At 62.1% G+C, this 40806-nt stretch carries 41 protein-coding genes; 27 read left to right on the forward strand and 14 right to left on the reverse strand.

Features of this window, described 5'->3' with window-relative positions; all coding sequences use genetic code 11:
* The 4 genes from D2V17_RS12120 to D2V17_RS12135 form a co-directional block, all read right to left on the reverse strand.
* On the reverse strand, positions 1 to 590 hold a 590-nt coding region (locus tag D2V17_RS12120; RefSeq protein ID WP_147367387.1), incomplete at its 3' end, for a DUF1993 domain-containing protein.
* A 49-nt stretch (positions 591 to 639) separates the two neighbouring features.
* Entirely contained in the window at positions 640 to 1065 is a 426-nt protein-coding gene (locus D2V17_RS12125) for a GFA family protein (RefSeq protein ID WP_052208597.1), read from the reverse strand.
* Positions 1059 to 1742, reverse strand: coding sequence for a DJ-1/PfpI family protein (locus D2V17_RS12130; RefSeq protein ID WP_081997449.1), 684 nt, complete (start codon positions 1740 to 1742; stop codon positions 1059 to 1061). Before D2V17_RS12130 ends, D2V17_RS12125 begins: the two co-directional genes overlap by 7 nt.
* On the reverse strand, positions 1742 to 2584 hold the full coding sequence (locus tag D2V17_RS12135; RefSeq protein WP_039577811.1) for a PhzF family phenazine biosynthesis protein: 843 nt from the start codon (positions 2582 to 2584) through the stop codon (positions 1742 to 1744). The genes D2V17_RS12130 and D2V17_RS12135 overlap by 1 nt, the downstream gene beginning before the upstream one ends.
* 107 nt (positions 2585 to 2691) lie before the next feature.
* On the opposite strand from D2V17_RS12135, the gene D2V17_RS12140 reads away from it, so the two are divergent.
* A complete protein-coding gene (locus tag D2V17_RS12140; RefSeq protein ID WP_039577808.1) occupies positions 2692 to 4077 on the forward strand; it encodes an aminotransferase-like domain-containing protein in 1386 nt (461 codons plus the stop codon).
* A 133-nt stretch (positions 4078 to 4210) separates the two neighbouring features.
* Here the strand turns inward: D2V17_RS12140 and D2V17_RS12145 are convergent, their stop codons facing one another.
* Together D2V17_RS12145 and D2V17_RS12150 are read right to left on the reverse strand one after the other, a co-directional pair.
* A complete protein-coding gene (locus D2V17_RS12145) occupies positions 4211 to 4504 on the reverse strand; it encodes a hypothetical protein (RefSeq protein ID WP_039577805.1) in 294 nt (97 codons plus the stop codon).
* A gap of 91 nt (positions 4505 to 4595) precedes the next feature.
* A complete protein-coding gene (locus tag D2V17_RS12150) occupies positions 4596 to 5963 on the reverse strand; it encodes a tyrosine-type recombinase/integrase (RefSeq protein ID WP_039577801.1) in 1368 nt (455 codons plus the stop codon).
* Between the two features lie 780 nt (positions 5964 to 6743).
* On the opposite strand from D2V17_RS12150, the gene D2V17_RS12155 reads away from it, so the two are divergent.
* Positions 6744 to 8762, forward strand: a complete 2019-nt coding sequence (locus D2V17_RS12155; protein ID WP_119593147.1) for a ParB/RepB/Spo0J family partition protein — start codon at positions 6744 to 6746, stop codon at positions 8760 to 8762.
* A gap of 248 nt (positions 8763 to 9010) precedes the next feature.
* On the opposite strand, the gene D2V17_RS12160 is transcribed toward D2V17_RS12155, so the two are convergent.
* The 6 genes from D2V17_RS12160 to D2V17_RS12185 all read right to left on the reverse strand — a co-directional run bounded on the left by D2V17_RS12160 (position 9011) and on the right by D2V17_RS12185 (position 14442).
* Entirely contained in the window at positions 9011 to 10249 is a 1239-nt protein-coding gene (locus tag D2V17_RS12160; protein WP_119593148.1) for an APC family permease, read from the reverse strand.
* A gap of 89 nt (positions 10250 to 10338) precedes the next feature.
* The gene (locus D2V17_RS12165) at positions 10339 to 12558 is read right to left on the reverse strand and encodes a copper-transporting P-type ATPase (RefSeq protein ID WP_119593149.1); all 2220 of its coding nucleotides are present in this window, start codon (positions 12556 to 12558) and stop codon (positions 10339 to 10341) included.
* 29 nt (positions 12559 to 12587) lie between these two features.
* The gene (locus D2V17_RS12170) at positions 12588 to 12851 is read right to left on the reverse strand and encodes a hypothetical protein (RefSeq protein WP_119593150.1); all 264 of its coding nucleotides are present in this window, start codon (positions 12849 to 12851) and stop codon (positions 12588 to 12590) included.
* Between the two features lie 124 nt (positions 12852 to 12975).
* The gene (locus tag D2V17_RS12175; protein ID WP_147367389.1) at positions 12976 to 13329 is read right to left on the reverse strand and encodes a hypothetical protein; all 354 of its coding nucleotides are present in this window, start codon (positions 13327 to 13329) and stop codon (positions 12976 to 12978) included.
* An 18-nt stretch (positions 13330 to 13347) separates the two neighbouring features.
* The gene (locus D2V17_RS12180) at positions 13348 to 13776 is read right to left on the reverse strand and encodes a DUF411 domain-containing protein (protein WP_245978696.1); all 429 of its coding nucleotides are present in this window, start codon (positions 13774 to 13776) and stop codon (positions 13348 to 13350) included.
* A 57-nt stretch (positions 13777 to 13833) separates the two neighbouring features.
* Positions 13834 to 14442: a DUF2231 domain-containing protein gene (locus tag D2V17_RS12185; protein ID WP_119593152.1), complete on the reverse strand. Its 609-nt coding sequence runs from the start codon at positions 14440 to 14442 to the stop codon at positions 13834 to 13836.
* Between the two features lie 143 nt (positions 14443 to 14585).
* Here D2V17_RS12185 and D2V17_RS21795 point away from each other — a divergent pair, with 143 nt between their 5' ends.
* The 22 genes from D2V17_RS21795 to D2V17_RS12300 all read left to right on the forward strand — a co-directional run bounded on the left by D2V17_RS21795 (position 14586) and on the right by D2V17_RS12300 (position 35791).
* Positions 14586 to 14954, forward strand: coding sequence for a hypothetical protein (locus tag D2V17_RS21795; RefSeq protein WP_245978697.1), 369 nt, complete (start codon positions 14586 to 14588; stop codon positions 14952 to 14954).
* A gap of 20 nt (positions 14955 to 14974) precedes the next feature.
* Entirely contained in the window at positions 14975 to 15391 is a 417-nt protein-coding gene (locus tag D2V17_RS12195) for a Spy/CpxP family protein refolding chaperone (RefSeq protein WP_245978698.1), read from the forward strand.
* Between the two features lie 6 nt (positions 15392 to 15397).
* The gene (locus tag D2V17_RS12200) at positions 15398 to 15958 is read left to right on the forward strand and encodes an RNA polymerase sigma factor (protein WP_119593154.1); all 561 of its coding nucleotides are present in this window, start codon (positions 15398 to 15400) and stop codon (positions 15956 to 15958) included.
* A gap of 32 nt (positions 15959 to 15990) precedes the next feature.
* Positions 15991 to 17751 (forward strand): copper resistance system multicopper oxidase, encoded by a 1761-nt coding sequence (locus D2V17_RS12205; RefSeq protein WP_119593155.1) that lies wholly within the window; start codon positions 15991 to 15993, stop codon positions 17749 to 17751.
* Positions 17751 to 18779, forward strand: coding sequence for a copper resistance protein B (locus D2V17_RS12210; RefSeq protein ID WP_245978699.1), 1029 nt, complete (start codon positions 17751 to 17753; stop codon positions 18777 to 18779). Before D2V17_RS12205 ends, D2V17_RS12210 begins: the two co-directional genes overlap by 1 nt.
* Positions 18780 to 19210: 431 nt before the next feature.
* Positions 19211 to 19510 (forward strand): DUF736 domain-containing protein, encoded by a 300-nt coding sequence (locus tag D2V17_RS12220; protein WP_119593157.1) that lies wholly within the window; start codon positions 19211 to 19213, stop codon positions 19508 to 19510.
* 151 nt (positions 19511 to 19661) lie between these two features.
* The gene (locus D2V17_RS12225; RefSeq protein WP_119593158.1) at positions 19662 to 20105 is read left to right on the forward strand and encodes a hypothetical protein; all 444 of its coding nucleotides are present in this window, start codon (positions 19662 to 19664) and stop codon (positions 20103 to 20105) included.
* A gap of 17 nt (positions 20106 to 20122) precedes the next feature.
* Positions 20123 to 20389 (forward strand): DUF7662 domain-containing protein, encoded by a 267-nt coding sequence (locus tag D2V17_RS12230; RefSeq protein ID WP_119593159.1) that lies wholly within the window; start codon positions 20123 to 20125, stop codon positions 20387 to 20389.
* A gap of 260 nt (positions 20390 to 20649) precedes the next feature.
* Positions 20650 to 21495 (forward strand): DUF932 domain-containing protein, encoded by an 846-nt coding sequence (locus tag D2V17_RS12235; protein ID WP_119593160.1) that lies wholly within the window; start codon positions 20650 to 20652, stop codon positions 21493 to 21495.
* 252 nt (positions 21496 to 21747) lie between these two features.
* The gene (locus tag D2V17_RS12240; RefSeq protein ID WP_119593161.1) at positions 21748 to 21999 is read left to right on the forward strand and encodes a helix-turn-helix domain-containing protein; all 252 of its coding nucleotides are present in this window, start codon (positions 21748 to 21750) and stop codon (positions 21997 to 21999) included.
* A 138-nt stretch (positions 22000 to 22137) separates the two neighbouring features.
* Positions 22138 to 22401 carry a DNA -binding domain-containing protein gene (locus tag D2V17_RS12245; RefSeq protein WP_046905036.1) on the forward strand — a complete coding sequence of 88 codons (264 nt, stop codon included), beginning with the start codon at positions 22138 to 22140 and terminating at the stop codon, positions 22399 to 22401.
* Between the two features lie 162 nt (positions 22402 to 22563).
* Positions 22564 to 23340 carry a DUF2285 domain-containing protein gene (locus tag D2V17_RS12250; protein ID WP_119593162.1) on the forward strand — a complete coding sequence of 259 codons (777 nt, stop codon included), beginning with the start codon at positions 22564 to 22566 and terminating at the stop codon, positions 23338 to 23340.
* A gap of 121 nt (positions 23341 to 23461) precedes the next feature.
* Positions 23462 to 23728, forward strand: coding sequence for a helix-turn-helix transcriptional regulator (locus D2V17_RS12255; RefSeq protein WP_119593163.1), 267 nt, complete (start codon positions 23462 to 23464; stop codon positions 23726 to 23728).
* Between the two features lie 5 nt (positions 23729 to 23733).
* The gene (locus D2V17_RS12260) at positions 23734 to 24627 is read left to right on the forward strand and encodes a replication initiator protein A (protein WP_119593164.1); all 894 of its coding nucleotides are present in this window, start codon (positions 23734 to 23736) and stop codon (positions 24625 to 24627) included.
* 237 nt (positions 24628 to 24864) lie between these two features.
* The gene (locus tag D2V17_RS12265) at positions 24865 to 25383 is read left to right on the forward strand and encodes a DUF2840 domain-containing protein (protein ID WP_119593165.1); all 519 of its coding nucleotides are present in this window, start codon (positions 24865 to 24867) and stop codon (positions 25381 to 25383) included.
* Positions 25380 to 25937 carry a S26 family signal peptidase gene (locus tag D2V17_RS12270; RefSeq protein WP_119593166.1) on the forward strand — a complete coding sequence of 186 codons (558 nt, stop codon included), beginning with the start codon at positions 25380 to 25382 and terminating at the stop codon, positions 25935 to 25937. Before D2V17_RS12265 ends, D2V17_RS12270 begins: the two co-directional genes overlap by 4 nt.
* A gap of 167 nt (positions 25938 to 26104) precedes the next feature.
* Entirely contained in the window at positions 26105 to 26626 is a 522-nt protein-coding gene (locus tag D2V17_RS12275) for a lytic transglycosylase domain-containing protein (protein ID WP_425453643.1), read from the forward strand.
* A gap of 268 nt (positions 26627 to 26894) precedes the next feature.
* The gene (locus D2V17_RS12280; protein WP_119593168.1) at positions 26895 to 28625 is read left to right on the forward strand and encodes a relaxase/mobilization nuclease domain-containing protein; all 1731 of its coding nucleotides are present in this window, start codon (positions 26895 to 26897) and stop codon (positions 28623 to 28625) included.
* A gap of 314 nt (positions 28626 to 28939) precedes the next feature.
* Positions 28940 to 29737 carry a hypothetical protein gene (locus D2V17_RS12285; protein ID WP_119593169.1) on the forward strand — a complete coding sequence of 266 codons (798 nt, stop codon included), beginning with the start codon at positions 28940 to 28942 and terminating at the stop codon, positions 29735 to 29737.
* Complete coding sequence (locus tag D2V17_RS12290) at positions 29730 to 33041, forward strand: DEAD/DEAH box helicase (RefSeq protein ID WP_119593170.1); 3312 nt, start codon at positions 29730 to 29732, stop codon at positions 33039 to 33041. Before D2V17_RS12285 ends, D2V17_RS12290 begins: the two co-directional genes overlap by 8 nt.
* A 324-nt stretch (positions 33042 to 33365) precedes the next feature.
* Positions 33366 to 35372 carry a conjugal transfer protein TraG gene (locus D2V17_RS12295; RefSeq protein WP_119593171.1) on the forward strand — a complete coding sequence of 669 codons (2007 nt, stop codon included), beginning with the start codon at positions 33366 to 33368 and terminating at the stop codon, positions 35370 to 35372.
* Complete coding sequence (locus D2V17_RS12300) at positions 35369 to 35791, forward strand: ribbon-helix-helix protein, CopG family (RefSeq protein WP_119593172.1); 423 nt, start codon at positions 35369 to 35371, stop codon at positions 35789 to 35791. The genes D2V17_RS12295 and D2V17_RS12300 overlap by 4 nt, the downstream gene beginning before the upstream one ends.
* A gap of 221 nt (positions 35792 to 36012) precedes the next feature.
* Here the strand turns inward: D2V17_RS12300 and D2V17_RS21570 are convergent, their stop codons facing one another.
* Positions 36013 to 37833, reverse strand: coding sequence for a hypothetical protein (locus tag D2V17_RS21570; RefSeq protein ID WP_220474114.1), 1821 nt, complete (start codon positions 37831 to 37833; stop codon positions 36013 to 36015).
* Positions 37830 to 38216 (reverse strand): hypothetical protein, encoded by a 387-nt coding sequence (locus tag D2V17_RS12310; RefSeq protein WP_191229177.1) that lies wholly within the window; start codon positions 38214 to 38216, stop codon positions 37830 to 37832. Before D2V17_RS12310 ends, D2V17_RS21570 begins: the two co-directional genes overlap by 4 nt.
* Positions 38217 to 38337: 121 nt before the next feature.
* Between D2V17_RS12310 and tnpA the strand changes: the two genes are divergently transcribed.
* From tnpA to tnpC, 3 genes are read left to right on the forward strand one after another with little or no spacing between them, the layout of a single operon-like run.
* Positions 38338 to 38715 carry an IS66-like element accessory protein TnpA gene (gene tnpA / locus D2V17_RS12315; RefSeq protein WP_066843951.1) on the forward strand — a complete coding sequence of 126 codons (378 nt, stop codon included), beginning with the start codon at positions 38338 to 38340 and terminating at the stop codon, positions 38713 to 38715.
* On the forward strand, positions 38712 to 39053 hold the full coding sequence (gene tnpB, locus D2V17_RS12320; RefSeq protein ID WP_119592682.1) for an IS66 family insertion sequence element accessory protein TnpB: 342 nt from the start codon (positions 38712 to 38714) through the stop codon (positions 39051 to 39053). Before tnpA ends, tnpB begins: the two co-directional genes overlap by 4 nt.
* Before the next feature lie 60 nt (positions 39054 to 39113).
* Positions 39114 to 40754 carry an IS66 family transposase gene (gene tnpC, locus D2V17_RS12325; RefSeq protein WP_119592683.1) on the forward strand — a complete coding sequence of 547 codons (1641 nt, stop codon included), beginning with the start codon at positions 39114 to 39116 and terminating at the stop codon, positions 40752 to 40754.
* The last annotated feature ends 52 nt before the right edge of the window (positions 40755 to 40806 follow it).

The raw sequence follows: 40806 nt of genomic DNA on the forward strand, positions 1-40806 counted from the left end.
ACACTCCGCTGATCTACGCCGCGAGTTGTGCCAAATGTTCTGACGACGGACAGATGGTTGAACATATGCGGCACATAGTCGGCCTTGCCAATCTCGATCCCCCGGCTTCTGAGGATCGCGTAAGCGGTTACGACGTGGAAGTAGAATTGGGGCAGCGCCCAGTCCCTGACATAGTCCTGGCCGGTCATATCGAACGTTGGACCGCCCGGCAGTTCAAGGATCACTCGCCTATCCTCGGTTCCGTCAAAAGCGCCTGGCTCAAGGCTGCCGAGAAACGATAGGGCGTCACCGATGCGGGTTTGCGCTTCGATCATCGATCCCGACCGTTCACCGGCATTATGCCCTTCCTGTCCGAGTTGCTCCAAGTCTTCCGGTAACATCTGACCACTCAGACGGAATACGGCTTCCTGCGCCTGCAGACAGGCGAACCGCAGCTGCGCTGACAGGGGGAGCATGTCGGGCGCGAGACGTTGGGCAAGGAGCGCTTCGGCTTCTGAATCCGAGCATTGCTGGCGCGCCTTTTCCAGCAATCCCGCGAGCGTTTGCAGCATATGCGTATATGTCGGCACGAGAAGATCGGTCGGGGACATGGAAACTCCTGCAGATGAAGTTGGGAAGATGAGGTCTTATACTGACGGGTTATACCGACGACTTTTCTGATCGCGTGGCCGGAACTCGCGGGCCAGGCCATTCAGGTCGCGGATCGTCACAGACAAGGTTCATCCCCGCGCCCTCGGTGGCCCGGACGGGAAGTGCGGTCGCGTCGAATCCGTCGAGGCAGAAGATGTTGACCCCGAAGTGATCGGGCGCCGCGCGCTTGCGGTGGAAGACGTAGATGCCGCAACGCCGGCAGAAATAATGTTTCGCGCGGCCGCTGTTCCATACGTAGAGCGAGAGCAGTTGCTCTCCCTGTTCGATATGCAGCGCTGCTTCGGGCATTTTCACCATCAATGCGTTGCGCTTCACGCATAATGAGCAATCGCATGTCGTCAATTCGATCGGATCGCTGTCCAGGGTGAAGCGAACCCCGCCGCAGTGGCAGGAACCGGGATGACGGCTTACCATCGGCTCGCTTCTTCCGCGCCGAATGGGTCGAGCATCCTAGCGCCTGAACCGACGCCGGCCGTCTCGTGCTGCGCTGCCGCCAGTATGGCCGGTTCGATCACCCGCAGCGCATGATCGACATAGAAGCTCTTCTCGCCCACCGGAGCGACATAATGCAACGCTTCGTGCGTGATGTCGATCGACGCGGCGCGCGCGATAATCCACGCGGCGAGATAAGGCGCGGCAAGGCAGCCGCCCGCTGTCGCGACATTGCCATGAGCGGCGAACGGCGCGTCGATAACGTTGACGCCCGCCTCCACGACCCACGGCTTCGTCGTCAGGTCGGTGCAGGCCGGCAGGTCGCCGATCAGACCGAGCCTGGCCAACAGCAACGTGCCGGAACATTGCGCGGCGATCAGCTGACGGGTGGGATCGAGCTGCAGGCGAGCCAGCAAGGCGGTGTCCTCGGCAATCTCGCGCGTCCGAATACCGCTGCCGATCAGCACTGCATCCGCCTCACAGGCAAATTCCAGCGGGCGCTGGCGCTGCACGGTCACGCCATTCATGGACGTGACCTGTTTTGACGGGGCAGTGATATGGGCCTGCCAGCCTCGCGGCCGGAGACGGTTGAGGATGGCAGCGCCAATGAAGGAATCGAGTTCATTGAAGCCGTCGAAGGTCAGGACCGCGATTTGCATCAACTGGCACTCCGGCCGCTAAAGAGCGTACGGGTGGCACCGGCAACCCATATCTGTCCGGCATCATCCTGTTCGACGTGGATGCGACCGCTCCTTCCCAGCCGCGTGCCTTGTGCTGCAATGTAGGCATCGTTCACGCGGCCGCTCGCGAACAGCCATTGGCCGAGCGCGGCGTTGAGGCTGCCCGTCACCGGGTCCTCGATCAGCGCGCCATGGGCGTCGCTGAAAAAGGCGCGGACCTCGAATGCTGCGTCACCGCCTGCCGCATAGGGGCCGAGAATGCCGATATCGATCCGCTGGCTCTGATGCCTTTCCGGTTCCACCGCCAGCACGGCATCGGCCGATTCCAGCATCACCGCGATCCAACCGGGACCATTATCCGCCCACGTCGCATCCATGATTGCGCCACGCTCGATACGCAAAACCTCCGCCACCCGGGCAATGTCTGCTTCCGTGGGAGTGCCGCCGCGCAGCAGGGGCGGCGCAGCGAAGGCTAGGCGCTCGCCGTCGTTCCGGATCTTCACCAGACCTGCGCCGCAGTCCTGCACGATCATGTTCCGATCCCTCGGTTGTCCGCCCGCCTCCATCCAAGCATGAGCGCTGCCCAGCGTCGGATGTCCGGCGAAGGTCAGTTCATGCGCAAGCGTGAAGATGCGCACCCGGTAGTCCGCTCCAGGGTCGGTCGGCGGCAGAAGGAAGGTAGTCTCCGACAGGTTCAGCCAGCGGGTGATGGCCTGCATCTCCTCGGTCGAGAGAGCATCCGCATCGGACACCACTGCGACTGGATTACCGGTAAAAGGGTCGGCGCCGAACACGTCGACGAGGTGGAAGGGATTGTTCACGCTGTAACTCCTGTTGCGCAGACGGCTTTTCTAACTGGCGGCACCGGCATCGACAGGCACGGATCGATACGATATCGCCAAACTGTACTGATCATGAAAGCAGGACGGTGGCGGCAAACCCCAATGAAACGCGGACAGGACGTATCGTCCGCCATATTCGCGACCGGATCGAAGCGCGCACGCTCACGCCCGGCGCGCGGTTGCCATCCATCCGCGCGATGGCGGACACGATGAGCGTCGCGCGCTCGACCGTGGTCGAAGCCTATGAGCGTCTTGCAAGCGAGGGTATGATCCGCTCGCGGCCCGGATCGGGCTTTTATGTCGCGGCTCCGCTGGCTCCGCTGGCGCTTGAACGGTTGACGCAGACCGCCGAGCGGGAGGTCGATCCGTTATGGATGCTCCGCCAGTCGTTGGGCGAACGGCGCGCGGGATTGATGCCGGGATGCGGCTGGTTGCCGGATGACTGGCTCGCAGGCGAGGCGCTGCGCAAGGCCATGCGCGCAATGGCGCGTACAGAGGATGCGGGCGCTCTCGCGAGCTATGCCTCGCCGTTCGGTTCACCCGCGCTGCGCTCGCTGCTCGCCCGCCGCCTCGCCGAACAGGGGGTCGCGGCTGCGACCGATCAGATCCTTCTCACCGACAGCGGCACTCAGGCGCTTGATCTGGTCTGCCGCTTCCTTCTCCAGCCCGGCGACGCGGTGCTGGTCGATGATCCATGCTACTTCAATTTCCTTGCCTTGCTGCGAGCGCATCGGGCCAAGGTAATCGGTGTGCCGATGACGCCCAGCGGCCCCGATCTCGCCGCGTTCGCGGAGGCGGCCGTCACGCACAGGCCGCGCCTGTATCTGACCAATTCGGCCGTCCATAATCCGACGGGTGCGATGCTTTCCGCACCTGCCGCGCATCGGCTGCTCCGCATCGCCGAGGCCCATGACATGGTCATCGTCGAGGACGATATTTTCGCCGATTTCGAGCATGTCCCGGCTCCGCGCCTCGCCGCCTTCGACGGGCTGGAGAGAGTGATCCGGATCGGCAGCTTTTCCAAGTCCCTGTCCGCAGCCGTGAGATGCGGCAACATTGCCGCGCGCGGCGACTGGATCGAGGCACTGGCCGATCTGCGCATCGCGACCTCCATGGCTGGTAGCCCCTTGTCGGCGGGCTTGCTCCACACGGTCCTGACGGATGGAAGTTATCGCAGGCACGTTGAATCCGTCCGCGCCCGCCTTGCCCGCGCCATGCCGCGCGTAGCGAAGCGGCTGCGCGACCTCGGTATTGAGCCTTGGGCTGAACCGGGTGCGGGCATTTTCCTGTGGGCACGATTACCGGATGGCGTCGATGCGGTCGCTCTCGCCCGCTCTGCGTTGGCCAAGCAGATCGTCCTTGCACCGGGTGCGGTGTTCAGCGCCAGTGGCGGCTGGCGCGATCATATGCGCTTCAACGTGGCGATGAGCGATGATGATCGCCTGTTCGGTTATTTACGTAAGGTGCTATAGTGGGGATTTGCGAGATTTCGGCCGCACACTACAGTCACTTCCATATGACAGGCTACGGTAAGACGCTGCTGAGCGACCGCGTCGTACGTTCAGTGCAGGTGTGTTCACTCGCGCTTGCGCAGATTCAGCATAACTATGGCGATGCCATTGGACCATGCCCACTGCGAGGCATTCCGTTGATCTTCGCGAGGAGTGGATCGACTTTCATGGTGTCCGGCGCGTAGCATTGGAAAACCGTTCCATCGCTGGCGCGATACCCGTCACATTTCAAATCGCCGCGCGGACCGTAGGGGCGCACGGGCTGGAAATCGCCGGGGTGGGCATGGGCCATGATACGGGCGAACAGCTCCCGCAAGAAGGCATTTTCAAACTTCAGCCCGTATCCAAAGCGTTGCGTGTTATCCAAAACTTCCCCCATCACCGCCATAGCTGTCCATGGCGTGGTCGATCAATTCGAATTGCATAGGAACCGACAGGCCAAGTCTCGCTACTTTCCTCGAACGTACAAAGATTAAGGGTCAGGCTGCCATCTGAGCCGCTACCGTATCATTCGCACCAATCGCGTTTTCCCCATCGTCTAGGCCGAGGAAGCGCGACAGGGCGGCTTGGCGAGACTGGCGATCGAGCGCGTAAGACGTGTGCTGGAACGAAATGCCGTGCATAAGGCCCTGAATGTAGCCTGAGATCGTATCGGCCGCCATGATGAGCGCGGTGTCCAGCGTGTGGATGTATTTGCTCGTCACGCTGTTGCGCGAGTGTCCGACGATCGCGGAGATAGTCGCCTCGGTGAAACCGAGATCATTGCCAAGGCTGGCGAAGCTGTGGCGCAGGACATGGGGTGTCATCCATTCCAGTTCGGTGCCCTTGAAGATCGCCTTCCACTGGCGCGGGAAACCGCCGAACGCCTGATCGTGCTTTCGAATCCCTGGGAACACGAAGGTCTGCTCTTCAACCGGGCGCAGGTTCTCAAGCCTTTCCACGACGCGCAGGCCGATCGGGCGAACTGACGCGCCCTCCTTGCTGTCGTTGAGCCGCAGGCAGCTACTATCAGCATCGAACTCGCTCCATTCCAGACCGATGATCTCGCTGCGCCGCGCGCCCGTCAGGGCTATGTTGCGAGCGATCTCCACCGCCATGGCGTAGTTCGGATTTCGGCCAGCTTCGTCGAGTATCTCGCCGAAGACGCGGTATTCGGCTTCGGTCAGGCGGCGGGTGCGAACCTTGTCCTTCGGCTTCTTCACACCAGCGGCAGGGTTGAGGTCGATGATCCCCGCGTCCATCGCATAGGTCAGGATGCCGCCAAGCAGCCCCACCGTGCGGGACGCCGTGCCGGCGCCGCCTTTGACGATCGAGCGGCCCCGCAGGCTTTTTGTCTTTACGTTCCGCCGGGTCTTGCCGGCCATCACGTCTTTCAGAAGCTTGGTGATGTCCGCCTTGGTCAGATCCTTGACCCGGCGCGTCCCGAGCAGCGGCACGATATGGCGATTGATGCGCCCCTTGTCGGACACAATCGTTCCCGGCCGCTTCGGCCTGCCACCTTTGCCGAGGATGAGACCGTCATCCAAATCCTTGAGATAGAGGTCACAGAGTTCCTTGACCGTGATCGCCTTGTTGTCGATCTGCTTTTCCTCGGCGGGATTGTCGCCTTGCGCGACTCGGCCCAGGAGCACCTTGGCTTCCTTCCGGGCCATCTCTGGCGTCCACACGCCATGCAGGCCGATCGTGAACCGCCGAGTCCGCCCGAGCGCGCGATATTGGATCAGGTAGCTGCGCCTGCCTGACGCGAAGACACGCAGCCCGAAACCCGGCAGCTCGTCGTCCCACAGAAAATAGTCCTTCTCGCGCGAAACGGCGGCATCTACGTTCCGCTTGTTGATCTTGGCCATACGATACACCTCCGACGACAGGCCTGTTTCCACGGAAGCACCACGGAAGCAGGTGGGAGCAGGTGGGAGCAGGTGGGAGCGAACTCCCGGCTAGAACAGCGTGCCATCGGCGTATTCTATTTAAGGAAAAAGCTAATGAATATAGAGCATTAGCGCAGATTATCGTAGAATAGAAAACCGTGGCGTGGCCTCCGTTCTAATTCTCCGAAGGCAGAGGCCAGAGGTTCGAATCCTCTTGGGTGCGCCAAAATCTCCAATAAATTCAGCATTATATGGGCCTTGCAATCTTCCGTTTTGCACCTTGGTCGTCGCCAAAACTCACCAGCTTTGGTGTTTTCACCTCCATAAGCCCTTCGATTTCCGCCAGAAACGATCCGTTCGTTTCTCACCACGCGAAACTGAGTGTGAGGGGAAAGCCTTCCCCTGACCGGGAGCCCATAGGTCTCCCGCTACCCCTTCTGCGGGGACACCCCGCAACGCCCCGCTCGGCCCTCCGCGCCGATGGGTAAATCCGCATTCGCGGATTTGTGTCTTTCCGTAAGTATGGAGATCGGGCCAGGGCATTCGCTGTCCCGATCGCGCGTGTTTGCGGCTCTCCCCGTCGGTGGGGTGGGCGACGCTTCCCTCTAGGCCCGCCGCGCCGGGGCGCAACGCGCTTGCGCGCTTACCTCCTCTATCGTTCCGGCCCTGCGGGTGCGCTCCGGCTCTGCCGGCGGGCCTTCGGTTCGCTCTTTCACCGCCCACCCCATTCCGGGGTGAGTGTGTTGAAGGAGAAGTGTGATGAACGCTGTTACCGAAACCACCGCTGCCGAGCCTGTGTCGGGCGTCGAGATTTTCGTGCCCCTGAACAAGCTAAAGAAGTCTCCGCGCAATGCGCGCAAGGTGCCGCATGGGACAAGCGCCATAGAGGCGCTGGCTGCATCCATCGCGCACAAGGGACTGATTCAGAACCTTGTCGTGGAACCCGAAGTGAAGGACGATGGAACGCCAACCGACTTCTATTTCGTGACCGCTGGCGAAGGCCGCAGGGAGGCGATGCTGCTGTGTGCCAAGCGCAGGACAATGAAGAAATCCGATCCGGTCCGCTGCTGGCTCGATACCGAAAACGATCCGTCCGAGATCAGTCTGGACGAGAATGTGACCCGGACACCGATGCATCCCGCCGACCAGTTCGAGCGGTTCCGCGAGCTTTCCGAAACCAAGGGATGGGGCGCGCAGGAAATCGGCGCGCGGTTCGGTGTGTCCGCCCATGTGGTGAAGCAGCGGCTTCGCCTTGGTGCCGTGTCTCCCAAGCTGTTGCAGGTCTACCGCGAGGATGGGCTTACGCTGGACCAGTTGATGGCCTTTGCCATTACCGAGGACCACGAACGGCAGGAACAGGTATTCGAGAGCCTGCATCATAACCGCGAGCCGTGGATCATCCGGCGCGACCTGACCGCCGCCAATGTTCCCGGCCATGATCGCCGGGCGATCTTCGTGGGCGAAGCAGCCTATGAAGAAGCGGGCGGCACCATCATCCGCGACCTGTTTGCCGATGAAGGTGGCGGCTATTTCGAGGATGCGGGTTTGCTCGACATGCTTGCTATCGAGAAGCTGCGCGAGGTTGCCGCCGAAGTGCAGGCCGAAGGCTGGAAATGGGCCGAGGCGCATATCGACTATCCCCACGCGCATGGGATGCAGCGTGTCTATCCCGAACCCGTTGCCCTGTCCGATGAGGACGAGAAGCGGTTGGAAGCGGCATGGGTCGAATATGACCAGCTTGTCGAGGGTTTCGACTCCTATGACGAGATGCCCGAGGACGTGGCGGCAAAGGTCGAGGCGCTAGATGCGGAGATCGACGCGATTTCCGACAAGCGTCATGCCTATGATGCCAATGTGATCGCGCGTGGCGGCGTGTTCGTTGTGCTCAACCATGACGGCACGGTCAGGATCGAGCGCGGTTTCATTCGTGCTGAGGATGAAGCGCTGGCCGATCCGCAGCCAGAAGGTGAAGTCATTGACCTTAAGGCGGTCGAGGATGAGCAGGCCGAAGGTGATGAAGAAGTGCAGGACATCGAGGACGAGGAAGTCGGCAAGCCGATTTCCGAGGCCTTGACCCGCGACCTGTCCGCGCACCGGACGCTTGCCCTTCGCGTGGCGCTTGGCGAGCGGCCCGACATGGCGCTGATCGCGCTCACCCACACGCTGACCTCGCAACTGTTCTACAGCTATGCCGAGGCCGGTTGCCTTGAGGTTAGTCCGACCGTGACCCCGCTGGGCAGTCATGCGGACGGGATCGAGGATACACCGCTGGCGGCCAAGGCAAACGCGGCGCATGAGGCATGGGTCGAACGGATGCCGCGTGATGTGGCGGACCTGTGGACCTTCATCGTCGCACTAGACAATGAGGACCGGATGGGGCTGCTGGCGCATTGCGTATCCGGCACCTTCAACGCGTTGCGTCTGCCGTGGGATCGCAAGCCCCGGTCGTTGCAAGCCGCCGACAGGCTGGCAAGTGCGCTGACGCTGGACATGGCGAAGGACTGGACGCCCACCGTTGACAGCTATCTTGGCCGTGTCACCAAGGCGCATATCCTAGAAGCCGTGACCGAAGGCGTGTCGGAAGAAGCCGCCCGCCGGATCGCCGACATGAAGAAGCAGGACATGGCGCAGGCCGCCGAGCAGCTTCTGGCCGGAACTGGATGGTTGCCTACTGTCCTGCGGACGCCGGAGGCGGAAGCGGCTCAGCCATCCGACGCGGAGGCTCTCGAAGCGCCAACCGAGGATGGTGAAGACTTCTACGCCGTTGCCGCCGAATAGCGGCATGAAGCCGGGGCTGCGCGAGCGGTCCCGGCTCTCTCTACCACTTTGGCGATAGCCGAAAAATTGCGGCCGCGCCCGATGGGGCGCGGCCAGTTCCAGCAAACGGCTCATATTGGGCCGACAGGAGACTGTCTGCTTTTGACTGCCAAGCGCAGTATGCTGCCGATTCGGATGCGAACTACCGCGAATTGTCGGCTCGTCGTTTCTCGTAGCTGCTTGGCGCATTCCTATTTGCTGCACCTGGCTTACACCTGTTTTCGCAGGAAAAGGTGTTCTCCGAAAAAGACAACTGCGATTCCCAGCGCCGCAAAGAGGACGATCATCGCGTCGCTCTGCAACTTGGTCCAGGTGAAGGCTCCCAGAACGACCAGATCAGCCGCCAGCGCCGCCAGCAAAATCTCGGCACGCGCCCCGATCTCCTTGCGCAGGTTCCGCAGGACGCCCCAATGCACAAGCATGTCCATGACGAGGTAGAAGAACACGCCAAGGGCAGCGATGCGGGAAAGGTCGAACAGGACAGCAAGGACTCCGGCGACCACCACCGTGTAGACCAACAGGTGGCTGCGCAGACTACCTTTCATCCCGAAGTGGCTGTGCGGGATCATCTTCATCTCGGTGAGCATTGTCAGCATGCGGGATACGGCGAACACGCTCGCCACGACGCCGGAAGCGGTGGCGGTAACGGCGATCACAATCGTGAACCAGAACCCGATGCGGCCAAGCGCGGGCTCGGCGGCTGCCGCCAGCGAGTAATCGCGCGCCGCCACGATTTCGTCGATGCCAAGGCTTGCCCCCACCGCGGCTGCAACAAGGAGATACGTCACGACGCAGATGCCGATGGCGATCATGATCGTGCGCCCGACATTGCGGTGCGGATCAACGATCTCGCCGCCGCTATTCGTGATTGTCGTGAAACCCTTGAAGGCAAGGATCGAGAAGGCGACGGACGCAACCATGCCCTCCCACCCGAATCCGCTTGTGGGCTTTGCAAAGGCTCCACCCGAAAACCCGCTCACCCAGAGCGCGGCGATTGCGAAGATCGCGATACCGCCAATCTTGATTGCTGACATGACAATCGAGACCATGCTCACCGAGCGATTGCCCGAAGCATTCACGAGATAGGCGAACACGATCAACGCCAGGGCGAGTGCCGACTGCAGCAGACCATTGTCCTGCATCTCGAAGGGACGCAGCGCGTAGGTGGCAAATGTGCGCGCGACGAGGCTTTCGTTGATCACCATTGAAAGCGCCATAAGCAGCGAAGCCGCAGCGGCTACGGTGCTTGGACCGTATGCCTTCTGCAGGATCATCGCGATGCCGCCTGACGAAGGCCAGGCGTTGGACATCTTTATGTAGCTGTATGCCGCCAGGGCAGTGACGATGGCACCGGCGATGAATGACAGCGGGAACAAGGGGCCGGCGAGTTCGGCGATCTGTCCGGTGAGGGCGAAGATACCCGCGCCGATCATCACTCCGGTGCCCATGGCGACAGCGCCGCCAAGCGTTATGCTTTCCTTCTCTTCCGATCCGCCGTGTGAATGCTGACCATCGGTGTGGTTTTGGTGCGCTTCCGTCACAGCCTTGCCGTCCGCAACCGCAGGGAGTTGAGGACCACAGAGATCGAAGACGCACTCATCGCAAAGGCAGCGAACATCGGACTGATGAGCATGCCCATGACCGGATAAAGCACCCCTGCGGCGACCGGCACGCCTGCAGCATTGTAGATCAGAGCAAAGAACAGGTTTTGCCGGATGTTGCCCATGGTCGCCTGGGCAAGTCGGCGGGCGCGAACAATCCCGTCGAGATTGCCCTTCACCAGAGTGATGCCCGCGCTTTCGATGGCGACATCCGCGCCGGTCCCCATGGCGATGCCGACATCGGCCTGTGCCAGAGCGGGGGCATCGTTAACGCCGTCGCCTGCCATGGCCACCCTTGCTCCACCATCCTGCAATTCGCGAATGATGCGGGCTTTGTCTTCGGGCAGCACGTCGGCACGGATTTCGTCAATGCCGAGCCGCGCGGCGACAGCCTTGGCCGTGCGTTCGTTGTCGCCCGTCGCCATAATGATGCGCAGGCCAAGCGTGTGCAGTGCCTTGAGCGCATCGGGCGTGGTTTCCTTGATCGGGTCAGCCACGCTGACGAGTCCGGCAATCGCTCCATCGATCGCTACGAACATCACAGTCTCGCCTTCGTCACGGCGCTGGTTGGCCTTTTCGACCAGATCACCGGCAGCCAAGCCAAGGTCTTCGATCATCGCCTTGTTTCCGAGCGATACCGCGTGCCCATCGACCTCGCCCTTCACACCCTTCCCGGTGACCGCCTCGAACTCCCTCGCCTCGACAAGGGAGATGGCTCGCTCCTCGGCACCATTCACGATGGCTTCTGCCAGGGGATGTTCGGAGCCGCGTTCGAGCGATGCGGCTACTCGCAATACTTCCTCCTCATCCTTTCCCGGCTGAGGGAGGACGGCGACAAGCTTAGGCTTGCCCTTGGTGAGCGTGCCGGTCTTGTCTACGATCAGAGTGTCGATCTTCTCGAACCGTTCCAGCGCTTCGGCGTTCTTGATCAGCACGCCTGCCTGCGCGCCCCTGCCGGTCGCCGTCATGATCGACATGGGAGTGGCCAGGCCAAGCGCACAGGGGCAGGCAATGATGAGAACGGCTACGGCGGCGACCAGGGCATAGGCCAGGGTGGGTTCTGGTCCCCAGATGGCCCATGCGATGAATGCGAGCACGGCAATACCGATGACCGCCGGGACGAACCAGCCTGCGACCTTGTCTGCATATTTCTGGATCGGCGCGCGCGAACGCTGTGCGGCTGCCACCATCTCCACGATCTGCGAGAGCATGGTGTCCGATCCAACCCGCTTGGCTTCGATCACGAGGCTGCCAGTGCCGTTGATCGTTGCTCCGGTGACGGGATCGCCTACGACCTTCTCGACCGGGACCGGTTCGCCCGTAATCATGCTTTCATCGACGGACGACCGACCATCGACCACTTCGCCGTCAACCGGCACCTTGTCGCCCGGTCGCACGCGCAGGCGGTCGCCCACATGGACGTGTTCGAGCGGGATCTCCTCCTCGCTGCCATCATCACGGATGACCCGCGCGGTCTTCGCCGCAAGGTCGAGGAGCGCGCGGATTGCCTTGCCTGTCCCTTCGCGGGCGCGCAGTTCCATGACCTGCCCCAACAGGACCAGCGTCACGATAACCGCCGCCGCTTCAAAATAGACCCCGACATGGTCTTCCGCATCGCGGAAGCCGTCAGGGAAAATATCGGGTGCGATTACCGCGACCACGCTGAACGCATAGGCTGACACCACACCCATGCCGATCAGCGAGAACATATTGAGGTTGCGCGTGCGGAACGAGTTCCAGCCCCGGACCAGGAAGGGCCATCCGCACCACAGCACCACAGGCGTGCCGAGGACCAGCTCGATCCAGACGGTGGTGCGCTCCCCAAAGACCTCGCGGATGCCCGATAGCCCGACCAGCGGCCCCATGGTCAGGACCAGCAAGGGGACGGTCAAAATCGCGCCAACCCAGAAGCGGTGCGTGAAATCAACAAGTTCGGGATTGGGGCCTTCCTCGACCATTGTGGCCGAATCCAGTTCCAGCCCCATGCCGCATATCGGGCAGGAACCCTGGTGCGTCTGCCGCACCTGCGGATGCATCGGGCAAGTGTATACCGTTCCCTCGTATCCTTGGGGGACGGTGTCGTAACGCCCGTCACTTGGAGCATCTTTGTCAGCGTGATGACTGCAATGCCCGGCGTGTTCGTGATCGTGAGCCATATCGGAGAGCTCCTCGACTCCGCGCGGTCTCAACCGGCGCGGCGACTGAAATGGTTATACAACGGCACCAGCAGGATTGCAGCATAGAGGAAACTTCCCACGGCTCCGGCGATGAAGCCGGAAAGGGTCAACCACTCGAATCCCGGCAAGAGTGTTGCCCAAGCGCGGTGCATGTGCATCTGCTCAGGCGCCCCCAGGCCGAAGGCGATGCAGGCGAAGTAGGTGATCAGGAGGAACAGGCTGAGCGTCCTGCCCCAGGCCCTGATGCTTTGGCCAATCGCGGATTTCGCCATTGTTCTTTTCCTTCTCGATCTGCTTTGGCGGCGTCAGGGACTTGCCTGAACAGCCACTCTACGGAGAGAGCGAGCGCCGTGATCTCATTTTCAGGCGCTCGCCCCATGTCCGTCCCCTGACGACTTAGCCGGGGGTGTGGCCTTCGTGGGCCGAATGATCCTGCGGGGCAGGATCGCTCTGGGGAGCGTCGGTCTGACCTTCGGTCGCGCTGGGTTGGGCGGCCTGGCCGTGGTCCATTGTGCCATGCTGCATCTGGCTGTGATTCATGTTCGCATGGTCCATGTGGCCGTGCTCCATCATCTGGCAGGTCATCGTGCCGTCTTCGCCGCGCATCATCATGCCGTGCATCCGCTCGCCGTTGTGCGTCATTTCACACATCTGCGGCTGTTCGGCTTGGGCTGGTATATCCTGGTCTTGCGCTGCAAGCGGTCCAGCAAACATGCTTCCCGCAGCCAGTGCCATAATCAATCGCTTCATTGTCATTCTCTTTCGGTTCTATTCGTAACTGGCAAACACGCTGCGACCGGCGCTGCCGAAAGCGATCACCTGGTAGGGTTGCGTGCGATCACCCATCTCCATCCCCGGCGAGCCGATCGGCATTCCGGGAACCGCGAGACCTTCAACGCCCTCTGGTCGCTCGCGCAGGAGGCGGGCAATATCCGCCGCCGGGACGTGACCTTCGATGACATATCCATCGACCACCATGGTGTGACATGATCGCAAATCGACCGGCACACCTTCGCGGTCCTTGATCGCGCCAATGTCCGAACGCTCTTTCACAGCGATCTCTGCCTGCATGCCCGCATGGACATGATTGGCCCACTCTTCGCAGCACCCGCAATTCGGATCGCGGAACATCGTGTAGCTCGCCGCCTGGGCAGCATTGGAGCAGGCCGCGAGCGCCATCAGCAGTGCAGGAGCCATTGATCGACGCAGTGAGATGATGGGTGAAAGTGTCATAGGAACTTACTCCAATTCTAATCAGCGCAGGCCGAGATGGTTGGGGCCGAACACCATTTCTCCGCCGAGGTAACCCTGGGCGACGATAGCGACCGCAAGAACGAGCAGGACCACCCGAAGCGCCTTTCTGCGTTCGCTTCTGAACGCGAGCCAGGTAGCGAGTAACGCCAGTGCGGCGATTGCGGTCCCGTTCCAGCGGTGAAGGCCGAGTGTCTCTGATCGGTCGGAAAGCCGCCAGCCTCCCGCGGTCCATCCCAAGAGCGCAGCGACGACCGCCCCAGCCGCGCCACCGGCAACGAGGAAGCGGGAGGTCACCTCCAGGCCAATGGAGGGGCGCACCAGCAACATGAGTTCGGCGATTGCTGCGGCCAGCAACAATGCGATCGGGAAATGCGCAGCGACCGGGTGCAGCCGCCCAAGCACATCGATTACAGATGTGGCGCGGTTCTCTGCAATTGCCGCTGCCATCGCCTGCTCGGGCGTCAGACTCGCTTCGGCTGGCGCAACTGCGGGAGCGACTTCGCCATCGTGATGGTCAAGCATGCCGGTATCGTGGTGATCGTCTCCGGCATGGTGTTCGGCGTCAGCGTCGTGCCCCATCTCCACCTGCACCATTTCGGCATCAGTCATGTCCTGCTGGTGTTCTTCGTGGGCAGTGACAGGAGGTGCCAATGCAATCGAGAGGCCAATTGCCAATACAGGCAGGACCAGTCGTCGAAATCTTGCAATCATGTTTGCCATCCCTTGGTCAGGCGAGATAACCAGTCCTACGAATGACGGGCCGCCAGCCCTCAAGAAAAATTGAGGGGCGCTGCGCCAGCATGCGTATGTCAGGGCAAGAACGGGAAGAATTGCATATGCACCATGACGATCATCTGGACAGGGCGCTCAAGTCCCTCGGCAATGTCGCGGCGCCCTCAATGTCTGGCGACTTCATGGATGGCGTGTGGCTGCGAGCCGGGCAGATGGAGCAAGCTGCGGGCCAGCGCCGCCGCCTGGCCTTGATGGCTGGCATGGCATTTATCGGGCTTGGAACGGGAATTGGCGTGGTCCAGGCTCCTGCCTCGGCCGAGCCTGCCCAGTATCAATTGATTGACGGGGCCGATCTCTCCCCGTCTGCACTTCTTCATGTCGAACCATGAAGTTCGGCATTCTCCAGATCATGGCCGGTGTTCTGCTGGCGATAGCTGCCGGTTGCATCGGCGCGTTCGCAGCGGGTGAGTGGCGTGACGGCGAACAAGGCCAGGGATTGCATGCCTTTGTCCACGACAAGCTCGATCTCGATGCGGAGCAATCCGCGGCGCTTGAACAGCTGGAAGCCGACTTCGCCATCGAACGCCGACAGCTGGAGCTTTCCCTGCGTGCGGAGAATGCGCAGCTCGCAGCCGCGATGGATGAGGAGCACGAATACGGACCGCAAGTCTCCGTGGCGATCGACAACGTCCACGCCGCAATGGGTGACTTGCAGAAAGCGACAGTGCGCCATGTCTTTGCCATGCGCGACTTGCTGACTGAAGAGCAGCGGGCTCAATTCGACAGGCAGGTCTCGGCATCCCTCACCGGCGAAACCGGCGAATGAACGGCGGTGGTCAAAGAGACGCAGCCCGCTGAACACGATCTGGTAGAGCAGGTCCAGACTGGCAGCCGGTCGGCCTTTGATCGGCTGGTCACGCCACTCGTCCCGCAATTGCTTACGCTTGCGCGCCGCATGCTGGGTTCGGCGAGCGAAGCCGAAGATGCCGTGCAGTCCGCTTTGGCATCTGTCTGGGTGGCACGCACGAAACTCGATCCTGAACGTCCCCCGGTAGCCTTCCTGACCACGGTAACCCTGAACAAATGTCGCGATGCCCTGCGGCGGCGCAAGGCAGCTCGCTTCTTTGGGTTCGCCGGCAACGATTTCGATCTCGACCTTGCCGCCGATGAGCCCGATGCCGGAGTTGTCGCAGCAGATCGCCAGGCTTTGGAAACGGTTCAGCAAGCGATGGAACGCCTCCCAGTCAGGTTGCGCGAGGCACTGGTGCTCGTGAGCATGGAGGGCATGTCCCAGCGCGAAGCGGCGGAGGTCCTTGGCGTTACAGAAAAGGCCGTCGAGACCCGCGTCTACCGGGCGCGAGCGCGCTTGCGGGAGAATTTCGACGGATTTTGAGGGGTGTGTGCGAAGGCTGCGTAACACTTGGCATGAGCACGAACCCGATAAGCATCGATCGCCGCAAGTTCCTCTCTGCCAGTGCAGGTGCAGCAAGCCTGATTGGTCTTGGCCATTCAATACCGGCCTGGGCGACCGGCAGTCACGAAGGGGCGCTGGCTCGCAAAGGCAGCGATGTGCTGTCCGGCGAACACCTGACCATGACCGTTGCCGATGCCCGGTTCGCCACCGGCAATCGCCGCGGCCCTGCCGTGACGGTCAACGGCTCGGTGCCGGGTCCGCTGGTGCGATTGCGCGAGGGTCAGAACCTCGTCGTCGATCTGCTCAATAACAGTTCAATGGGCACGTCTATCCATTGGCATGGCTTGCTCGTTCCGTTCCTGATGGACGGTGTTCCAGGGGTGACCATGGCGGCAGTCGAACCTGGCGAAAGCTTCCGCTACGAATTTCCCGTCCGCCAGGCAGGCACCTATTGGTGGCATGCCCACACCTTGCAGGAACCGATGGGACACTACGGCCCGATCATCATCGATCCGGCTGGTGGCGATCCTCACCAGGTGGACCGTGATTACGTAGTCATGCTGTCGGACTGGTCGCCGATGGACCCGCACGAAGTCATGCGGAAGCTCAAGGTCGGCGAAGCACCCTTCAATTATCAGAAGACGACGGCGACCGACGACTACCCGCTGTCAGGCGAGGATCGCCGCATGTGGGCGCGGATGCGGATGATGCCGACGGACATCTCTGATGTTTCGGCTCCGCTCTACAGTTACCTGATCAACGGGCATGGCCCTGAAGACGGGCTTGAGTTCGCTTTCCAGCCGGGCGAGCGGGTTCGCCTGCGCTTCATAAACGGATCGGCCATGACCTTCTTCAATGTCCGGATCCCCGGTCTGCCGATGTCGGTGATCTCTGCCGACGGGCAGGATGTGCGGCCGGTCGAAGTCGACGAGTTCCAGATCGGCAACGCCGAAACCTACGACGTGATAGTGGAGCCTGCCGACGATGCCTCTTTCGCCATCGTTGCCGAGGCAATGGATCGGTCCGGCATGGGAATTGCCATGCTGGCAAGCCGGCCCGGCGCGCAGGCGGAGGTGCCGCCGCTGCGCGACCCGCCGCTGTTGACCATGGCCGACATGGGCATGAGCCATGGATCTTCCGGCGCAGCCATGGATCACGGCGCGATGGATCATGGTGATACGTCCGAGGGCGGAGCGGTGGGTGCCATGAACATGCGCGATACCTCGCTGCTACCGCCCAGTGTTGCGGTGGGGCCAGGCGTGGACATGGTTTCGATGAACCCTGTGGATCGGATGGGTGACCCCGGCATCGGCCTCGACAATGTCGGTCACCGCGTTCTCAACTATCGCCAGTTGGTAGCAGCCAACATGAACCGCGACATGCGGCAGCCGACCCGGCTCAAGGAGATCCACCTCACCGGCAACATGGAGCGCTACATGTGGTCCTTCGACGGCCAGAAATTCTCTGCCGTCGCCGATGATCCGATCCGCTTCGCCTTCAACGAGCGGGTGCGCGTGAAGCTCGTGAACGACACGATGATGGCGCACCCGATCCATCTGCACGGTCACTTCTTCGAGCTAGTGAACGATGCCCCGCACGGTCACCAGCCGCTGAAGCATACCTTGGTCGTCCAGCCGGGGGGCAGCGCACAGTTCGACCTGACAGCGAACGAGCCGGGCGACTGGGCGTTCCACTGCCACCTGATCTACCACATGCACAACGGCATGTTCCAGGTGGTCACAGTTCGACCTCTGCAAGGGGGAGCAGGCTGATGTGCAAGACCATGCTGTTGTCCCTGCCGCTTATTGTCCTGCCGCAGGTGGCCTTGGCGCAGGACCACGACCATTCCAGTCCCAATCCCGCCGAGGTAACCGCCCCAGTTGAGGAGGAGAGTGCCGACGATCCGCACGCCGGGCATCAGGCGATGGACCATTCGGACGATCACGGCATGTCACTAAATGCCACTACGGAGAGTTCGAGCGGGCAGACGATGGATCACGCCGCAATGGGTCACGGCTCGATGGATCACGGTGCAGCGGGGGACAGCGCAGACATACCGCAAGGTCCGCCGCCAACCGAAGCCTTTTCGGGACCGCTCTATGCTGCGGACGCCTTTGTCGGCGAAAAAGAAATGGCCGCGTCGCGCGCGGCGGTCGCTCGTGAGGTCAGTGGCTTGCCGGTCTACTGGTTCCAGGCGGATCGTGCCGAATATAGGGTGCGGGGCGGCCAGGACGGTTACCTATGGGATGTGCAGGGCTATTACGGCGGTGACCTCGACAAGTTCTGGTTCAAGAGTGAAGGTGAGGGTAATTTCGGCGGCGAACTTGAGAGCGCGGAGCTACAAGGGCTGTGGAGCCATGCGATCGGTCCATGGTGGGATTTGCAGGCGGGCGTTCGTCAGGACTTCACCGGACCGGAGCGCACCCATGCCGTGGTCGGCATCCAGGGACTGGCACCCTACCTATTCGAGGTCGATGCCGCCGCATTCCTCTCGACTAGTGGCGATGTCACGGCGCGTTTCGAAGCCGAGCTGGACCAGCGCATTACCCAGCGCCTCATCCTGCAACCGCGCGCCGAGTTGAACCTGGCAGCGCAGGACATACCCGAACTGGGTGTCGGTGCCGGGCTCGACAGCGCCGAACTCGGCCTGCGCTTGCGTTACGAATTTACGCGGCAGTTTGCGCCATACGTCGGGATCGAGCAGGAATGGAAGGTTGGCAGCAGTGCAGACTTTGCGCGAGCGGCTGATGAAGATCCGAGCGTGACCAACTTTGTATTCGGTGTTCGCTTCTGGTTTTGAAATCAGCTGAAATCGGACGCGGATCACCTGCATCGGCACGCCATTCTGGATTCTCCTCCATTTCAGCCCTTAAAAGCCTCAGCTGTGATGTCCGCTTTCAGCTAACCCGCAATGATGCTTTGATGACCACTATTGGGGCGCAAAGCTGACGCGCTACCATCCCTTCTCTCGTGTGCCGCCTGCCCACACGGCCTCTGTCATGACTGGTCTGACCGGAGAAGGCTTCGCCCGATCGCTTATGCCGCAATGACGGGCGCCCCGCTTTTTTCCGCCGCCTGACGGCTTTGCATCGCGAAACAAAAAAAGGCGGCTTCCCGCCATCCTCCGCTTCGCTGCGGTCCCTTTGGGATGCGCCGTCGATCGCTCCGGTCCCTTGAACCGCCATCGAGGCCGCGATGGGCGCGGTTCGAGCAACACGAAAGGACATAGACATGGCTATCATCGGCACCTTCACCGCCAACGACAACGGCGAACTGGGCGGCACCATCAGGACGCTTGCTCTCAACACCCAGGCAATCCTCCGCCCGGTCGACAAGGACGGCGAGAAGTCTCCCGACTTCCGCGTCAGCACCGGCGATCTCGACATCGGCGCCGCCTGGAAGAAGACCAGTCGCGAAGGCCGCGATTACATCTCGGTCAAGCTGGACGATCCGAGCTTCCCGGCTCCGGTCTATGCCACGCTGTCCGAGAGCGACACCGCCGGCGAATACGCCCTCATCTGGTCGCGCTGACGGCCAAGAGCGCCCCGCCTGTTCGGGCGGGGCGCATCGGTCATCGGATGGATCGACCGGCTTTCGTCTTGCGGTTGCCGTCATCGCCAGCTAACACTTGCGAGTGAATCGCAATAAGCGGCATGAGGGGAAGCGCAGAAAGGACAGATCGATGACCCGCCACTTCCCGCCGTCAAGCCTCGACGATGCCGCGCATCGTTCATTGCTGGTCGAGGCGGCACGGTGCTGGCGCAAGGCACGCGATACGGGTCAGTCTGTTCAGCCCTGTCTCTACAAGATCCTGGCGTCCCATAATTGCGAGATGCTTGCTCCCGTGTTCGATAGTCTGATGCACCTGTGCGAAGACGCGCTCGGGCGTCCGGTCGCTATCGGTGAATCCGCGGCACTGTCGGGCGATGAGCATCTGCTGCTTGGCCTGATCGACGGATCGAAACCGCGCCGCGCCTGCATCGACTGCGCCGAAGGCGCGGCCTCGGCCCTCGATTGTGCCATCTGCTCGACACGCATCATGATGGGCCTCGCCCTCGTCCATGATGCTGGCAACGTTCCTGGCCGCACCGTTGCCGTCCAAACTGTCCCGCCCGCTATGAATTGAGAGGCGGATACGACGGGATGGGTAAATATGATCCACTGTGCACTTTCCTGAAACGCTGGCGGCGGCGCAACGATGCCGAAGGCGTCGAACTGCGCTTCGCGCATATCGAAGACATTATCGGCGGTTTGCTGCCGCGCGGCGCTGCCGAGCCCGAATGGTGGTGCGCGAACGGGCGCGCCGACGCCCATGCGCCGCATCGCCGCGCCTGGCTCGATGCCGGGTTCGAGGCGATTGCCGAGCCGAAGGCCGAGACGGTCTATTTCAAGAGACGGCCCACGCTCTGACCAGCGTGGGATGATCTCTGTCGGCGCGGCTGATGCCGCACCGTGAGGGCTAAGGGCCTTGCCCTCGCGCCGGTCAAGGGAAGCTGCGCCGCCCTGGCCGGTCTCCCCGGCCTTCCTTCATTGCATTGCGTGCAGGCCGGGCGAGCCCCCTCCGGCCCGGTCGCCCTTGCCCGTTGCTACCCCAGTCTCGCCGACGGGCAGGGTTTCAGCGCGGCGCTTCCCGCTGCGCGGAATCCCAGACCCGAGGAAGGGAAAGACCCATGAACATTCATCATCTCGCCACCCGGTTCGGTCGTAACGCCCACCAGATCAGCGGACGTGAGCCGCTCGACAATGAGGCGCTTTACAGCCACGTCCCCTCGATCTTCGCCCGCGAACCGCATGACAGCCGTTCGGACCGCTATGTCTATGTGCCCACCATCGACATCGTGGAGGGGCTACGCCGCGAGGGATGGTTCCCGTTCTTCGCCGTGCAGTCGGTGCCGCGCGACGGCAGCCGCCACGGCCACGCCAAGCACATGCTGCGCCTGCGCCGGGATGAAGGTATCGGCAAGCCCGAGGCCGCCGAGGTCATTATCGTGAACTCGCACGATGGCACGTCTGCCTATCAGATGTTCGCCGGGATGCTGCGTTTCGTCTGCACCAATTCCATGATTGCGGGCGAGCGGTTCGAGGAAGTGCGCGTGCCGCACAAGGGCAATATCCAGCATGACATCATCGAGGGCGTTTACACCGTAGCCGAGGACTTCCCCCGCTTGATCGATGCCAGCGAAAGCATGAAGGAAATCCAGCTTGGCGAAGAGGAGCAGCGCGTGCTCGCAGAAGCCAGCCTTGTCGCCCGCTATGGCGAAGACGAAAGCCCACTCACCCCCGAACAGATCATCGAGCCGCGCCGCCGCGAGGACCGGGGCAATAGCCTGTGGGGCACGTTCAACGTCATTCAGGAAAACGTGATCCGGGGCGGATTGTCTGGCCGCAAGCGCAACGCCGAAGGCCGCATTCGCCGCAGCACCACCCGCGCGATCAACGGCATCGACCAGAATGTAACACTCAACCGGGCGCTCTGGACGCTGGCCGAAGGCATGCAGCGCCTCAAGACGGGTTGACCGCAATGCCGTGGAGCCGGACAACCGGCTCCACGTTTTTCCGCAATTGCACGGATACGGAACTACGTTTTCACGCATCGCAGGGACTACCCCAACCCGGCCGCGCGTCCCGGCAGGTCCGCGCGGCCGGTCGAATAAGCGTGCTCGCCGGGCCATAGCCCGGCTCGCGATTTGACTATTTCCATTCACCCAAAGCGACTATAATAGTCGTTTGCGTAGCGAACAACGCGCAGGTTGTGGAGGTGATCGTGCATGATCACTTCCCGCCAAGTGCGGGCCGCTCGTGCGCTTCTGGGTTGGACACAGGAGATGCTAGCAGACAAGGCCCTTGTTGCGCTCACTGCGCTCAAGCGCCTGGAATCGGAAAACAACCTGTCCGTGCGTGACGATACACGCCATCAGGTGGTCAAGGCGTTGGAAAGCGCAGGGATCGTTTTCCTCGATTCGGACAGGGGACAAGGAGTGCTTCTCGTGAGCGAAGCCCAGAGCGAACCGAACGAATAGCGCCATGCAAGGCGCCAGCATTTATCCGCATTTTCTCCGACCGCTATAGCAGGCGCGGGACAATTGCTCCGCGTCGTAATGGTGTAAGTGCCCCGAGACGCCACGCGCCAGAACAATGGCTGAATGCGGAGCGAAGCTATGACGATACCCGCTTTCGAAGACCGCGCGCCCGATGCGGCGCATGTCACCGACTATGACGAACGCCATCACCACACCTATTGGCGGTTGCTCGATGCCGCAGCGGAAAATGCCGATTGGCGCGAGGCCGCCGCGATCATATTTGGGATCGACCCTGAGGCCGAACCCGAGCGCGCGCGCCTGGTGCATGACTCCCATCTCGCGCGTGCGCGCTGGATGACCGAAACCGGCTATCGCCATTATCTGCGCCCTCCCGAATCCTAGGGCCGGGATGGGACTGCGGAGCCAAACTGGCAGCCAACGTAGCCAGACCGCTGACTTGAAACGGCTATGCGCCCGCGCGATCGACAGGGCTTCTGCTCAGCTGCTCGGCTGAGAACATCTTCCGCTGCGCTCCAAAAGAGAGCCACGCTTGGGAGAGGTTCGATGCCGCCTGAGAGGGACTGGCGCACGCCCCCGGACGAAGCCAGGGACGAGACGCTGCAATATTCGGACATTGCGATGGGCTATCTCAGTCGCAACGCCCGTTATCGTACCGAATATCGCCGCGCTATCGGCAGGGTGAAGCGTGGAGCGGTCAAATCCGACGACGCCACCGCCGCCTTGGTGCTGCGATGGGGGATCAGCTTCCAGACGGACCCGTCCGCCGCGTTCGATCCGAAGCTAGCGGTTGCGCGGCCCGATCTTTCGCCGACCGATATAGTTCTCGCTCCGGCGCTCTCCCGCATCGGCGCCGAGCGGCTCGACCCGAAGTCGCTGGGGGACATTCGCGCCTGCATCACCATCGGCGAGTTCCGAAATTTCATTCTCGCCGACAAGGATGGCGATGAGCACCTCTGGGTCGCTGGTTCGTTTGGCCGTCCGCTGGCCATGATGCTGCCGTTCGGGACCGACCCACTCGTTCGCCTCGCATCCGCCGAGCGCTTCTGCCGCCGCCTGCTCGGCATGGCGGTCGGGCCACCGCCGCTACGGCCAACACAGTTCCGGCGGCATCATTTGCTCACCTTGCTGCAGGTGCTCGACGGGCATGATGCAGGTGCCACCCGCCGGGAACTCGCGGCGGCGCTGATCGATCGCGATGTGCGCGATTACAGCGCCGCCGACTGGTACGACAGCCGCGAGCGCAAGCGCATTTCTCGCTGGATCAGGGAAGCCGTCGAACTGCGTGACGGCGGCTATATTCGTCTGCTGCGCGGCGGTTGAAAGGGGGACATTTCCGGCCCCCATACTTCTGTCTCTTCTCCGCTACGCATCCCCTTCGCCATCATCGCCTCCTGTCCGCCGGGCCCGCTTTTCAGGGCCGGCCATCACAAGGAGGATCATCATGAGCGAACCGGCAGCCGTCACCACGCCACGCTATCTCAAGACACCCGACGCGGCGGTCCATCTCGGCCTGTCGGCACGTACGTTGGAGAAGCACCGCTGCTATGGCACCGGGCCGGTCTTCCGCAAACTTGGCGGCCGTATCGTCTATGCCATCGAAGACCTCGAGGCCTGGGCAGCGCTCGGCACACGCCGTTCGACCTCCGATCCTGGGAAGGGCACCGTCCACCCCGCGAAGCGCCTGCCCACCGACTGTGTACGTCGCTGAGTCCCATGCGCGCTGCACACTCTTCTTCCGGCGGCCCGGACACCGAACGGACGCAGCTTGAACTGTTTCGTTCGGTCCCCGGCGATCTCGCGCCGCGCGATGCACAGGATCTGATGGCCTGGCCGTTCTTCAGCCTCGCCAAGAGCAGGCGCATAGCGCCGATCGATTTCAATATGGGCAAGACCCGGATATCGGTCGAGGCGGTACCCGAACATGGCATGGCGACCATTTGGGATGCCGACGTGCTAATCTGGGCGGCGAGCCAGCTCATTGAGGCACGCGATGCCGGAAGGCCGACCTCGCGCCTCATGGTGACGACGCCCCACGAGATATTGGCGTTCACCCGGCGGGGCACTGGCAAGGCGAGCTACGAACGGCTGAAAGCCGCGCTCGACCGGCTGCAATCCACAACTGTCGCCACCTCGATCCGGCAGGAGCATCAGCGACGCCGCCGTCGCTTCTCGTGGATCAATGAATGGCGTGAACTTGCGGACGGCCGAGGCCGTCCGCTCGGGATTGAGCTGATCCTGCCGGACTGGTTCTATGCTGGTGTGCTCGACCGCGCGCTCGTGCTGACGATCGACCGGGCCTATTTCGATCTGACCGGCGGATTGGAGCGCTGGCTCTACCGTATCGTGCGCAAGCATGGCGGGAGGCAAGAGGGCGGGTGGAGCTTTGACATTCCCCACCTTCACAAGAAGTCCGGCGTGCTTTCGCCGCTGCGCCGCTTCGCTTTCGAATTGCGAGCTATCGTCGCTCGTCAGCCGCTGCCCGGTTACGCCCTCAGGCTTGAACACGCACTTGGTCGCGAGCGGCTGAACTTCGCTCCGATCCCGGAGCATCCCTTCGACACCGCGATGCGCCGAATGGGCATCGACCCTGTGGATAAGCGGTCATGAGGTTCGGACTATCGGGAACACCGGCACTCGGACGATCAGGAACGCGATCCTCGGACTATCGGGAACGCGAGTGGCCCGTAATCCCGCAGAAATCCTCGCGAAATCGCACCCCCTCTAACAGTGCTAATAGAATCGAATCCTTCGGATTCTTGCTAACGCAATTCGCTGCTGTGGACAGATCGCGTGCCGCTTCGTCGGCAAGGCATCTGCTCGACGGTGGCTCACAGGAGATCGGCAATGAATAATGACTCACCCAGCGGTGCGCGCGAAGGCTGCGCATTGGGCTCGGCACGCAAGCAACTGACCGAAGTCGAGCTGACCTGGATCGAGAAGAAATTTGAGCACTGGATACGCTTCGGTCGGATTGCGCAGGACCGCATCATCACGCGAAGAACCCGCGTCGTCGGCTTCCGACCCGGCGCGATCTTCACCTTCGTGCGCTGGATGGCGAACGACTATGGAACGATCAGTTCACGCATCAATGTGCTGCGCGCCGTCGCGCCCGGCGAAGCCTACACGACCTTGCCTTTCGTGCGGCCCGGCGGAGAGATTCTGCTTCACATTGAGGGCTGGCCGAAGGTCAACGAGGTGTTGTCCGCGATCGACAGCGTGGAGGCCGCCGATGTCGATCCTTGCGAAGCCGCCCCAGATCATTGGCGCCATGTTCACAACCGTATCGCGGCCGGGCAGAGCCCGCGGCCCTATACGATGGAACGCCACCTTGCCTGGCTCAAGCGTCGGGAGATCGAGGGATGACCCGCTTCGGCTATGTCATCGCCACGCTCGTTACCGCACAGGTGTTTATCCTTCTGTTCGTTGCGGTGGCGCTTGCCGATCCGCGTCCGCGCTTCATCTGGAACGCCAGTGCGAGCGCACCGATCGGTCTCTACCGGACACATGCCGCCCCCGACCCGCCGGCAAATTCGCTGGTAGCCGTCATCCCGCCACAACAATGGGCGCACTGGATGGCCGAGCGCGGCTATCTCCCGGAAGGCGTGCCGCTCCTCAAACATGTGGCGGCGAAAGCCGGACAGTGTGTATGCCGCAACGGCAACATGGTGAGCGTCGATGGCCAGCCCGTTGCCGTTGCTCGGGATCGCGACAGCCGAGGCCGCCCGCTGCCTGTCTGGCAGGGGTGTCACAAACTTCGGTCGGACGAATTTCTGTTCATGAACCCGTCTGTGCCCGACAGCATGGACGGTCGTTATTTCGGCCCGCTCCCGGCCACGACGCTGCTGGGGCGCGCGACACCCATGTTCACCCGAGACACGCCGGACGGACCGCTTATCTGGCGGAGAATCGCGCCATGAGTCGAGGGAGTCTTGCCGTCGCACTGGTATTGGCCGCGCAGATGGTTGGTTCATCGCCGGCCGCTGCGGAACCTGCGCCCGGCATTGCCACGGCCAATCCTTATGCAGCGCATGTGGTCGATGCAACGCGGCGGTTCGGCATTCCCCAAGATTGGATATGGGCAGTCATGCGCGTCGAAAGCAACGGTGACAGACGCGCTGTTTCGCCCGCCGGAGCGATGGGCCTGATGCAGATCATGCCCGCTACCTGGGCCAATCTGCGCGCGCGTTATCGTCTCGGATTGGACCCGTTCGATCCGCGCGACAACATCATGGCGGGCGCAGCCTATCTTCGCGAGATGCACGACCGCTATGGCAATGCGGCTGCGATGCTCGCCGCCTACAATGCGGGACCGGGCCGCTATGACGAATACCTTTCCGGCAGCCGGCCGCTGCCCCGCGAGACGCGCGCCTATCTCGTAAAGCTGACGGCGATCACGGGAAATTCCGGTAACGCGATGATTGCGGCTGTGACACCGCCAGACCCTTTTGCCTGGCGCCGCGCGGCTCTGTTTCCCGCACGGGCAGATGGCATTCCTACTAGGGAGGATGTGGTGACTGACGACACTTCGGATGCTTCGCAGACCACGCGGTCCGCTACCATCGAGCCGCCGACAAACGGCCTGTTCGTATCGCTCTCAGAGCAATGACGAGCGTCACCACCTACAGCGCCCCATGGCGTGCTCTCCGCCCCGCTGGAGTGCAGCAGAGAAGTGATCGGTCGCCTCAACTCACGAAGAAAAATCGATGGCAAGATAAAAGCCGCGATGTGCCAAGCCATCTGCAGCCGGTCGTAGCCTTGTTTTACAAGGCCTTGTGGCGTTCCGCCGCGAGGTGTGCGGCAATGTCCGCGATGTGTGCCTTTCGCCACTTCCTACCGTTTATGCGGCTTTGCGGCACATTACCGGACTCCCGACCATGAAAGGCGAGGAAGACTTCCGTGTCCGGCCAGGCCGCATCCGCACGCGGGGCGGACAGCGTGCACGACCCGCTATCTCGCAGGCTCTTGCCGCCGCCCAACGAGCCGGCGGCCTTGGCGCGGGACGCGCACGATCTTCAGGTGTGGGGTTTTCGACCTTCGGACGCGGGCGTGTAGCGAGCATTCGCGCCGCCCATCGTCTCGGTAACCGGGCTCGCAACGTCGTGATCAAGGCGCGCGTGGTCCGGCACGGGAGCCGCTCGTCGCTTGGTGCACATCTCGATTACCTGCAACGCGATGGCGTCACCCGCGATGGCGAGCGTGGCATGCTATTCGGGACCGAGGGCGACGAATTCGACCGCGGCGAGTTTTCCGCGCGCTGCGAGGATGACCGGCACCATTTCCGCTTTATCGTCTCGCCCGAAGACGCCGGGCAAATGCGCGACCTCAAGACTTTCACGCGCGAGCTGATGGGGCAGATGGAAAAGGATCTCGGCACCCGTCTCGACTGGCGCGGGGTCGAGCACTGGAATACCGACAACCCCCATGCACATGTCATCGTGCGCGGCGTTGGCGAGTACGGCCGTGATCTCGTGATCGCGCGCGACTATATCCGCGAGGGAATGCGGGCACAGGCGCGCGAGATCGTCACGCAGGAACTCGGCCTGCGCACCGATCTCGAAATCCACCAATCGCTAGAGCGGCAGGTCAATGCGGAACGCTGGACAGATCTGGATTACCGATTGGCGCGAGAGCGCGACCACAACGGCATCATTGAAACGGCTCCTGAACGGGGAGTACGGCCTGGTCCGGATCATGCACTGCGCATCGGCCGCTTGCGCAAGCTCGAGGGGCTCGGCCTCGCCAGCGAGGTCGCGCCCGGCCAATGGACAATGGCTGGAAATGCGGAGACCGCGCTGCGAGAATTGCAGGCTCGCGGTGACATCATCAAGCGGATGCACCGCGCCATGACTGAGCGGGGCATCGACCGGGGCTCGGCCAGCTATGCGCTCGAACCCGAACCCGGACAGAACGTAATGGGCACGCTGGTGGAGCGTGGGCTGCACGACGAGCTGACTGGCAGGGCTTATGCGATCGTCGACGGCATTGATGGGCGGACCCATCATATCCAGCTTCCCGACATCGATGCGACCGGCGATTGCAGGCCCGGTGCGATTGTCGAACTACGGCGCTTCGAGGATCGCAAGGGCCGGCAGCGGATGGCGCTGGCCGTACGCTCGGACTTCGACCTGAACGCACAGGTCCGCGCGCCGGGTGCGACCTGGCTCGATCGGCGGAACCTGTCGGGCGATGGGCGAGACCTCGGGGGTGGTTTCGGGGCGGAGGTTCGGGACGCGATGGAAAAGCGTGCCGAGCATCTCGCAGGTGAGGGCCTGGCGCGGCGGCAGGGGCGACGGATCATCTTCGCACGCAATCTGCTTGATACGCTCCGGCGGCGGGAACTGGATGCCACCGCCGAGAAACTGTCGGCGGAAATCGGCCTGCCGCATAGGCCATCACTGACGGGCGACTATGTCCTCGGCACTGTGCGCCAGCGGTTGAATCTTGCCTCGGGCCGTTTTGCCATGATCGAAAATGGCCTCGGCTTCCAGCTCGTGCCCTGGACGCCATCGCTGGATCGTCAGATGGGCAAGCACATCTCCGGTGTAATGCGCGGCGACGGCAGCGTGGAATGGTCGTTCGGGCGCGGGCGGGGGTTAGGGCGATAACGTCGCGCCCTGGGCCGGGAGCAGACAGGCCGCATTTGGCGGATGATAGTGAATTTTATTCATTATAAGTGGCACCGGTACCTTCGCAGTTACGTCAACTTTAAGACTAGGATCGCAATTCACTTAGCCCTTGCTTCCATGATAGGGAATGACTGGGGCCCACAGACGAGGGGGAATGCTGCATCGGATAGACTACCGTTCGCTCGCCGGCCACGGACGAGAGGAGTGGTGACAGTAGGATCATTCGAGTACGCCACGTTGTTTCCGAGGCGGCTCCGTGTGCCCCCTTTCCGTCCGCCTAGCTCGACAGCCCAATGACACTGACGCTCGTCCCGATAGATCACGGCGAACTCTGCCACGGCTGGGCATGGACCATCGACGATGAAGACGTGCTCGCTGAACGCGTCGCACGCATCGTGCTCGGTCAGTATCGCCATGTTGCCAAGATCCTGAGCGGTGCGGGCGTGCCGGGGCCCGCTGCCAATGCCGAGCAGGCGCTTGCAGCGATCAAACAGTTGACCTTAGCCGAGGGCGAAGATCCCTGGCATCGTGACGGCTGGCTGTTTCAGGCGATATCGTGGATCGCCGCGCACCAGCAGCCTTCCGCGTCGCTCACCCGCATGCCGCATATTCGCAAGGCCGACAAAGGCTTCGACGGCATGCAGCTCGAGTTAAACGAAGCCGGCACCTCGGTCACTGCGGTCGTCGTCTTCGAAGACAAGGCCACCGATAAGGCCCGCGACACGATCCGAGATGATGTCTGGCCGGGTATCGTTGCGCTCGAAAAGGGCGAGCGCTTGAATGAACTTAGCCAAGAGGTAAGCGGGATGCTCGACGCGCGCGCCGCCGCTGATCCCGAGTTTGACCTTGATAGCGCAATCGCCAACATCTTGTGGCACGATGCCCGACGCTATCGCATCAGTATCACCATCGGCGACACTCACAACAATGCCGATGCCCGCGCCAGATTGTTTAAGGGCTTCGACAAGTCCGCGCCCGGCGCTGCGGCCCGCCGCCGCGCCGACACCATATATCTCCCCGCGATGCGCAACTGGATGACAAGCTTCGCCGCGCGCGTGATCGTCAAGATAAAGGCCATCGCCAATGTTTGATGCGACGACCGCAGCACTGATTCGGGCGGCGCCTCCACTTGACGGACTCGATCTCGACAATCTGCCGAAACGGCTGACCGAAGCCTTTGCCGATATCGTCTCGGCGCGCATTCGCCTGCGCGGTGCTACTGTCGAGGCAGACGATGAAGCGTTGGTGGCAACCGTTGCTGAACTTCGCCGCATCGCTGCAGCGCACGAGACCTATGCCGCCTTGCTTCCCGACCGCGAGAATCGCGCCTCTGCAGCCTTTGTCGCGGCTTCGGCACATCAAGCCATTTCTCTGGCACTGCGCGGAGCCGATGCTCCCAGCCAAGTCGATATTGCGGCGGTCAGCCCCGAGGTTTGCGCCACATTGCTCTTCCTCCTGGCAGAAGCGCATGCCGATGCGGCCGAAGCCGCCAAGCGCATTGTGCCTGCGCCGGAGGCCGGGCCGATCGAGCGCGCCCTGCTGCTCGCAATCCGCAATCTTGCGCAAGGTCGGCTCGGGGAGATCGTCGGTGCCGACGAGCCTGAGATTGATGCTGAAGGCGATGATTTCGGCGCCCGCGCTCTCGATGCGCTCCGGCTGCTGCTTCTGCGTGGCATCACCAATCTCGCAAGGCAGCTGCGCCTGCGCGTCGACGTCGCGCCCGAGGCGGGTGGGGTCGTTCCAGCGAGCACGCTGTTCGCGCAGGTGCACGCCCTCGCCAGCGAACCGGTCGATGGCGCCGGCGCGGCCGGCGAGACGCTGCTGAGCCTCTATCCCGGGCCTTTGCACCTCGCCAATCTACTTCTGGGTCTAGACGGCGACCTGCTCGGAAGTGCGCTCAGCCGCATTCCGACGCCGGGTGGGGTCAGTGACAATGGCTGGTGGCAGACGCTCCGTCGCATGGCCCGGCAGCGCCCCTATCTCTGGCGCAACCATCGCGAAGCGGTTGCGAAAGGCTATCTGGAACAGGGCGTCTCATCGGCGATCAGCTTTCCGACTGGTGGCGGCAAGTCAACTCTCGCGGAACTTAAGATCGCCACCGCGCTGCTGCGCGGCGAGCGTGTGATCTTCCTCGCGCCCACGCATGCACTCGTCGGGCAGACCCAGCGATCGCTGAAGCGCATATTCCAGGACTACAGCATTCTTGCCGATGTAGACGAGGATGTCGGAATTGGCGACGTCGTCGTGCTCGGCGAAGTCACGGTCATGACGCCCGAGCGCTGCTTAATGCTTCTGTCGATCGATCCCGATGCCTTCCAGGATCTCGGGCTGATTGTCTTCGACGAATGCCATTTGCTGCATCCACGTGAAGATGATCGGAGTAGGCGCGGGCTTGATGCGATGCTCGTTATTCTAAATCTTACGCGCATCGCTCCTGACGCCGACTTGCTGCTGCTTTCTGCAATGATGAAGAATACGCAGGAGATCGCTGACTGGATTGCTCATATAACCAGCCGCCAATGCCTGACGTTAGATCTTAGCTGGAAGCCAACGCGGCAAGTGCGAGGCTGCGTCGTCTATCCCGCCGAGCAGATTAAAGCGCTCAAGACTATCCTAGACCAGGCCCGCACCGACTATCCCGACCACAACATGCCGCCTGTCTCGGTGAAGAACGCGTTGCTGGCGCAGCCCTTCGGTCTGTTCAGTCTCCTGCAGACCTGGTCGACCACCGCCCGCAGCGACTATGCTCTGCTGCAGCTCCTCGGCGATGGCCGCTTACTGTCGGCTGGACGTTCCAAGGGCGGCAATTGGTATCTCACCCCTAACGGCAACGAGACAAGCGGCGCAATTGCCGCCGCCGCAGCGAGCGCGGGCATGAAGACATTAGTGTTTGTGCAGAGCACTGTTTTTTGTGAGAAATGCGTCAAGGATTACCCCTCCCGCGTCCCCACCAGCCAGATTACGCTTACAGAGGAAGAGCAGAAATGGCGCACCCTCGCCGAAGAGGAGATGGGTGGAGCCGGTTACTGCTACATGAAGCTTGCAGCTGATGGCACGCTTCGAGCGGGGACCGCCAGCCATCATGCACTGCTACTGCGCGAGGAGCGTGAACTGCACGAAAGCCTGTTTCGCCGGCCAGATGGGATCAAGGTGCTTTTCGCGACCTCGACGCTTGCTCAAGGCATGAATCTGCCGAGCGAAGTTGTCATCATTTCAGGGGACAGTCGGTTCGATCCGCAAGCCGACAAGATGCAGAAACTTGAGGCACATGAGCTGTTGAACGCCGCAGGACGTGCGGGACGTGCCGGCGAAGGTGCGCAGGGCTTCGTCTTGCTTGTACCCAGCAAGGTCATCGACTTCGACGATCAGAATAATCAGATAAACGGGCATTGGATGGAGCTGCAGGCAATCTTCGAGCAGGCCGACCAGTGTCTCGTTATTGACGATCCGCTGAAGGCGGTGCTCGACAGCATTCACGACGGCGTCACCCAGACCGGCGCCTCAGCCTATCTCTTGAGTAAGCTACCGCTGGCAATCGCAGGGGCCGAAGACGATCCCGCCGCAGTGTTGCTCAACAGGAGCTTCAGCGCGTACCGCGCGCTAGCTGCCGCTGATGCCGACTGGCTGAGCACAAGGGTCGCATCGGCCCTAGCTGCACGAGCCACGCTCGAGTTGCCAGAAGCCGACCGCTGGATCGAACAGGTCTCTAGCGCAACCGGCCTCTCCGTCGCGTTGCTGCAGCAGATCAGCGAATTGCTCGATACCGGCTCCTTTTCAGGAACTGCAGAGCAGGTGATAGCGGCGCTGCTCGACTGGCTCGACGCGCATCCGAGTCAGTTGCTCCGCCTTCTGCGGCCCGAGAGCCTGGAGGAGGCGTTCGGTACGCCTTACAAGAGCCTCGGCGACGATGAGGCGCGTGGGAAGCATGCGTTGTTGTGGCTGCGGAAACTTTTGCCGATCTGGTTGTCCGGTGTGCCGCTGTGCGAACTCGAAAAGGCATATCTCGGACGGACCACCAATCTCAAGCAGTGCAAGAATGCCCGGCATTTCGTATCGCGGCTCGTGCCCGATCTTGCCTTTATGGCGGGCCTTCCCGGACAGTTGCTCGCGGCTCGGTTGCGCGCTGCTGGAGACGAAACACCCGTGTCCACCGTCTTGGCTACATTGAGCGGCGTCGTCCGCGAAGGCTGTGACAGTCCCGACAGTTTGGCGGTACGCTTGCATTTGACACGTTCGGTGTCGCGCGTTGCTGCCCGCAAACACTACGATGCTATCCGCCAGCATATTCAGCCTGGCAGTCTTAACGAGAGCTTTGAGGAGACGCTGGAGCGTATACGGAATGCAGATATAGTAGCCAGCTTTGACAAGCTAGATGATCTCAATGGGGATAGTTAGAGGTCGCTCGGTGCCGATTACCACCTCGCCGACAGGTGACGCTACTCGAGATGAGCGATAGCTTAGAGCGCATCTCCGAAGGCGGATGCAGAAAAACGCAATTCTATTCACACTGCACCATAAGTGCAGCTGAACGAATGGCCGGTTCCAGGAAGAGCTAAGTGGACCGCGAATGACCTTGATTGAGGCGCGAAGCCGACATTCTGCGACCACGCGAAATACGCGCCCACGCCATTCCCTGTCTTTCTTCGCCACGCTGCGCTGGACACAATTCGTGCTTGAATCCGCGCCTTCCTAGCCTCCTCGTTACCCAAAGGAGGTCCAATGTCCGCGACCAAGATATTGTGGGGCCAGGTCATCGCCGTCCTTCTGATCGTGCTGATTGCGATCTGGAGCGCGACCCAATGGACGGCAGCGGCGCTGGCCTATCAGCCGGAATTGGGATCGCCCTGGTTCTCGCTGGGCGACTGGCCCGTTTATCCGCCGCCGGCCTTTTTCTGGTGGTGGTTTGCATTCGACGCTTATGCCCCGGAGATATTTAGGACGGGTGCCTGTATCGCCGTGTCGGGTGGATTCGCTGCGATCGTCTTTGCTATCTGCATGTCGGTATGGCGCGCGCGGGAAGCGCGAAACGCTGAGACCTATGGGTCGGCACGCTGGGCGACCATGGGAGAAGCTCGGACCGCCGGGCTGTTGCGCGACGAGGGTGTCGTTCTGGGCCGTCTCGGATCGGACTATCTGCGCCATGATGGACCCGAGCATGTTCTTTGCTTCGCCCCCACGCGCAGCGGCAAAGGTGTCGGCCTGGTTGTGCCGTCGCTACTCACCTGGCCGGGCTCTGCGATCGTTCACGACATCAAGGGAGAGAACTGGCAGCTAACGGCAGGCTTTCGCGCGCGTCACGGTCGCGTGTTACTGTTCGATCCGACCAACGCTGCATCGGCCGCCTACAATCCCCTGCTGGAAATTCGCAAGGGTGCCTGGGAAGTGCGCGATGTGCAGAATGTCGCTGACGTTCTGGTCGATCCAGAAGGCAGTCTTGAAAAGCGCAATCACTGGGAGAAGACCAGTCATGCACTACTGGTCGGTGCAATCTTGCATGTTCTCTATGCTGGCGAAGACAAGACATTGGCCGGAGTCGCCGCCTTTCTGTCGGACCCGCGGCAGCCGATCGAATCGACCTTACGCGCGATGATGACCACGCCGCATCTGGGTAAGGCAGGTGTCCATCCCGTCGTCGCCAGCGCCGCGCGCGAGCTGTTGAACAAATCGGCGAACGAAAGATCGGGTGTGCTCAGCACGGCCATGTCTTTCCTGGGACTCTATCGCGATCCCGTGGTCGCACAGGTGACGCGTAGTTGCGAGTGGCGCATAGCGGATCTCGTCGAGAGCGATGTGCCGATCACACTCTATCTGGTCGTGCCGCCCAGCGACATCTCACGCACCAAGCCGCTCATCCGCCTGATCCTCAACCAGATCGGACGGCGGCTGACCGAGGATTTGCGGGCCCGGCAGTCGCGCCACCGCTTGCTCCTGATGCTCGACGAATTTCCTGCGCTTGGCCGGCTCGATTTCTTCGAGAGCGCGCTCGCCTTCATGGCAGGCTACGGCATTCAGAGCTTCCTGATCGCCCAAAGCCTTAACCAGATCGAAAAAGCATATGGACCGAACAACGCGATCCTCGACAACTGTCATGTGCGCGTGTCGTTTGCCACCAATGACGAACGTACCGCCAAGCGCATTTCGGATGCACTGGGCACGGCTACCGAAATGCGGGCGATGAAGAACTATGCCGGCCATCGCCTGTCCCCCTGGTTAGGGCACCTGATGGTTTCGCGCTCGGAAACCGCTCGGCAACTCCTGACGCCGGGCGAGGTGATGCAGCTTCCACCTGACGATGAGATCATCATGATCGCCGGTATCCCGCCAATTCGGGCGAAGAAGGTCCGCTACTACAAGGACCGGCGGTTCGCCGAACGAGTTATTTCACCGCCGGATATGGAAGGCGGAGCACGCAAGACGCGTCCCGACGATTGGAGCGGCCGGCGTCCAATCGTTGCGCCGCCGACGTTTGAACCGGCACCGGTAGACAAGTCTGTCGAAGGATCGGGCGAGGATGACGAGGCCGAAAATGCCGGGTTGCGCCGACAGCCCGATTTGGAACGTCATGTCGATATCTCACCGGCTCCCAAACCCGCGCCAGCCAACGAGTTCGAACCGGAGGATCCCGAACCGGATAGTGATGCCGCGCGGCAAGCCACCGTGCGCCGTCAGGTGCGGACCGTAGCGCGTCAGGCATCACTCGATCCCGATGATGGTATTGAATTGTGACGACCAAGGCGCGACTTTCGGTCTATCTTGACCAGGAACTTATGCAGGCGCTGGCTGCCTATGCCGACCGGCGCGGGCAATCACGTTCGCTGATTGCCGAGGCAGCTATAGCCTCCTTCCTGTCACCTGATGGCGACGAGCGGAGTGAGGCAGCGGTGACAAAACGTATAGACCGACTTGACCGTAAGGTGGCGCGGCTCGAACGCGATCTTGGCATCAGCGTCGAGATGATCGCGCTATTCGTTCGCTTCTGGCTGACATCTACTCCGCCGCCGCCGGAAAGCGAACGCGCCGTGCTACGCAGCCTGGGTGGAGATCGCTACGACGCCTTCATTGATGCGTTGGGACGAAGGCTCGCCAGCGGACGGAGGGTTGGGCAAGAGGTCGTGGAGGATCGAATTTCATCCGAGGAGAAATGATAGCTGGTGTCGGACGATCCGGAATGGCGGCTTTCAGGAGCGCTGATTGGAATAGCCGACGATCCGGACGGTGAACCGGCGTGTCAGCTTCGCGCCCAATAACCAGTCGTTTCGCTACCGTTCGGACTGTCCTCGAAAGCGGCCGCTACCGCATATGCCTATGAGCTACAACAATGGCATCTTGCGCCATGCGATTGCTGAAGCGCTATTGGGACAACGCGCTATGGGCGGCATACCACATATCCTTGGGCACCCATCTCAACACAGGCCGAGAAGTAACTCATCAATAGCCAGTAGAGTTGGACGAAGTGCGGCGACGGCGCTGTCCCCTGCACGACATCGGCAAGGACTCCTTCCACCTGCGCACGGCTGAGCGACGAGGTCACAATAAATACTCGCCGGAGCGCATCTGGGGCGACGCGCACCGCGTCAAGTTTCTCGGAAATCTGTTGTGGCGTTCCGCCACGGATCATCCGGGCGATGTCGGTCTGGACGCCGTTGTTACGATAGCGATTAGCCCAGCCGGCCAGTTTGTGGGGCAGCATATCGGCGGGTAGCCCCATCCGGCCGAGGTTCTTGATCGCTTGGCCGACCGATTCATGAAAGGCCGACGCGCTGAGGGACTGGTTACCGTGTTTGGCATGGTAGAAGCTGATCATCGTCGGGCTGCTGTGGGTGCTGACCCCGATAAAGTCGGCCCATTCATCACCGAGATCATCACAGAGCAATACGTCATCGCCGTCTGCGATCGTATCGACCACCGAGCGGAATACGCAGTCTTGGGCAAACTCCACCTGGCCAACCGCAAAATCGCCTTTCTCACTGGTGGTGTGCACAAGCGAGGGATCTGCCTGTAGGCGTGCGAGCAGCGCAGTACCGCCGCCAGCAAGCGCCTCGTCGCGAAACAGCGCCCCGTCGATGTACGCCAGGGCGAGATCGCTGAAGAGTATCGTGAACAAATTTTCGCGGTCGAGGTAGCGCGAAAGTGAGACCGCATTGGCGTCCTCCCCTAGCGGCTGGCTGCGTTTCTCGACTGAAATTCCGGCGATTTGCGGGACATCGAGTTTCCGCAATCCGATCCGCGTTGCTCCGATACGCAGCCTGGCGATCGGGGTAACGCCGTCTTCGGCGCGCACTTCGAGTACGCGGCGGCGGCGCACGACCGGGAACGCTGGCTCGAGCGCGGCCAGTACGGCTTCGGCTTCAGGTTGCAGCAGTTCCTCGACACCGTTTGCGCCCTCGCGGATCAGGCGCACTCCGTTATCGGCATTGAACAATGCGTCGGCCAGACCCATTGTGTCGATGCCGACGAAGGTTGGCCGGACGTGGGAAGGGAGCGCGGTCAGTTCGATAGCGCGCGCGAAGTTGCGGATGAAGCCGGCGACCGCTCCGCCATCGGCTTGGAGGAGTTCCGAGATCTGGATGGCCCATGCAACGGTTGCTTCGACTCCAACGCGATCGGCGCGAAGCGAAATCCGACCGGTGGTCGGCGTGGCGGAATAGACACCGTCTTCGCGTCGCACGCTATAGGCTTGGGGAATGAAGCGACTGGCGCTGCTGGTGGCGACGGCGTTCTCGAGATCGCGAGCTTCGAGCGATTTTGAACGCAACGCGAGCGGCGAAATCGACATATTGCGTAGACGCAGCTTCTGAAACACCGCGTCTTGCCGGGCGATCGCGCACTCTATCCGCTCATTTGCGACTTTGCCGAGATGGGCGGTTTTGAATGCCGAGGGCAGATCTAGCCCCGATTTGAAAACCGCAATGTACGGACCGTGCTCGACGATCAGCACATAGCCATAGACGCGCTCGACAGCTTCGGCTTCAGGCGCAAGGAAGGCCACATCGCGTTCGTGCGAGAAGCAGATCGCCGAATAGCGGGCATCGTCAAGCACGACCCGATCGACCCGGAACAAATTTTGCGAAGGCCGTCGGGCCTGGGCGCGAATAGTCGTGAAGAGGCGATTGATCGCTTCGTTCGACAGACGGCGTTTACGCTGGTAAAAATATCCCGATTGCGCGATTTCGAGATGGTCAATCATTCGTCGTCCTTGATCGTGTCAGTATGTCCGGGGGTTGGCGGCACAGTCGTGAACTCAGTGGGAAGATTGACCGGCTTATAACCCTTGGCGATCCGTTCGATCACCGAATGATGGAGCAGCGCGCCTTCGGGAATTTTACGCGGTTCCGCGCACGGCAGATAATAGCCCCCGCCCGACACCTTCTCAGGGAAGCGCTTCCACCTGCGGTTCTTGGGCAGATATTCCAGCGGCTTCCAAGGGATGGTCATCGAATTGTGGATTTCGCCATTTGCATCGGGCGCGACATACATGCGTTTGCCTCCGGGCAGAGGAGCGCCCTCCGCTAGATGATTGAACAGGGACTCGTTGATTTGAAGGCCGTGCTCCTGCGCTTCTCGAGCCATCCAGATCAGCGGAAACTTGGCGACCTGACTTACGGCGTACCCCTCCGGCGAGGGCCGCCTTGCGTGGATAGGTATCGAGCGCTCTTAAGCGTGCTCTTGTGAGCGCGCTTAGGAGTGGTCGATGGGTCAGGTGACGGTGTTTTCGGGGCCGGAGCGGCGGCGGCGGTGGAGCGATGAGGAGCGGCTGCAGATCCTGTCCGAGGCTTTCGCGCCGGGCGCGTGCGTTGCCCAGGTGTGCCGACGGCACGATATTTCTTCGGCGCTGATCTACACCTGGCGGCGCAAGTTGCTCGATGCAGGCGTGGAGCGGGAAGCAGAGCTGCCCGAGGCACTTCCGACGCCGGTGTTCGCCGAAGCGGTGATCGACGAAGATGTGATGGCGGCCGGCGCTGCCGAGCACCCCGCGATGATCATCGACCTGCCGCGCGGCAAGCGGCTGAGCATTTTCGCGGCGGCACCGCCGGCCCTGGTCGCTGCGGCGCTGAAGGGGCTGCGATGATCCCTTCGGGCGCGCGGGTGTGGATCGCGCTCGGCCACACGGATATGCGCAAGGGCATGCAGGGCCTGGCGCTGCTGGTGCAGCAGGGTCTCAAGCGTAATCCGCACGGCGGCGATCTGTTCGTGTTCCGTGGCCGCGCAGGCTCGCTGATCAAGATCATCTGGCACGACGGGATCGGCATGTCGCTCTACGCCAAGCGGCTAGAGAAGGGCCGGTTCGTATGGCCCTCAGCGACTGAGGGAACGGTGTCGCTGACCCCCTCGCAGCTGGCCTGCCTGCTGGAGGGGATCGACTGGCGCAACCCGCAGTATACATGGCGGCCACAGAGCGCCGGATAATCGGCGCGAGGCGGTGTTTTGCCCTTGCAGCAGAGGGTGGATGATGATTCACTCCGGTCTATGGAAGCCGCCATTTCGCCCCTTCCGGACGACGTTGAAGCGCTCAAGGCGCTGGTGGCGGCGATGGCCCGCAAGGCCGATGAGGCAGAGGCCAAGCTTGCCAACGCCATGGCCCACCAGAGCGCCATCGAGGCGCTGATCGCTCACCTCAAGCTGCAGATCGCCAAGCTCAAGCGCGAGCAGTATGGCCCCAGCGCCGAACGCAGCCGCCGTCTGCTCGACCAGATGGAGCTGCAGCTCGAAGAGCTCGAGGCTGATGCCGCCGAAGACGACCTGATCGCCGAGGGAGCGGCGGCCAAGACCGCCACGGTCACCGCCTTCGAGCGCAAGCGCCCGGCAAGGAAGCCGTTCCCCGAGCATCTGCCGCGCGAGCGCGTCGTGGTGCCTGCGCCCTGTTCCTGCCCGGCATGCGGTGGGGATCGGCTCTCGAAGCTCGGCGAGGACGTCACCGAGACACTCGAGGTGATCCCGCGCTCGTGGAAGGTGATCCAGACGGTGCGCGAGAAGTTCTCGTGCCGCGACTGCGAGAAGATCGCGCAGGCCCCCGCGCCCTTCCATGTGGTGCCCCGCGGATGGGCCGGACCCAGCTTCCTCGCGATGCTCCTGTTCGAGAAGTATGGACAGCACCAGCCCCTCAACCGCCAGGCCGAGCGGTTTGCCCGCGAAGGCGTGCCGCTCAGCCTCTCGACTCTTGCCGATCAGGTCGGGGCAGCTGCCCATGCGCTGATTCCGATCTACAAGCTCATCGAGACGCATGTTCTGGCTGCAAACCGGATCCACGGTGACGATACCACCGTGCCGGTCATGGCGAAGGGCAAGACCGATACGGCGCGATTATGGGTTTACGTACGCGATGATCGTCCCTTTGCAGGCACCGATCCTCCAGCTGCCCTGTTCCACTATTCGCGCGATCGGCGCGGCGAGCACCCGCAAGCCCATCTCGCGGCATGGTCCGGCATCCTGCAGGCCGATGCCTATAGTGGCTACAACGATCTCTATCGCGGGGACCGCGCCCCCGGTCCCGTGCTGGAAGCGGGCTGCTTTGCTCATGCGAGGCGCAAGTTCTTCGAGCTCGCCGATGTCCTGAGCTCAGCCCGCAAGAAGAGCCGCGGCCAGCGCGGCAGCATCTATCCGATCGCGCTCGAAGCCGTGCAGCGTCTCGACGCCCTGTTCGACATCGAGCGCGGCATCAACGGCAAGAGTCCTGCCGAGCGGCTCGCAGTCCGTCAGGAACTCAGCGCGCCGCTGATGGCCGAGCTCCACACCTGGCTTACCGCGCAGGTCGCCAAGCTATCGCGCGGTCATGACCTCACCAAGGCCTGCTTCTACATGCTGAAGCGCTGGGATGCGTTCACCCGCTTCCTCGACGATGGCCGCATCTGCCTCACCAACAACGCCGCCGAGCGCGCGCTGCGCTGCATCCCGCTTGGCCGCAAGGCATGGCTGTTCTGCGGATCCGATCGTGGCGGGCAACGCGCCGCCATCATCTACACCCTGATCCAGACCGCGAAGCTGGGCGACGTCGATCCGCAGGCATGGCTTGCTGATGTCCTCGCACGCATCGCCGATCATCCTGCCACCCGGCTCGACGAACTCCTGCCCTGGAACTGGGCGCCCCGTCCGAACGCGATCGCCGCGTAACCCGACCTACACTCCGGTCGGCATCACGCTGCGGCCTTCACCGGACGGATAC

Origin of the sequence: Aurantiacibacter xanthus (assembly GCF_003584015.1) — a bacterium.
Taxonomy (GTDB): domain Bacteria; phylum Pseudomonadota; class Alphaproteobacteria; order Sphingomonadales; family Sphingomonadaceae; genus Alteraurantiacibacter; species Alteraurantiacibacter xanthus.

Excerpts from the sequence above, each read along its gene's own strand:
- D2V17_RS12125 (WP_052208597.1), bottom strand. The coding sequence starts at position 1,065 with ATGGTAAGCCGTCATCCCGGTTCCTGCCACTGCGGCGGGGTTCGCTTC.
- D2V17_RS12130 (WP_081997449.1), bottom strand. The coding sequence starts at position 1,742 with ATGCAAATCGCGGTCCTGACCTTCGACGGCTTCAATGAACTCGATTCC.
- D2V17_RS12145 (WP_039577805.1), bottom strand. The coding sequence starts at position 4,504 with ATGGCGGTGATGGGGGAAGTTTTGGATAACACGCAACGCTTTGGATAC.
- D2V17_RS12150 (WP_039577801.1), bottom strand. The coding sequence starts at position 5,963 with ATGGCCAAGATCAACAAGCGGAACGTAGATGCCGCCGTTTCGCGCGAG.
- D2V17_RS12155 (WP_119593147.1), top strand. The coding sequence starts at position 6,744 with ATGAACGCTGTTACCGAAACCACCGCTGCCGAGCCTGTGTCGGGCGTC.
- D2V17_RS12160 (WP_119593148.1), bottom strand. The coding sequence starts at position 10,249 with ATGGGCACCGGAGTGATGATCGGCGCGGGTATCTTCGCCCTCACCGGA.
- D2V17_RS12165 (WP_119593149.1), bottom strand. The coding sequence starts at position 12,558 with ATGGCTCACGATCACGAACACGCCGGGCATTGCAGTCATCACGCTGAC.
- D2V17_RS12170 (WP_119593150.1), bottom strand. The coding sequence starts at position 12,851 with ATGGCGAAATCCGCGATTGGCCAAAGCATCAGGGCCTGGGGCAGGACG.
- D2V17_RS12175 (WP_147367389.1), bottom strand. The coding sequence starts at position 13,329 with ATGAAGCGATTGATTATGGCACTGGCTGCGGGAAGCATGTTTGCTGGA.
- D2V17_RS12180 (WP_245978696.1), bottom strand. The coding sequence starts at position 13,776 with ATGGCTCCTGCACTGCTGATGGCGCTCGCGGCCTGCTCCAATGCTGCC.
- D2V17_RS12185 (WP_119593152.1), bottom strand. The coding sequence starts at position 14,442 with ATGACTGATGCCGAAATGGTGCAGGTGGAGATGGGGCACGACGCTGAC.
- D2V17_RS21795 (WP_245978697.1), top strand. The coding sequence starts at position 14,586 with ATGACGGGCCGCCAGCCCTCAAGAAAAATTGAGGGGCGCTGCGCCAGC.
- D2V17_RS12195 (WP_245978698.1), top strand. The coding sequence starts at position 14,975 with ATGGCCGGTGTTCTGCTGGCGATAGCTGCCGGTTGCATCGGCGCGTTC.
- D2V17_RS12205 (WP_119593155.1), top strand. The coding sequence starts at position 15,991 with ATGAGCACGAACCCGATAAGCATCGATCGCCGCAAGTTCCTCTCTGCC.
- D2V17_RS12210 (WP_245978699.1), top strand. The coding sequence starts at position 17,751 with ATGTGCAAGACCATGCTGTTGTCCCTGCCGCTTATTGTCCTGCCGCAG.
- D2V17_RS12220 (WP_119593157.1), top strand. The coding sequence starts at position 19,211 with ATGGCTATCATCGGCACCTTCACCGCCAACGACAACGGCGAACTGGGC.
- D2V17_RS12225 (WP_119593158.1), top strand. The coding sequence starts at position 19,662 with ATGACCCGCCACTTCCCGCCGTCAAGCCTCGACGATGCCGCGCATCGT.
- D2V17_RS12230 (WP_119593159.1), top strand. The coding sequence starts at position 20,123 with ATGGGTAAATATGATCCACTGTGCACTTTCCTGAAACGCTGGCGGCGG.
- D2V17_RS12235 (WP_119593160.1), top strand. The coding sequence starts at position 20,650 with ATGAACATTCATCATCTCGCCACCCGGTTCGGTCGTAACGCCCACCAG.
- D2V17_RS12240 (WP_119593161.1), top strand. The coding sequence starts at position 21,748 with ATGATCACTTCCCGCCAAGTGCGGGCCGCTCGTGCGCTTCTGGGTTGG.
- D2V17_RS12245 (WP_046905036.1), top strand. The coding sequence starts at position 22,138 with ATGACGATACCCGCTTTCGAAGACCGCGCGCCCGATGCGGCGCATGTC.
- D2V17_RS12250 (WP_119593162.1), top strand. The coding sequence starts at position 22,564 with ATGCCGCCTGAGAGGGACTGGCGCACGCCCCCGGACGAAGCCAGGGAC.
- D2V17_RS12255 (WP_119593163.1), top strand. The coding sequence starts at position 23,462 with ATGAGCGAACCGGCAGCCGTCACCACGCCACGCTATCTCAAGACACCC.
- D2V17_RS12260 (WP_119593164.1), top strand. The coding sequence starts at position 23,734 with ATGCGCGCTGCACACTCTTCTTCCGGCGGCCCGGACACCGAACGGACG.
- D2V17_RS12265 (WP_119593165.1), top strand. The coding sequence starts at position 24,865 with ATGAATAATGACTCACCCAGCGGTGCGCGCGAAGGCTGCGCATTGGGC.
- D2V17_RS12270 (WP_119593166.1), top strand. The coding sequence starts at position 25,380 with ATGACCCGCTTCGGCTATGTCATCGCCACGCTCGTTACCGCACAGGTG.
- D2V17_RS12275 (WP_425453643.1), top strand. The coding sequence starts at position 26,105 with ATGCGCGTCGAAAGCAACGGTGACAGACGCGCTGTTTCGCCCGCCGGA.
- D2V17_RS12280 (WP_119593168.1), top strand. The coding sequence starts at position 26,895 with ATGAAAGGCGAGGAAGACTTCCGTGTCCGGCCAGGCCGCATCCGCACG.
- D2V17_RS12285 (WP_119593169.1), top strand. The coding sequence starts at position 28,940 with ATGACACTGACGCTCGTCCCGATAGATCACGGCGAACTCTGCCACGGC.
- D2V17_RS12290 (WP_119593170.1), top strand. The coding sequence starts at position 29,730 with ATGTTTGATGCGACGACCGCAGCACTGATTCGGGCGGCGCCTCCACTT.
- D2V17_RS12295 (WP_119593171.1), top strand. The coding sequence starts at position 33,366 with ATGTCCGCGACCAAGATATTGTGGGGCCAGGTCATCGCCGTCCTTCTG.
- D2V17_RS21570 (WP_220474114.1), bottom strand. The coding sequence starts at position 37,833 with ATGATTGACCATCTCGAAATCGCGCAATCGGGATATTTTTACCAGCGT.
- D2V17_RS12310 (WP_191229177.1), bottom strand. The coding sequence starts at position 38,216 with ATGGCTCGAGAAGCGCAGGAGCACGGCCTTCAAATCAACGAGTCCCTG.
- tnpA (WP_066843951.1), top strand. The coding sequence starts at position 38,338 with ATGGGTCAGGTGACGGTGTTTTCGGGGCCGGAGCGGCGGCGGCGGTGG.
- tnpB (WP_119592682.1), top strand. The coding sequence starts at position 38,712 with ATGATCCCTTCGGGCGCGCGGGTGTGGATCGCGCTCGGCCACACGGAT.
- tnpC (WP_119592683.1), top strand. The coding sequence starts at position 39,114 with ATGGAAGCCGCCATTTCGCCCCTTCCGGACGACGTTGAAGCGCTCAAG.